Source organism: Enterobacter cloacae complex sp. 394F7, from assembly GCF_057320385.1.
Genome location: NZ_JBXWCS010000001.1, coordinates 1 through 56,194, shown reverse-complemented (window position 1 = coordinate 56,194; position 56,194 = coordinate 1). Strand labels below are relative to the sequence as shown.

Genomic DNA, 56,194 nt, shown 5'->3' with positions numbered 1-56,194 from the left:
CCGTTGTCCCGAATGCGAATCAGCTTTGCGCCACCACGTTCGATATCAATATCGATGCGGGTAGCTCCCGCATCAAGACTGTTTTCGACCAGCTCCTTCACCACCGACGCAGGGCGCTCCACCACCTCACCGGCGGCGATTTGGTTCGCAAGCTGCGGCGGTAGAACCTGAATCGGCATGAATTCTCCTTAGTTGGTCGCGGTCATCTCACCCGGCAGCACGGCGCTGGCCGTCTGGGCTGCACCGCCCTGCGGCGCAGACTGCAGCGGATGAGCCTCAAAATATTTACGCAGACCGTTATAAATCGCTTCGGCAATTTGCTGCTGATAGCTGTCGCTGCCCAGCAAACGCTCTTCGCTGTTATTACTGATAAAGCCCGTTTCCACGAGGATCGATGGAATGTCCGGCGAACGCAGAACCCCAAGACTCGCATGCTCCGGACGGCGTTTATGCAATGCCCCGATGCCTTGCAGCTGATTCAGTACGTTGGTGGCGACATCATACCCGACGCGCTGAGAATGACCGAACTGTAAATCGAGCACCGCCTGGCTGAGATACGGGTCAGACTGGCTGTTGGCCAGCACATCGCCCGCACCACCCAACAGTTCGGACTGCTTCTCATGCTCTTCAAGCCAGTTAGCCATTTCACTGTTCGCCCGACGGTTTGACAGCACCCACACCGATGCCCCCGTGGCGTTACGGTTTGGTGCGGCATCCGCATGAATGGAGACCAGGAAATTAGCATTTTGTTTACGCGCCACGTCTGAGCGTCCCATCACGGAGATAAAGTAATCGCCGTCACGGGTCAATACGCCTTTAAACATCGGGTCATCGTTCAACAGCGTCCGTAGCTTACGGGCAATGGCGATGGTCACGTTTTTCTCGCGCGTACCACCTGGACCAATTGCACCCGGATCCTGCCCGCCATGACCGGCATCAATGGCGATAATCACTTTATCACCGCTGACCACCCGACGCGCGCTGGCCGCCGGGCGCGTCACGGTATTACTGCTGGTGACGCCGGTGATGCGATCGTTGTCGGTTTTAAACGGATTACGCGCAGGTTCAGACGGGCGCGGGGTATAAACCGGCTCTTCCACCCGTTTCGCCACAACCGGTGGCGGTGGCGGTGGCGCATCGGCATTGATGGTAAAGACCACCGTATAATTCGCGCCGTTTTGCTGCTTCACCGCCCGCGTTTTACCCTTTTCGGTCAGATCGACCACCAGGCGCAATGACTGACTGTCTTTTGGCGTGCCGGAACGAATACTTTTGACCAGGTTGTTACCGCTGAACTGCAAGGGCAACCCCTGGATCACACCCGTCTGTTTGATATCCAGCGCCACGCTGCGGCTGTCTGGTTGAGAAAAAGCATATTCAGGGTCGCCCATAAAACTGAACGTGATCCGGGCCTGACTCTCCCCGTTCGACACCTGAATATCCGAGAGGCTTGCCGCACCAGCCTGCGCGCACAGCAGCACTGTGGCAGCCAATAACCAACCTTTAACGCGATTTATCATCCCGTCATCCCTACGCTCAACCGGCTAAACGCGCCAGTAAGGAACTGCCTGATGAGGAAACAGCACTGATGCGCGCCTCACGCCCTTGTGCCTGGTAATCTAAGTGAATTTCGACATCCGGGTCAGGCAACACACCCGCACCTTGTTGCGGCCACTCCACCAGGCAGATGGCATCATTGGCAAAATAATCACGGATCCCCATAAATTCCAGCTCCTCAGGATCCGCAAGTCGGTATAAATCGAAGTGATACACCATGAGATTTTCAAGAGTGTACGGCTCTACCAGCGTGTAGGTTGGGCTTTTCACATTCCCGTTATGGCCTAACGCCTGCAAAAAACCCCGGCTGAAGGTGGTTTTACCCGCACCTAAATCACCATAAAGATAAATGACAGTCGCCCCCTGACAGGCCTGCGCCACGCGCTTGCCGAGTTCTAAAGTGGCTTGTTCATCAGGTAAAGGAATCGCTCGATTAGTCATTTTCTACGTCAATCACATCCGGGTTAACAACACGCCGCAGCGTGCAAAAAAGATCGGTGGCCAGCATACCGCGTGTGCCATATCGTGCAGCCAGGCTGTCAGCCGCCGCACCGTGAGCCACGCAGCCGGCACAGGCTGCATCATAAAGGGGAAGTTTCTGCCCGAGCAATGCGCCGATGATACCTGAAAGCACATCGCCCATTCCGCCACTCGCCATGCCCGCATTTCCGGCATCAATAATGCCCAGTGCCTCATCGCTTGCGATGACGGTTCCCGCCCCTTTGAGAACGGCAACACCTCCGTAACGTTTTACCAGACGGCGGGCAGAAAGTAAGCGATCGCTTTCAATTTCTGCCACGCTGCAGTTAAGCAGCCGCGCGGCTTCGCCGGGGTGTGGCGTCAGGATGCGATTGTGACGCTTATCCGGGTTGATTGCCAGAAGGTTCAGCGCATCGGCATCCCAGAGCATCGGTTTACGAAAATTCTCGACCTTTTGCAGAGCCTGCTTACCCCAGGCCTGTTGCCCGAGTCCCGGGCCAATCACCACCACATCCGCCCACTCAAGACTCTCTTCAAGGGTCTGCGGCCTAAGCTCATGCACCATCAGCTCTGGTCGGGCCGTAATAATGGGCGGGATATTTTCACTGCGCGTCAGCACCCGGACCAGCCCCGCGCCGCTGCGCAACGCAGCTTCCCCCGTCATCCGGATAGCGCCGGCCGTGCCGTGATCGCCGCCAATGATGACCAGCCTGCCGTGGTCGCCCTTGTGCGACGTTGGCCGACGCGGCGGCAGCCAGTGGCTAAGTTGAGTAGCATCAAAGCGGGAAAGGTGTGTCTCCTGCCCGGCAAGCCAGCTCTCCAGCCCCAGGGCGTTATGGTGCAACGAGCCCACCACATCCCTCGCTTTCCCGGTGAGTAACCCGGGCTTCAGGGCAATAAACGTGACGGTATGCGCGGCCTGGATCACCGCTCCCGGTGTCGCACCGGTTTCCGCCATCAGACCAGAGGGAATATCCAGTGCCACCACCGGCGCGGTATGGGCATTGGCGCGCGCAATCAGAGCTGCTACGTTATCACGGGGCGCACTACGTAACCCGGTGCCCAGCAGACCATCAATAATGAGATCAACATCCTCTGGCCAGACGATATCGGATGCATGAATCACTCCGCCTGCATTCAGCCAGGCTTCCCGCGCGGCGCTGGCTTCTTCCGGCAGCGGCTTATCGCTCTCCAGCGCCAGTAACGTAACGCGGAGACCTGCCGCGACCGCCAGCCGGGCGACAACGTAACCATCGCCGCCGTTATTGCCGTGTCCGCATAAAATGAGCCAGTGGCCGGATTGCGGATACGCACTACGAGCAATGTTGAATGCCGCCTCGCCCGCCCGTTGCATGAGCTCATAAAGGGTAATGCCAAGACTGTCCGCGGCCTCTTTTTCGGCGCGTCTGAGGTCATCCGCATGCCAGATGGAATGTGGTATACTTGCGGGGTTTTTCTTCACAGTATGGTCCGTCATGTCACAGCCCCTCGATCTCAATCAGTTAGCGCAAAAAATAAAACAGTGGGGTGCTGAACTGGGCTTCCAGAAGGTGGGGATCACCGACACCGATCTCTCCGCCAGCGAGCCAAAACTGCAGGCCTGGCTGGATAAACAATACCACGGCGAAATGGAGTGGATGGCGCGTCATGGCATGATGCGGGCCCGTCCACACGAGCTGTTGCCGGGTACGTTACGCGTTATCAGCGTACGCATGAACTACCTGCCCGCCAACGCGGCTTTTGCGCGTACGTTAAAAAATCCCTCTCTCGGTTACGTTAGCCGGTATGCCCTGGGGCGTGATTACCATAAGCTTCTGCGTAACCGACTAAAAAAACTCGGCGAAACTATTCAGCAGCACTGTGTTTCGCTGAATTTTAGACCGTTTGTCGACTCCGCGCCTGTTCTTGAGCGCCCTATCGCTGAAAAAGCCGGGCTTGGCTGGACTGGTAAGCACTCACTTATTCTGAGCCGCGACGCAGGATCGTTCTTTTTCCTTGGTGAACTGCTGATTGATTTACCGCTGCCGGTAGACGGCCCGGTAGAAGAAGGCTGTGGGCGCTGCGTAGCCTGTATGACTATCTGCCCGACGGGCGCTATCGTTGAGCCCTATACGGTGGATGCCCGACGCTGCATCTCTTACCTCACCATCGAACTGGAAGGGGCGATCCCTGAAGAATTCCGGCCGCTTATCGGCAATCGCATCTACGGCTGCGACGACTGCCAGTTAATTTGCCCGTGGAACCGCTATTCGCAGCTCGCGGACGAAGAGGATTTTAGCCCGCGTAAGGCGCTGCATGCGCCACAGCTCATTGAACTGTTCGCCTGGAGTGAAGCCTGGTTCCTGAAAGTGACGGAAGGTTCGGCCATTCGCCGTATTGGCCATCTGCGCTGGCTGCGTAATGTCGCCGTTGCGCTGGGGAATGCCCCGTGGGATGAAGCGAATATCCGGGCGCTTGAGAGCCGTAGAGGTGAGCACCCACTTCTCGATGAACACATAGAGTGGGCGATTGCGCAGCAAATCGAGAAGCGAAATGCCTGCGTGGTTGAGGTGCAACCACCGCAAAAACAACGCCTGGTGAGGGTGATAGAAAAAGGGCTTCCGCGGGATGCGTGAACTATTCACAGCCTGTGAATAAAATTACAAACTCAAGCAGCATCAGGGCTGGAGATGAGGTCAAGTGATCTCAATAACATTTTGAAATCAAATTTTCTCAAGCATATACAGCAAGTTACAGAGATACTATTCACCCTGCTAACTTTTCACACGGTTTCGGTCATACCCAAAATCTGTGGATAACTCTGTTTACAAGAGTATTTCGGAAGTAATAGAAAACGTCCCCAACGAATCTTACCGCTGTGGATATTTTTGATATCAAGAAGAATTTGGAGCGGGAAACGAGACTCGAACTCGCGACCCCGACCTTGGCAAGGTCGTGCTCTACCAACTGAGCTATTCCCGCTTGGGTGTTCTGAAGCTGTGCGTATCTTGCGATACTTTCAAATTTTGGAGCGGGAAACGAGACTCGAACTCGCGACCCCGACCTTGGCAAGGTCGTGCTCTACCAACTGAGCTATTCCCGCTTGGGTGTTCTGGTGCTGGCGTATCTTGCGATACTTTTCAAATTTTGGAGCGGGAAACGAGACTCGAACTCGCGACCCCGACCTTGGCAAGGTCGTGCTCTACCAACTGAGCTATTCCCGCAAATTTGTACTGCTTTTGTTGCTGTCGTAACGCGTATTTCTCTGTCGTTACGGGAGGCGCATTATACGAGAAATCCTTTTAGCTGCAACCCCCCTCAACGCGATTTTTTCGAAAATCAGTTCAAGTGCTTATTTAATCGGCAAGCTGAACAATTTAACGACAAAAACCCGGCCACGCAAGGCGCCAGGTCTCAAAATCACAGCTTAATAAAGTTTTCGCGATAGTACGCCAGCTCCGCGACGGACTCACGGATATCGTCCATCGCCTGATGCGTACCCTGCTTTTTAAAGCCATCGAGGATTTCGGGTTTCCAGCGGCGCGCCAGCTCTTTAAGGGTGCTCACGTCCAGATAACGGTAGTGGAAGTAAGATTCCAGCTCCGGCATGTACTTAAACAGGAAACGACGATCCTGGCCAATGCTATTACCACAGATAGGGGATTTGCCCGCCGGGACCCACTGTTTCAGAAACTCAAGCGTCGCCAGCTCCGCCTCGCGGTCGCCCATCTTGCTCGCCTTCACTCGTTCAACCAGCCCACTGCCGGTGTGGGTACGCACGTTCCACTCATCCATCAACGCCAGCTGATCGTCGGACTGGTGCACCGCAATGGTTGGCCCTTCCGCCAGAATATTCAGGTTTGCATCGGTAACCAGCGTGGCAATCTCAATAATGCGATCGCGCTCGGGATCCAGCCCGGTCATTTCAAGATCGATCCAAATCAGGTTGTTTTCATCCGCGCTCATGTTATTTTCCACCCTTCTCGCATAACCGGCTGTAGCAGGTTAACTAGTATTAATTAGAGTGTATCATAGAGGTTTTGCCCCTTACGGGCGACCAGGAGCCAGCGCGATTGAGTAAAAATAAACTCTCCAAAGGGCAGCAGCGCCGCGTGAATGCCAATCACCAGCGCCGCCTTAAAACCACTTCGGAGAAGGTCGATTACGACGACAACCTGTTTGGTGAACCGACGGAAGGCGTCGTCATCAGCCGTTTCGGTATGCATGCCGACGTGGAATCCGCCGACGGTGAGATCCACCGTTGCAACATTCGACGGACAATCCGTTCGCTGGTCACCGGCGATCGCGTTGTCTGGCGTCCAGGTAAAGAGGCGGCGGAAGGCGTAACGGTCAAAGGTATCGTTGAAGCGGTTCACGAGCGCACGTCGGTACTTACCCGTCCCGATTTCTACGACGGGGTAAAACCCATTGCCGCCAATATCAACCAGATCGTCATCGTCTCGGCGATTTTGCCCGAGCTGTCGCTCAATATTATCGACCGCTACCTTGTTGCCTGCGAAACGTTACAGGTTGAGCCAATCATTGTTCTGAACAAGATCGATCTGCTGGATGATGAAGGTATGGACTTCGTGAATGAGCAGATGGATATCTACCGCAAGATCGGTTATCGCGTGCTGATGGTCTCCAGCTACACCAAAGATGGCCTGAAACCCTTAGAAGAAGCGCTGACCGGGCGCATCAGTATCTTTGCGGGTCAGTCCGGCGTGGGGAAATCCAGCCTGCTGAATAATCTTCTCGGTCTCCAGCAAGAAATTCTGACTAACGATGTCTCTGATGTCTCGGGTCTGGGCCAGCACACCACTACCGCTTCTCGTCTCTACCACTTCCCGCATGGCGGCGATGTGATTGACTCTCCGGGCGTGCGCGAATTCGGTTTGTGGCACCTTGAGCCGGAACAAATCTTCAACGGATTTGTCGAATTCCATGATTATTTAGGGGCTTGCAAATACCGGGACTGTAAACACGATAACGACCCGGGCTGTGCCATCCGCGAAGCGGTCGAGAAAGGTGAGATTGCGGAGACCCGCTTTGATAACTACCACCGCATTCTTGAGAGCATGGATCAGGTAAAAACGCGTAAAAACTTTTCTGATTCTGATAACTGACAACTAAGCTAAGCATCGCTAAAATCGTCCCCTTTTTTCAGGTTCCGGCTGATTACAGCCGGATCAGGAACGACAAAAAATGGCCTGGAGGCTACCTTGTTAAACGCATTTAAACTTTCGCTTCAATACATTCTGCCAAAACTGTGGCTCACTCGCCTGGCGGGCTGGGGCGCGAGCAAACGAGCGGGCTGGCTGACCAAACTGGTCATCGACCTTTTCGTAAAATATTACAAGGTCGACATGAAAGAGGCGCAGAAGCCAGATACCGCCAGCTATCGCACCTTCAACGAATTCTTCGTGCGCCCACTGCGCGACGAAGTCCGCCCGGTTGATACCGATCCTAACGTGCTGGTCATGCCTGCGGATGGCGTGATTAGCCAGCTGGGTAACATCGAAGACGATAAAATCCTGCAGGCAAAAGGCCACAACTACAGCCTGGAAGCGCTGCTGGCGGGTAACTATCTGATGGCGGATCTGTTCCGCAACGGTACCTTCGCCACCACCTATCTCTCTCCGCGTGACTATCACCGCGTGCACATGCCGTGCAACGGGATCCTGCGTGAAATGATCTACGTGCCGGGCGATCTGTTCTCCGTGAACCACCTGACCGCGCAAAACGTTCCCAACCTGTTCGCGCGTAACGAACGCGTCATCTGCCTGTTTGATACTGAGTTTGGCCCAATGGCGCAGATTCTGGTGGGTGCAACGATTGTCGGCAGCATCGAAACGGTCTGGGCTGGAACCATCACCCCACCACGTGAAGGCGTGATCAAACGCTGGACCTGGCCTGCTGGTGAAGAAGAAGGCGCAGTCGCTCTGCTGAAAGGCCAGGAGATGGGTCGCTTCAAGCTGGGTTCCACGGTTATCAACCTCTTTGCCCCTGGCAAAGTGAAGCTGGCTGAACAGCTCCAGAGCCTGTCAGTCACCAAACTCGGCCAGCCGCTGGCGGTCTCGACTGAACCTTTCGTGACGCCGGACGCAGAGCCTGCACCGCTCCCGGAAGAAGAGATCAAGGCCGAACTTGACGCCAGCCCGCTGGTTGACGACAAAAAAGACGAAGGCTAACAACAGAAGGAACGCTGACGTGCGCCCGATTATCGTACTACTGATGGCCTGGTGCCTCAGCATGGGGGCGTACGCAGCGACAGCCCCCGACGCAAAACAGATAACCCAGGAACTGGAGCAGGCGAAAGCGGCAAAACCCGCTCAGCCAGAGACCGTGGAGTCGCTCCAGTCTGCACTGAATGCGCTTGAGGAGCGGAAAGGCTCCCTTGAGCGCGCTCAGCAATATCAGCAGGTTATCGACAACTTCCCCAAACTCTCGCAAACGCTACGCAATCAGTTGAGCAATCTGCGCGATGAACCGCGCGATGTGCCTGCTGGCATGACCTCTGACGCGTTGAATCAGGAGATCCTGCAGGTTAGCAGTCAGCTTCTGGAAAAGAGTCGTCTGGCACAGCAGGAGCAGGAACGCGCACGTGAAATCGCCGACTCGCTGAGCCAGCTTCCGCAACAGCAAACCGATGCCCGCCGTCAGCTCAACGAGGTTGAGCGCCGTATCGGTACCCAAACGGGTAACACGCCGCAGAACCAGGCGCAAAATCTGTCGCTTCAGGCTGAATCAGCCAGACTTAAAGCACTGGTCGATGAACTGGAGCTGGCGCAGCTCTCGGCAAACAACCGCCAGGAGCTGTCGCGGATGCGCTCCGAACTGGCGCAAAAGCAGAGCGAACAGCTCGATGCTTACCTGCAGGCTTTACGTAATCAACTTAACAGCCAGCGCCAGCGTGAAGCTGAGCGCGCGCTGGAAAGCACCGAGCTGCTGGCAGAAAACAGCGATAACCTGCCAGCGGGCATCGTTGACCAGTTTAAGGTTAACCGTGAGCTCTCTGCTGCACTGAATCAGCAGGCGCAGCGTATGGATCTGGTGGCGTCCCAGCAACGTCAGGCCACCAATCAAACCCTTCAGGTTCGCCAGGCGCTCAACACCCTGCGCGAGCAGTCTCAGTGGCTGGGCTCGTCCAACCTGCTGGGAGAGGCATTACGCGCCCAGGTTTCACGCCTGCCGGAGATGCCAAAACCGCAGCAGCTGGATACCGAGATGGCGCAGCTGCGTGTTCAACGCCTGCACTATGAAGACCTACTCAATAAACAGCCGCAAATCCGCCAGATCCGTCAGGCCGAAGGGCAGCCTCTCACCAGCGAGCAAAACCGTATTCTGGAAGCCCAGTTGCGGACCCAGCGCGAGCTGCTGAACTCCCTGTTACAGGGCGGGGATACGCTGATTCTGGAGCTGACCAAGCTGAAGGTCTCCAACAGTCAGCTGGAAGATGCGCTGAAAGAGGTGAACGAGGCAACGCACCGTTATCTCTTCTGGACCTCTGACGTGCGCCCAATGACCTTCTCATGGCCAATCGAGATCGTTCAGGATCTGCGCCGTTTGATCTCGCTGGATACCTTTAGCCAGCTTGGAAAAGCCAGCGTGATGATGCTCACCAGCAAAGAGACCATTTTCCCTCTTCTGGGCGCGTTGATTCTGGTGGGCTTTAGCATTTACTCACGCAGACACTTCACCCGCTTCCTGGAACGCTCCAGCGCCCGGGTGGGTAAGGTTACGCAGGATCACTTCTGGCTGACGCTGCGTACCGTGTTCTGGTCAATACTTGTCGCCTCGCCGCTGCCGGTTCTGTGGATGACGCTCGGTTATGGCCTGCGGGAGGCCTGGCCCTACCCGCTCGCGGTCGCCATTGGCGATGGCGTGACCGCTACTGTCCCCCTGCTGTGGGTAGTGATGATTTGCGCCACGTTTGCGCGACCGAATGGTCTGTTCATTGCTCACTTTGGCTGGCCGCGTAACCGCGTGGCGCGCGCCATGCGTTACTACCTGATGAGCATCGGGCTGATTGTGCCGCTGATTATGGCGCTGATCATGTTTGATAATCTCAATGACCGGGAGTTTTCGGGCTCGCTGGGCCGTCTCTGCTTTATGTTGATATGCGGTGCGCTGGCCATCGTCACGCTCAGCCTGAAACGGGCTGGTATACCGCTCTATCTGGATAAAACCGGCAGCGGCGACAACATGTTCAACCGCATGCTCTGGAACCTGCTGCTGTGCGCCCCCCTGGTTGCCATGCTGGCAGCGGCGGTGGGTTACCTGGCGACCTCGCAGGCACTGCTGGCGCGACTGGAAACCTCCGTTGCCATCTGGTTCCTGCTGCTGGTGATCTATCACGTCATCCGCCGGGGGATGTTGATCCAGCGACGCCGTCTGGCGTTTGACCGCGCCAAGCACCGTCGGGCAGAGATCCTCGCCCAGCGTGCGCGGGGCGAGGATGAGCCAAACCACGTCAACAGCACCGAAGGCACGATAGATGCGGACGAGGTTGAGCTGGATCTCGACGCTATCAGCACCCAGTCTCTGCGTCTGGTACGCTCCATCCTGATGCTGATTGCGCTGCTGTCGGTGATCTTCCTGTGGTCAGAAATCCACTCCGCGTTTGGTTTCCTGGAGAACATCTCGCTGTGGGATGTGACGTCCACGGTGCAGGGTGTGGAGAGCCTGGAGCCCATAACCTTAGGTGCGGTGCTGATTGCCATTCTGGTGTTGATCATCACCACGCAGCTGGTGCGTAATTTCCCGGCACTGCTGGAGCTGGCGCTGTTGCAGCACCTGGATTTAACCCCCGGTACGGGCTATGCCATTACCACCATCACCAAATACCTGATTCTGCTCTTTGGCGGGATGGTTGGATTCTCCATGATTGGTATTGAGTGGTCTAAATTGCAGTGGCTGGTTGCCGCGCTGACGTTTGGTCTGGGCTTTGGCATGCAGGAGATTTTCGCTAACTTTGTGTCCGGCCTGATTATCCTGTTTGAAAAACCGATTCGTATTGGCGATACGGTGACTATCCGCGATCTGACAGGCAGCATCACCAAAATCAACACCCGCGCCACTACGATCAGCGACTGGGATCGCAAAGAGATCATCGTGCCCAACAAGGCGTTTATCACCGAGCAGTTTATCAACTGGTCGCTGTCAGACTCCGTCACGCGTGTGGTGCTGACGGTACCGGCGCCCTCGGATGCCAACAGTGAAGAGGTCACACAGATCCTCTACACCGCCGCCGAACGCTGCACGCTGGTCCTTGATAACCCGGCGCCGGAAGTGTTCCTGGTCGATCTCCAGCAGGGTATCCAGATTTTCGAATTGCGTATTTACGCCGCCGAAATGGGGCACCGTATGCCGCTGCGCCATGAGATCCACCAGCTGATTCTGGCTGGCTTCCGTGAGCACGGTATTGATATGCCGTTCCCACCGTTCCAGATGCGTCTGGAAAGCCTGGACGGACTTAAGACAGGAAAAACATTAACCTCTGCGGCGCGTAAACGCCCGGCGGGGAGTTTGTAAGCCAGCCAGTACCCCCTCTCCCATGGGAGAGGGGGTACTGCCGTCAGGCTCGATCGACGGTAAAAGCAATCACATCGCCCAGCTGTTCCGCGCCCAGCGCCAGCATCACCAGACGATCCACACCCAACGCCACGCCAGAACAATCCGGCAGACCCGCTTTCAGGGCCTCCAGCAGGTTAGTATCAATAGGCTGCTGCGGCAGACCGCGTGCGGCGCGCTTGCGGTTATCCTGCTCAAAACGCTGCTGCTGTTCGCGGGCGTCGGTCAGTTCATGGAAGCCATTCGCCAGCTCAATGCCCTTGTAATAGACCTCAAAACGCTCCGCCACGCGGTGATCTTCAGTGCTGATCTGCGCCAGAGAAGCCTGGCTTGCCGGGAAGTGGTAGACGAAAGTCGGACGATCTTTGCCAATCTGCGGTTCAACCCCAAAGGTGAAGAGCAGTTGCAGCAGCGTGTCGCGATCTTCTTCAGTATCCGCCACGTTGCTCAGATCCAGTTTTGCCGCGACTTCGCGCAGCTGGGTTTTATCCGCTGACAGTGGATCAATTTCCAGATAACGCTGGAAAGCCTGCTGATAAGAGAGCGTTTCCGCTTCTGAGCAGTCGAGAACCTGCTGCAGCAGATCGTCCACCTCGTTCATCAGGCGGTACATATCGTAATGCGGACGATACCACTCCAGCATGGTGAATTCCGGATTATGGTGACGCCCCATCTCTTCATTACGGAAGCTGCGGCACAGCTGATACACCGGGCCACACCCTGCCGCCAGCAGGCGTTTCATATGGTATTCCGGGCTGGTCATCAGCCAGAGGTTCATGCCCTGTGAATGGCCGGGGCCAACAAAACGGGTTTCAAACGGCACCAGATGAATATCCGTTACCGTAGCCTGACTCATGCACGGCGTTTCCACCTCAAGGACTCCGCGGTCGGCAAAGAAGCGGCGGATCTCCGCCATAATTGCAGCGCGTTTCAGCAGATTGGGGATGGATGCGCTCGGCTGCCAGGTGGCCGTTTCGCTCATGGGTAATTCTCCGATTTCAGACAAGGGCACGAAGTCTACTCGTTAGCACGGACAGAGACAAATTTTGTGCAATAAAAATCGCATTTCATTTAGGGCAACTATCACGTGACGGAATTCATCATTCACGATGATAAATCACCGCACAGAACAGCAAAAAAATCGAACACGTCAAATTTCCCTGCCGTTCGCACGGTTATACTTCTTTACCCATAAAGGAGCAGTGGAAACGCTTTCGCAATCGTCCTTGCGGACAGGTGGGCTACCTTTAGTTTATCGCGTTGCGAAATAACAAAAATCTGGAGGAATGTCGTGCAAACTTTTCAAGCCGATCTTGCCGTAATAGGCGCTGGCGGAGCGGGATTACGTGCTGCGATTGCTGCAGCACAGGCTAATCCCAACGCTAAAATCGCACTGATTTCAAAAGTCTATCCGATGCGCAGCCACACGGTTGCCGCAGAAGGAGGATCCGCCGCCGTTGCGCAGGATCATGACAGCTTCGAATACCATTTCCACGACACGGTTGCAGGGGGCGACTGGCTTTGCGAACAGGATGTCGTTGACTACTTTGTACATCACTGTCCAACGGAAATGACCCAGCTTGAACAGTGGGGCTGCCCATGGAGCCGCCGTCCGGACGGCAGCGTCAACGTTCGTCGCTTCGGCGGAATGAAAATTGAACGCACCTGGTTTGCCGCCGATAAGACCGGCTTCCACATGCTGCACACCCTGTTCCAGACCTCCCTTCAGTTCCCACAAATCCAGCGTTTTGACGAACATTTTGTCCTCGATATTCTGGTCGATGACGGTCACGCGCGTGGTCTGGTGGCGATGAACATGATGGAAGGCACGCTCGTGCAGATCCGCGCTAACGCGGTGGTGATGGCAACGGGCGGCGCGGGCCGGGTTTACCGCTACAACACCAACGGCGGCATCGTCACCGGTGACGGTATGGGCATGGCGCTCAGCCACGGCGTACCGCTGCGCGATATGGAATTTGTCCAGTATCACCCTACCGGCCTGCCGGGTTCCGGCATTCTGATGACGGAAGGCTGCCGCGGCGAAGGCGGTATTCTGGTCAACAAGAATGGCTACCGTTATCTGCAGGATTACGGCATGGGCCCGGAAACGCCGCTCGGTGAGCCGAAAAACAAATACATGGAGCTCGGCCCGCGCGACAAAGTGTCTCAGGCCTTCTGGCATGAGTGGCGCAAAGGCAACACGATCTCCACGCCGCGTGGCGATGTGGTCTACCTCGATCTGCGTCACCTCGGCGAGAAGAAACTGCTGGAACGTCTGCCGTTTATCTGTGAGCTGGCAAAAGCCTACGTGGGTGTCGACCCGGTGAAAGAGCCGATTCCGGTACGCCCAACAGCGCACTACACCATGGGTGGGATCGAAACCGACCAGCAGTGTGAAACGCGCATCAAAGGGTTGTTCGCCGTCGGCGAATGCTCCTCTGTCGGCCTGCACGGTGCCAACCGTCTCGGGTCAAACTCGCTGGCGGAGCTGGTTGTCTTTGGCCGCATGGCGGGCGAACGCGCGATGGAGCGTGCCGCAACGGCGGGCGAAGCCAACGGCGCAGCACTGGACGCGCAGGTCGCTGATGTCGAGAAACGGCTGAAGGATCTGGTCAACCAGGAAGGCAACGAAAACTGGTCGAAAATCCGCGACGAAATGGGCATGTCGATGGAAGAGGGCTGCGGTATCTACCGTACACCAGAGCTGATGCAAAAAACTGTCGATAAGCTGGCGGAACTGCAGGAGCGTTTCAAACGCGTGCGCATCACCGACACCTCCAGCGTGTTCAACACCGACCTGCTTTATACCATCGAGCTCGGTCACGGCCTGAACGTCGCGGAATGTATGGCGCACTCTGCGCTGGCGCGCAAAGAGTCACGCGGGGCGCATCAGCGTCTTGATGAGGGCTGCACCGAGCGTGACGACGTCAATTTCCTGAAACACACCCTCGCCTGGCGCGACGCGGATGGCACCACTCGTCTGGACTACAGCGACGTGAAGATCACAACGCTGCCACCGGCTAAACGCGTTTACGGCGCAGAAGCAGAAGCCGCCGAGAAGAAGGAGAAGGCGAATGGCTGAGATGCAAACACTGAAAGTTGAAGTGGTGCGCTACAACCCGGAAGTGGACACCGCGCCACACAGCGCTTTCTATGAAGTGCCTTATGACGAGCAAACCTCTCTGCTGGATGCGCTCGGCTATATCAAGGATAACCTGGCACCGGACCTGAGCTACCGCTGGTCCTGCCGCATGGCCATCTGCGGCTCCTGCGGCATGATGGTGAACAAAGTACCGAAACTGGCCTGTAAAACCTTCCTGCGTGATTACACCAAAGGCATCAAGGTTGAAGCGCTGGGCAACTTCCCGATTGAGCGCGATCTGGTGGTCGATATGACCCACTTTATCGAAAGCCTGGAAGCCATTAAGCCGTACATCATTGGCAACCCGCGCACGCCGGATCAGGGACCGAATACCCAGACACCCGCCCAGATGGCGAAATACCATCAGTTCTCCGGGTGCATCAACTGCGGTCTTTGCTACGCCGCGTGTCCACAGTTTGGCCTGAACCCTGAGTTCATCGGCCCGGCGGCGATCACGCTGGCGCACCGCTACAACGAGGATAGCCGCGACCACGGTAAAAAAGAACGTATGCCGCAGCTTAACAGCCAGAACGGCGTCTGGAGCTGTACTTTTGTGGGCTACTGCTCCGAAGTCTGTCCGAAGCACGTCGACCCGGCCGCCGCTATTCAGCAGGGTAAAGTGGAAAGCTCGAAAGACTTTCTTATCGCCACCCTGAAACCACGCTAAGGAGTGCATGATGACGACTAAACGCAAAGCCTACGTGCGGCCGATGCCGTCCACCTGGTGGAAGAAACTGCCGTTTTATCGCTTCTATATGCTGCGTGAAGGCACTGCGGTGCCTGCGGTCTGGTTCAGCCTTGAACTGATGTATGGCGTTTTTGCCCTCAAACATGGTCCTGAAACCTGGGCCAGTTTTGTCGGGTTCCTGCAAAACCCGATCATCGTGATCCTGAACCTGATCGTGCTCGCAGCCGCCCTGCTTCATACCAAAACCTGGTTTGAACTGGCGCCAAAAGCGGCGAATATTATCGTAAAAGGCGAGAAAATGGGGCCAGAGCCGGTCATTAAAGGGCTTTGGGCAGTGACGGCAGTGGTCTCTGTGGTCATTCTGTTTGTCGCACTGTTCTGGTAAGGAGACTATTGTGATCAATCCAAATCCAAAACGTTCAGACGAGCCGGTCTTCTGGGGCCTCTTTGGCGCAGGCGGCATGTGGAGTGCCATCATTGCGCCTGTCATTATCCTGCTGGTCGGCATTATGCTGCCGCTGGGTCTGTTCCCCGGTGATGCGCTGAGCTATGAGCGCGTCCTGGCATTTGCAGGTAGTTTTATTGGTCGGGTATTCATCTTCCTGATGATTGTCCTGCCGCTGTGGTGCGGCCTGCACCGTATCCATCATGCGATGCATGATCTTAAGATCCACGTACCGAGCGGTAAATGGGTGTTCTACGGTCTGGCAACCATCCTGACCGTGGTAACACTGATTGCCGTAGTCACTATCTGACACACCAGGCCCGCCCTCCGGCGGGCCTGTTATTTCTGCATCTTCCCCACCAGCCACTGAGCAAATTCACGCATTGCCGGGGTTTGGGCGCGTGACTGCAGCCGCGTTAGCCAGTAACTGCCAAGATCAATCTGCGTCGTAAACGGCTGCACAATGCGCTCGCTGTTCAGCAGATGGGTAAACATATCGACAGGGGCGATAGCAATGCCTGTGCCTGCCTGTGCGGCCTCCAGCATAGTGACCGACGAATCAAACACCATCACCCGATGCGTGGGTGAAGGCGGGTTTTCTCCGGCGGCCTGCATCCAGGCTGTCCACTCGTCGCGCCGGTAAGAGCGCAGCAGGGTAAACTTCAGGATATCGGCAGGGGTGTGCAGCGCGGCTGCAATGTCCGGCGTGCAAAGTGGTGCCAGCGGCGCTGAACAGAGGAACGTCGCCTCCGTGCCGTGCCACGCTCCCCCTCCGTAGCGAATGGTGTAATCAAGCCCTTCCGCTGCCGGATCGACGCGATTGTTGTGCGTCGAAAGCTGAAGATCGATATGCGGATAACTGCGACGGAAATCATCCAGCTGTGAGAATAACACCCCAGTGGCAAAGGTCCCCACCACGCCAATTTTCAGCTTCTCCTGCGCCCGATGGTTAGCAAAGCGATCCAGCATGCCTGCGATACGATCGAAGGAGTCATTCAGCACCGGCAGCAGATTCTCGCCTTCGGTGGTTAACATTAAACCGCGCGAAACGCGGACAAATAGCTGGCAGTTAAGGTGTTGCTCCAGCGCCTTCACGTGCTGGCTAATCGCGGAATGGGTCACATTCAGCTCAATCGCGGCATGAGTAAAACTGAGGTGCCTGGCGGCGGCTTCGAACGCCCGAAGCGAATTAAGAGGGAGATAGCTGCGTGTCATGGTTCCTTCCGTTAGAAAAATTAACAGCTAATGCTAAATTTAACCGTTTGTCAGCCTCAGTCAAATCACCCAGACTACGAACGTCTGACGGGCCCGGACATCCCCTTGACTCGCTATTACGGAAGATAACTGATGATGAAAAAATCCCTAAGCTGCGCCCTGCTGCTCAGCGTTGCCTGCTCTGCCTTTGCCGCGCCAATGTCAGAAAAACAGCTGGCTAACGTCGTGGAACGTAACGTTACGCGCCTGATGAAAGCGCAGGCCATACCCGGTATGGCCGTGGCTGTCATTTATCAGGGTCAGCCGCACTATTTTACTTTTGGTCAAGCAGACGTCGCAGCGAATAAGCCTGTCACACCGCAAACCTTATTTGAGCTGGGCTCCGTCAGCAAAACTTTCACCGGGGTGCTAGGTGGCGATGCCATTGCCCGCAAAGAGATCTCGCTGGCCGACCCGGTCACGAAATATTGGCCTGAATTGACGGGCAAGCAGTGGCAGGGCATTCGCCTGCTCGATCTGGCAACTTATACCGCAGGTGGATTGCCGTTGCAGGTACCGGATGCTGTCACCGATAACGCCTCTCTGCTGCGTTTCTACCAGTCCTGGCAGCCAAAGTGGGCCCCGGGTACTACGCGTCTGTACGCCAACACCAGCATCGGTTTGTTTGGCTCACTGGCGGTTAAACCTTCCGGCATGCGCTTTGAGGAGGCCATGACGGAGCGGGTCTTTAAGCCCCTGAAACTCAATCATACGTGGATAAACATTCCACACGCTGAAGAGCCGCATTACGCATGGGGTTATCGTGAGGGTAAAGCGGTCCACGTTTCGCCGGGTCTGCTGGATGCAGAAGCCTATGGCGTGAAATCTAACGTCAAAGATATGGCGAGCTGGGTGATGGCCAATATGGCACCGGAGACAATCCAGCAGCCCTCTCTGAAGCAGGGTATTGCGCTGGCGCAGTCTCGCTACTGGCGCGTGGGTGCCATGTATCAAGGGTTAGGCTGGGAGATGCTCAACTGGCCGGTCGACGCCAAAACCGTGGTGGATGGCAGCGACAATAAGGTTGCACTGGCGCCGTTACCGGCAGCAGAAGTGAATCCTCCGGCTCCGCCTGTGAAAGCCTCATGGGTGCATAAAACGGGCTCTACGGGGGGGTTTGGCAGCTACGTGGCGTTTATTCCTGAAAAGCAGATCGGTATTGTGATGCTCGCGAATAAAAGCTATCCGAACCCGCTACGGGTGGAAACGGCTTACCGTATCCTCGACACGCTGCAGTAAAACATTGCCGGGTAGCGGCTTCGCTTACCCGGCGAAACACGCCGCACAATCTTCCGCAATTTCCCTGCTGTCATCTACACTTAACAAAAAACAGTAAGGAAACTCCTATGCGCATTCTGCCTGTTATCGCCGCGGTGACAGCCGCGTTTTTAGTGGTTGCCTGCAGTTCCCCTACCCCTCCCTCCGGCGTCACTGTTGTAAGTAATTTCGACGCTCAACGTTTCCTCGGAACCTGGTATGAAATCGCCCGGCTCGATCATCGGTTTGAGCGGGGGTTAGAGAAAGTCACAGCACATTACAGTTCGATGGACGACGGGGGTATTCAGGTGATCAACCGTGGATACAATCCGGATCGGCAGATGTGGCAACAGTCGACGGGAAAAGCGTACTTTACCGGCGACCCGCGCCGGGCCGCGCTAAAAGTCTCGTTCTTTGGCCCGTTCTATGGCGGGTACAATGTCATCGCCCTCGACAGAGAGTACCGCCATGCGCTGGTCTGCGGGCCGGATCGCGACTATTTATGGATACTCTCCCGCACGCCGACCATTTCGTCAGAGATGAAACAGCAGATGCTGGACGTTGCGACCCGGCAAGGGTTTGATGTGTCAAAACTCATCTGGGTAGAACAACCGCATTAGTGGGCGCTGAGTTTCAGCCCAATGATACCGCACACAATCAACGCGAGGCTGGCGATACGCGCCAGACTCGCCGACTCTCCCAGCAGCAAAATCCCGGTAATCGCCGCGCCCACTGCACCAATGCCCGTCCAGACAGCATAGGCCGTCCCCACCGGCAAAGAGCGCATCGCCCAGGAGAGCAGCACAATACTCACAATCATGGCGGTAACGGTAATCACGCTGGGTGTCAGGCGGGTAAATCCGTGGGTGTACTTCAGACCAATTGCCCAAACCACTTCGAGCAGACCGGCGATAACAAGAATAATCCAGGACATTTCAGGCTCCTTAACTTAACTGCAAGTTGGGGCCGTCCCCGGTGAACGAAACGCTTACGGGTCGTCCCGTAAGGCATAGATTAGGTCACTTATTTTGGTTAACGAACGATTTTTTTTCAATCCCTTTGTGCTGAACCTGTTAAGGCAAGAAATAGCCTCAGTATGGCGCGTAGTTCAGGCATTTATCACTCATCCGACTTCTCTATCATGATGTGCTTTCTGATGGCAGGAAGCCAAACCACTAGCCGACTGCGAATCTATTATGTTCAAAATTCTTTTGATTGACCGATGTCACTTCACCCGCGCGGGGTTTGAAGCATGGCTCAATCATTCCGGTTTGTTTCCCGGGCACTTCGTCGTGACCGGGCTGAATAATCTCATCCTCGCCAGAGAGCATATTCTGCAGTGGGATCCATCGGTGGTTATCGCCGATCTGCACGGCTTTATGCAGGACATTCACCATTTCCAGCAGCTTTCTTCCCTGCTGAACGCCAGTGAAAAAGTGCCTTTCATTTTGCTGCAGTCGGGGGAAGATAAAGAGATGGCAGGCTTTCTGTCCCAATTTCCGATATGGGCTTCGCTTACCAAAAATGTCGGACTGGAGACGCTGGCGACGGTCATCAACGACGCCCTGACGACTCGCGCAAGCGTTGAGATCCCTGCGGTCGCGGCCCCTCTGCTCACTCGCCAGGAGGAGAAGGTGTTGACGCTGTGGATGGATGGCGCAAGCAATCAGAAGATTGCCACTCACCTGAGTATCAATGGAAAAACGGTCTATACCTATAAGCGAAATATCCGCATGAAATTGCATATGGATACGCGCTTTTCCCCGTTTTTATCTCTGCAGGAATCAGAAAACTGACGGTACGAAACCCGTCCGGGCCCGTACCGTTTTTAAATTACTGCTGAGCTTTTGTTGCCGCGCCGGAGATTGCACTACCGCCTTCAGAAATGTCCTGACCAACGCCGCGCGTGGTATTACAGGCCGTTAACACTGAAGAAAGTACCAGAACTGAAAAGATCGCTGCAATTGTCTTCTTAACCATAATATCTTCCTTTTATAGCCAGAGTTGTTTTGTGTATAGCAACTTAAGGATAGACAAGATCCCGCCAGTTGACGGAAAAGGAAGCATTTTTAGGAAAATTAGACGGGATTAGCTGGCGGCGTGAGAAATGATATGGCCGAGATCCTGGATATCCTCCCCCATTCCACGTGTGGTATTACAGCCGGAAAGCAACGCGCTGGACAGCGCTAACAGAAGCAGAATTTTAACGGTGCGTTTCATCATCCCTGCCTGCAAAAATCAGGCGCAGCAACGCTGCGCCTTAACACTTACTTCACGCGAGATACGTATTCGCCGGAGCGGGTATCCACTTTGATCACTTCGCCAGTCTGTACGAACAGTGGCACTTTAACCACGGCACCGGTAGACAGTTTCGCTGGCTTACCACCTGTACCGGCGGTGTCACCTTTCAGACCTGGGTCAGTTTCAACGATTTCCAGTTCAACGAAGTTCGGTGGGGTAACCGCGATAGGCTGGCCGTTCCACAGGGTCACGATGCACTCAGCCTGATCGAGCAGCCATTTGTCGCTATCGCCAATGGCTTTAGCGTCAGCAGACAGCTGTTCGAACGTTTCGTTGTTCATGAAGTGCCAGAACTCACCGTCGTTGTACAGGTAAGTCAGGTTCATATCGACAACATCAGCGCCTTCAGCGGAGTCAGTAGACTTGAAGGTTTTTTCGACACGGGTACCGGTCAGCAGGCGGCGCAGCTTAACGCGTGCAAATGCCTGGCCTTTACCTGGTTTAACGAATTCGCTGGCTTCAACCGCATACGGTTCGCCGTCCAACATGATTTTAAGACCAGCACGAAAATCGTTGCTATAGTACGTTGCCATAAGGCCCTCTAAATTTGTTAACTGGTAGCTTAGCCACAAAATGGCGCATATTGTAACCCTAAACACCCCGTCCAGAGAAGATTGGTTATCGCAACTTGCCGATGTAATCACCAGTCCTGATGAATTACTGCGTCTTCTTGAGCTCGAACAGCATACCGATTTGCTGGCCGGCCGGGAGGCGAAGCGGCTTTTCGCCCTGCGCGTTCCCCGCGCGTTTGTTGCCCGTATGGAGAAAGGCAATCCTGACGATCCATTATTAAAACAGACGCTTACCGCACAGGAAGAGTTCATTACGGCACCGGGCTATAGCACCGATCCGCTGGAAGAGCAGAACAGCGTGGTACCCGGTTTGCTGCACAAGTATCTGAACCGTGCGCTGCTGCTGGTGAAAGGTGGCTGTGCGGTAAATTGCCGTTATTGCTTCCGTCGACACTTCCCGTATGCCGAAAATCAGGGCAATAAACGCAACTGGCAGGTCGCGCTGGACTATATCGCCGCCCATTCTGAGCTGGATGAGATCATTTTTTCCGGTGGCGATCCGCTGATGGCGAAAGATCATGAGCTGGACTGGCTGCTGACCCAGCTTGAAGCCATTCCGCATATTAAGCGCCTGCGCATACATAGCCGTCTGCCGATTGTTATTCCGGCACGTATCACTGACGGACTGGTCTCACGACTTGAGCAGTCCCGCCTGCAGGTGCTGCTGGTGAACCATATCAATCACGCCAATGAAATTGATGATGCATTTCGTGCGGCAATGGTGCGTTTACGCAAGGCAGGCGTGACACTTCTGAACCAGAGCGTGCTGCTGCGCGGTGTAAATGATAATGCCCACGTGCTGGCGGACCTCAGCAATGCGCTGTTTGATGCGGGAGTGATGCCCTATTACCTGCACGTGCTGGATCGCGTTCAGGGTGCGGCCCATTTCATGGTGACGGATGAAGAAGCCCGGCAGATCGTGCGTGAACTGTTAACGCTGGTGTCAGGTTATATGGTGCCGAAGCTGGCGCGTGAGATTGGCGGTGAACCGAGCAAGACGCCGCTGGATTTGCAGCTAAGACAGAGCTAGTTTCCCCTCAGCCTAACCCTCTCCCGGTGGGAGAGGGAAAAAGGCAATCAGTTCGGGCACTTATAGACCTGGCCATTCATCTGGCTGGCGGTTGGCACGAAGCTGGATAACATTCCCTGCGTCGGGCTGCTTACCCCGTAAATCACGTTGCCACCCATCGCCGCGGCCTGGTTACGCAAGGCATTGGCCGCGCCACGCATAGAGCCGCCCTCTTCGCCGTGCTGACCCGACATCCAGTTGCTTTGCTCACCGGTTGCCGTGCCTAAAAACTGGCACTCGTTACCCGGCTTATCTTCCACAAAGCGAACGCCCTGACCCGCTGCAGTCAGCTCATTGCTGGAGCTACAACCCGCCAGCAGCAATGCTGCTCCTACAATCCCTGCACAGACTTTTACGCGCATGTTATTCCTCGTTTTCAATAAGCTGGACAGTAGTTGTCCGTGTGTAAACCTTATACTAAAAAGATGACCAAAAGAAAAACCTCCGTGCGTTTCTGCGAGATATCAAGCACGAATGGTGCCTTCGCCTCCCCTAAATGAATTCTGATAATCACCCCGCGGATATCGTTTTTTTATGCTTTTTCGTTTTTAGTGACAGGCCACCGGCTTATTTTTTGCGCGTGTGGTGACAGGGAAACATAAAAACAGGAGGCAACATGAGTGAAGTATCCCCGAATCAGGGGAAAGTGACGTGGGTAGGGTATCTCGCTTTCTTTCTAACCATCATTTTCTTTTCTGGCTTTTTCGCCAAAGCCACCGAATGGTGGCGAGTCTTTGATTTCACCGTGCTGAACGGCACATTTGGTCAGGTTAACGGCGAAGGCGCCGCAAGCGTCTCTTTTCGCGGCACAGGCGGTACCGGCGCAAAAGATGGCTTTCTGTTTGCGCTGGAACTGGCACCGTCTGTTATTTTGTCGCTGGGCATCATTTCAGTGACCGAAGGGCTGGGCGGGCTGCGGGCGGCACAGCAATTGATGACGCCCGTTTTGAAACCGTTGCTGGGCATTCCAGGCATTTGTTCTCTGGCGCTTATCGCCAATTTGCAAAACACCGATGCGGCAGCAGGTATGACCAAAGAGCTCGCCGATGAAGGCGTTATCAGCGACAGGGAACGAGCGATTTTCGCCACCTTTCAGACCAGCGGTAGCGCAATTATCACCAATTACTTCTCGTCCGGCGCGGCGCTGTTCACCAGCATCACCGTGCCGGTTATCACCCCGCTGGCAGTGATCCTTGTCTTTAAATTTATAGGTGCCAATTTTCTCAGAGCATGGATTGCGCACATGGAAACCCGTCAGATCAAGGAGAGAGAAGATGACCGCCGAAGTGCGTAAAAACCTGATGGATCTCTTTATCGACGGCGCTCGCCGCGGCTTTACCATCGCCACCACCAGCCTGCTGCCAAACGTCGTAATGGCCTTTGTGATCATCCAGGCGCTGAAGGTAACAGGATTGCTGGATATCGTTGGCCGCGTTTGCGAGCCGATTATGGCGCTGTGGGGGCTGCCCGGAGAAGCCGCCACCGTGTTGCTGGCGTCGGTGATGAGCATGGGCGGCGGTGTGGGTGTCTGCGCAAGCCTGGTGGTGGCAGGGTCGCTCAGCGGGCATGACGCCACCGTACTGCTTCCGGCTATCTATCTGATGGGTAATCCGGTGCAAAACACCGGCCGCTGTCTCGGTACGGCAGGGGTAAACCCTAAATACTATCCGCATATTATTGGCGTCTGCGTAATTAACGCTCTGCTCTCTATGTGGGTCATGCAACTGCTGTTCTAAAACAAAAAACCCCGGACAGCGATGCCCGGGGTTTTTTATTAAGAGGTAGCGCCCAACGCCTGATGGCTGCCGGGCGAAGGGGGCAATTACATCATGCCGCCCATACCACCCATGCCGCCCATACCACCAGCAGCACCTAAGTCAGGTGCGTCGCCTTTAGGCAGGTCGGTCACCATGCACTCGGTAGTGATCATCAGGCCAGCTACAGATGCCGCATACTGCAGAGCAGAACGGGTCACTTTAGTTGGATCCAGGATACCGAAGTCGATCATGTTGCCGTATTCTTCTGTTGCCGCGTTGTAACCGTAGTTACCTTCGCCCGCTTTCACGTTGTTGGTAACAACAGATGGCTCTTCACCGGCGTTGGAAACGATCTGACGCAGAGGCGCTTCCATCGCGCGCAGCGCAACTTTGATACCCACGTTCTGGTCTTCGTTCTGACCGGACAGGCCAGCCAGTTTGGCGGCAACACGCACCAGCGCAACACCACCACCAGCAACCACGCCTTCTTCTACCGCAGCACGGGTCGCGTGCAGGGCATCGTCAACGCGTGCTTTTTTCTCTTTCATTTCAACTTCGGTAGCCGCACCGACTTTGATTACCGCAACGCCGCCTGCCAGTTTCGCTACGCGCTCCTGCAGTTTTTCACGGTCGTAATCAGACGTTGCTTCTTCAATTTGCTTACGGATCTGAGCAACACGGCCCTGAATAGCGGACTCTTCACCCACGCCATCGATGATGGTGGTGGTGTCTTTGTTGATCACAACACGTTTCGCCTGGCCCAGGTCTTCCAGGGTCGCTTTTTCCAGCTCCATACCGATCTCTTCAGAGATTACGGTACCACCGGTCAGGGTAGCGATGTCCTGCAGCATAGCTTTACGACGGTCGCCGAAGCCAGGTGCTTTAACCGCAGCCACTTTCACGATGCCACGCATGGTGTTAACCACCAGGGTCGCCAGCGCTTCGCCTTCAACGTCTTCAGCGATGATAACCAGTGGCTTGCCTGCTTTCGCAACGGCTTCCAGCACTGGCAGCATTTCGCGGATGTTGGAAACTTTCTTATCAGCCAGCAGGATGAACGGGCTTTCCAGCTCAACAGCGCCAGTTTCTGGCTTGTTGATGAAGTATGGGGACAGGTAACCGCGGTCGAACTGCATACCTTCAACCACGTCCAGTTCGTCTTCCAGACCGGTACCGTCTTCAACGGTGATCACGCCTTCTTTACCGACTTTGTCCATCGCTTCAGCGATCAGTTTACCTACGGTTTCGTCGGAGTTAGCGGAGATGGTACCTACCTGAGCAATCGCTTTAGAGTCAGAGCATGGTACGGACAGCGCTTTCAGTTCTTCAACAGCGGACGCGACAGCTTTGTCGATACCACGTTTCAGATCCATTGGGTTCATGCCCGCAGCAACGGCTTTCAGACCTTCAGTGATGATTGCCTGCGCCAGTACGGTCGCGGTGGTGGTACCGTCGCCTGCAGCGTCGTTCGCTTTAGAGGCCACTTCTTTCACCATCTGCGCGCCCATATTTTCGAACTTGTCTTCCAGCTCGATTTCACGTGCAACGGAAACACCATCTTTGGTGATGGTTGGCGCGCCGAAGGATTTATCCAGCACTACGTTACGGCCTTTCGGGCCCAGGGTGACTTTCACTGCGTCTGCCAGTACGTTTACGCCGCGGAGCATTTTTACACGAGCGTCGTTACCGAATTTTACGTCTTTAGCTGCCATGTTCTTATTTCCTCAAATTCGTACAGTTTCGTGCGTTAATTACGCTTCAACAATTGCCAGAATGTCGCTCTCGGACATGATCAACACTTCTTCATTGTCGATCTTCTCGGATTTCACGCCGTAGCCATCGTTGAAAATGACGATGTCACCAACTTTAACGTCCAGTGGCTGCACAGTTCCGTTTTCCAGGATGCGGCCCTTACCGACAGCGATGACTTCGCCACGCGTTGATTTTGCTGCTGCAGAACCCGTCAGAACGATGCCGCCAGCAGACTTGGTTTCAACTTCTTTACGTTTGACGATCACACGATCATGTAACGGACGAATACTCATTGATAGCTCTCCTTTGAGAAAGTCATTATCAGTTATGGATGACGCCGGGCCGCACACGGTTTTCCGGCTAGTGCCCTGAGAGATGGGGATAGCTTTTTACCCCTTCAAGGGGGAGTCGAAAAAAAATTTGCGAAAGTGTTACCATCGGCTCTCTTTGAATGGTGGCGGGACGATGTCAATGAGTGGACTCAAGCAGGAGTTGGGGCTGGCGCAGGGGGTCGGCCTGCTCTCAACCTCCTTGTTAGGAACAGGGGTGTTTGCGGTGCCCGCACTGGCGGCGCTGGTTGCCGGTAATAACAGCCTGTGGGCGTGGCCGGTGCTGATTGTGCTGGTGTTCCCGGTTGCGATCGTGTTCGCCATTCTGGGAAGGCATTTTCCCAGCGCGGGCGGCGTGGCGCACTTTGTCGGCATGGCGTTTGGCCCACGACTGGAGCGCGTCACCGGCTGGCTGTTCCTTTCCGTCATTCCGGTTGGTCTGCCTGCGGCGTTGCATATCGCAACCGGCTTTGGGCAAGCGCTCTTCGGCTGGCATGACGAAGCACTGCTGCTGGCTGAGCTGGGTACGCTGGCTATCGTCTGGTGGGTGGGCTCACGCGGGGCCAGTTCCAGCGCTAACCTGCAGACGATCGTCGCGGTGCTGATTGTCGCGCTCATCGCCGCTATCTGGTGGGCAGGTGATATTCGCGTCGAGGAGATCCCCTTCCCGACCATCCCCGATATCGATCATGCGCAGCTATTCGCTGCGCTGTCAGTCATGTTCTGGTGTTTTGTCGGTCTGGAAGCGTTCGCCCATCTGGCGTCGGAGTTTAAGCATCCCGAGCGCGATTTTCCGCGAGCCCTGATGATTGGCCTGTTGGTCGCAGGCACGGTTTACTGGGCCTGTACTGTGCTGGTGCTGCACTTCGACGCTTTTGGCGCAGATAAAGCAGCCGCCGCTTCGCTGCCGGGTATCGTGGTGCAGCTGTTTGGCGTAAAAGCGCTGTGGGTGGCCTGTGTGATTGGCTATCTGGCCTGTTTTGCCAGCCTCAATATTTACATCCAGAGCTTTGCGCGGCTGGTGTGGTCTCAGGCGCGCAATAAACCGCAGAGCCGTCTTGCGCAGTTGTCTAAGCGTCAGCTGCCGGTGAATGCGCTGAATCTCGTGCTGGGAAGTTGCGTCGTGAGCACGTTGTGTATTTACGCGCTTAAGATCAATCTGGATGCGCTAATCATTTATGCCAACGGCATATTTATTATGATCTACCTGCTGTGCATGCTGGCGGGTTGTCGTCTGTTGAAGGGTCGCTATAAAGCACTGGCCGTTGTCGGGGGAGTGCTTTGCCTGCTGTTGCTAATGATGGTGGGATGGAAGAGTATGTACGCCGTCGTCATGCTGGCAGGGCTGTGGGTGGCGCTTTAGTCGCGCCCGGTAAGCGAAGCGTCACCGGGCAAAGACATTACCGATCGTCTTTATGATCCAAACGGTCGTGTTGGTCATCCTTACGCTGGTATTCCCCTTCAAACGTATCACCCGGGCCGGTGCTGAATCCGCCGCCCGGCATCCGGCTGAAGCGCAGATGCGGCAGCAGCTTCATGGTCAGGTGTTTTTGCACCGGCGGCAACAGCAGCAGCAGTCCGAGGAAGTCGGTGAAGAAGCCCGGCAGGATCAGCAGCAGACCGGCAATAATCAGCGATACGCTTTTGATCATCTCGGCCGCCGGGCTCTCGCCTGCGGCCATCTTCTGCTGCATTAACAGGAAATTTTTGAAACCCTGATTACGCACCAGCGACATGCCGATGACGGAGGTGAAAATCACCAGAATCAGCGTCAGCAGGACGCCCAGCACATGGGCGACCTGGATAAAAATTGAAATCTCAATGTAAACATAGAGAAAGAAAGCAATAAACGGTATCCAGCGCACTGGCATCTCCTGTGTGGCAGGTGCCTTTTGGCCCCTGTCTGAATGTGTTCGCGACACGCGTCTGTAAGAGATGAGGACGGTTAGCTAAAATTCAATCGGTTTGCACGGATATTTTTTTTGGAAATATTAAAGCGGTGACCCATTTCACAGATTAATAATTATCATGGAATCGGGTCGATAATAAGTGATCCAGCTTACGGCAATTCGCTATCATCAGCATATGATCTCGAGCAATTGGCCGATTGAGGGAATAATCGTCGGTCAGAAAATATTCAAAACCACATAAATACTGTGTGTTTAGTACAATCCATCGGCAGCTTGAAAAGAAGGTTCACATGTTAAACAACATTCGTATCGAAGAAGACTTGTTGGGTACCAGGGAAGTTCCAGCGGATGCCTACTACGGTGTCCACACTCTGAGAGCGATTGAAAACTTCTACATCAGCAACAGCAAAATCAGCGACATTCCTGAGTTTGTCCGTGGCATGGTGATGGTGAAGAAAGCGGCAGCGCTGGCAAACAAAGAGCTGCAAACCATTCCTAAAAGCGCGGCAAATGCGATTATCGCGGCCTGCGATGAAGTGCTGAACAACGGCAAATGCATGGACCAGTTCCCGGTTGACGTCTATCAGGGCGGCGCGGGCACCTCCGTCAACATGAACACCAACGAAGTACTGGCAAATATCGGCCTGGAGCTGATGGGCCACCAGAAAGGTGAATACCAGTACCTGAACCCGAACGATCACGTCAACAAATGTCAGTCCACTAACGACGCCTACCCAACCGGCTTCCGCATCGCGGTTTATGCCTCCGTTGTGAAACTGGTCGACGCCATCAACCAGCTGGGCGACGGTTTCCAGCGCAAAGCGGTTGAGTTCCAGGACATTCTGAAAATGGGTCGTACCCAGTTGCAGGATGCGGTGCCAATGACCCTCGGTCAGGAATTCCACGCGTTTAACGTGCTGCTGAATGAAGAAACCAAAAACCTGCTGCGCACCTCCGAGCTGCTGCTGGAAGTGAACCTGGGCGCCACCGCCATCGGTACGCGTCTGAACACCCCGGATGGCTATCAGCAGCTGGCGGTTCAGAAACTGGCTGAAGTCTCTAACCTGCCGGTGGTGCCTGCGGAAGACCTGATTGAAGCCACCTCCGACTGCGGCGCCTACGTCATGGTACACAGCGCCCTGAAACGTCTGGCGGTGAAACTGTCCAAAATCTGTAATGACCTGCGCCTGCTCTCTTCCGGCCCACGCGCTGGCCTGAACGAAATCAACCTGCCAGAACTGCAGGCCGGTTCGTCCATCATGCCAGCGAAAGTGAACCCGGTAGTGCCAGAAGTGGTGAACCAGGTTTGCTTCAAGGTTATTGGTAACGATACGACCGTAACCATGGCCTCTGAAGCCGGTCAGCTGCAGCTGAACGTCATGGAGCCCGTGATTGGCCAGGCGATGTTCGAATCTATCCACATCCTGACTAACGCCTGCTATAACCTGCTGGAAAAATGCATCAACGGCATTACCGCGAATAAAGAAGTCTGCGAAGGTTACGTGTACAACTCCATCGGGATCGTCACCTACCTTAACCCGTTCATTGGCCACCATAACGGCGACATCGTCGGTAAGATTTGCGCGGAAACCGGTAAGAGCGTGCGTGAAGTCGTACTGGAGCGCGGACTGTTGACCGAAGCCGAGCTGGACGATATCTTCTCCGCCCAGAACCTGATGCACCCGGCATATAAAGCGAAACGATACACCGATGAAAGCGAACAGTAACCGTTCAGGCTAAGCTTCCGAAAGGCACGTCACTTGTGACGTGCCTTTTTTCTTTTTAGGCGTTACCAAAATACAACAATTCAATATCAACTTGTTAATAAGCAAGGCAGGTCCTTATGTTTGGAGCAGAACTCGTCATCGTCCTGTTGGCGATTTATTTGGGAGCAAGACTCGGGGGTATCGGCATCGGTTTTGCCGGCGGTCTCGGGGTGCTCGTTCTTACCCTTATCTTTCAGATTAAACCCGGCGCAATCCCGTTTGACGTTATCGAAATCATCATGGCAGTTATTGCCGCTATCGCCGCCATGCAGGTGGCTGGCGGTATGGACTACCTGGTGAGTCTGGCGGAGCGTATGCTGCGCCGTCATCCTAAATACATTACCTTCCTTGCCCCGCTGGTGACCTGGTTCATGACCATTCTCGCCGGTACCGGTCACACTGCCTTTTCCACGCTGCCGGTGATTACCGAAGTGGCGAAAGAACAGGGTATCCGTCCATCTCGCCCGCTCTCTATTGCGGTGGTGGCCTCCCAGATTGCGATTACCGCCTCGCCTATCTCCGCAGCAGTGGTGTTCTTCGCCGGTATCCTGGAACCCATGGGTGTGAGCTATCTGACGCTGCTGGCGATCTGTATTCCGGTAACGTTGATTGCAGTCATGATCACCGCCGTGCTGTGTAACTTCCTCGGCGCTGAACTGAAAGACGATCCGGTTTATCAGGAACGTCTGGCCAAGGGCGAAGTGAGCTTGCGCGGTAGCCAGGTCTTCAAACTGAAGCCGCATGCGAAACGCTCCGTGGTGCTGTTCCTGATCGGTATCGTGGCGGTGATGTTCTACGCGACGGCCATCAGTGACACAGTAGGCCTCATCCAGAACCCGGTTCTGCCGCGTAACGAAGCGATTGTGGTATTCATGCTGACCATCGCAACCCTGATCAGCATCACCTGTAAAATCGATACCAGCGAAGTGCTGAATGCCAGCACCTTTAAATCCGGTATGAGCGCCTGCGTGTGCGTGCTGGGTGTGGCATGGCTCGGTGATACCTTCGTAAAAGCGCACATTAGCGATATCCAGACCGTTGCGGGTGACCTGCTGCACAACTACCCATGGCTGCTGGCGGTGGTGCTGTTCTTTGCCGCGACCCTGCTTTATTCTCAGGCTGCCACGACCAAGGCGCTGATGCCTGCGGCTCTGATGCTGGGCGTAACGCCACTGACGGCCATTGCCTCGTTTGCTGCCGTTTCTGCCCTGTTCGTTCTGCCCACTTATCCAACCCTGCTGGCGGCGGTTGAAATGGATGACACCGGTTCAACCCGCATCGGTAAGTATGTGTTTAACCATGCGTTCCTGATCCCGGGTGTGGTCGCGATTACGCTGTGCGTGATCCTCGGCTTTATCATCGGCGGCGTCGTGCTGTAAACCATTTCGGGTTGTAAAAATAGTTAAAATCGGGCCGCTCTGCGGCCCGTTTCATTAATGACCAATCGCCTTGCGTGATATAGTGACCACTTTCGTGATGAGGAGGTCGACTTGTGAACACGCCTGATGCTGTTGTCGTATTGTGTACCGCCCCTGATGAAGCTTCCGCCCAGGATCTCGCCGCCAAAGTATTGGCCGAAAAACTGGCTGCCTGTGTAACCCTCCTCCCCGGAGCGACCTCCCTTTATTATTGGGAAGGCAAACTGGAGCAGGAGTATGAAGTCCAGATGTTGCTCAAAACCAACCCGGCAAACCAGCAGGCGCTTCTTGACTGCCTCAAATCTCATCATCCTTACCAAACCCCGGAACTGCTGGTATTGCCAGTGCTCCACGGTGATAACGATTATCTCTCATGGCTCAACGTTTCCTTACGCTGATCCTGCTGCTGTGCAGCACGTCAGTCTTTGCCGGGTTGTTTGACGCGCCCGGCCGTTCGAACTTTATTCCTGCCGATCAGGCATTTGTTTTCGATTTCCAGCAAAACCAGCATGACCTCAACCTCACCTGGCAGGTGAAAGAGGGCTATTACCTGTATCGTAAGCAGGTCAGTATCACACCCGCTCAGGCAAGCGTGGGCGCGCTGCAACTGCCTGCGGGAGAATGGCACGAGGATGAGTTTTACGGCAAAAGCGAGATTTATCGCCAGCACTTAAGCGTGCCCGTAACGGTGCAACAGGCAGACAAAGGCGCTACGCTCACCGTCACTTACCAGGGCTGTGCCGATGCAGGCTTCTGCTATCCCTCAGAAACGAGGATCGTTCCGCTTAGTGAAGTTAAAGCGTCTGCCGCCAACGTTGCTCCTCTTCCTGCAGAGGTCAAGCGTGAAGGTGAGCCTGCGTCAGACCTCCCTTTCTCCGCGCTCTGGGCCTTGCTGATTGGTATCGGCATCGCCTTCACGCCATGCGTACTGCCGATGTACCCGTTGATCTCCGGGATAGTACTGGGCGGAAAACAGCGTCTTAGCACCACCCGCGCGCTACTGCTTGCCTTTATTTACGTGCAGGGAATGGCGTTAACCTATACGGCACTCGGCCTCGTGGTTGCGGCGGCCGGCTTACAGTTCCAGGCGGCTCTTCAGCACCCTTATGTCCTTATCGGCCTGTCGGTGGTGTTTATCCTGCTGGCATTGTCGATGTTTGGCCTGTTCACCCTGCAACTGCCGTCTTCCCTGCAAACCCGCTTAACGCTGCTCAGCAACCGCCAACAGGGGGGGTCAGCGGGTGGCGTGTTTGCGATGGGAGCTATCGCCGGGCTGATTTGTTCGCCCTGCACCACTGCTCCGCTTAGCGCGATTCTGCTCTATATCGCCCAGAGCGGTAATATGTGGCTTGGCGGCGGTACGTTGTACCTTTACGCGCTTGGGATGGGTCTGCCGCTGATCCTGGTCACGGTATTTGGCAACCGCCTGCTGCCGAAGAGCGGGCCGTGGATGGAGACGGTGAAAACCGCGTTTGGCTTTGTCATTCTGGCGCTGCCGGTCTTCCTGCTGGAGCGTATTGTCGGTGACGTCTGGGGGATGCGCCTGTGGGCGATGCTCGGCGTAGCGTTCTTCTCCTGGGCGTTTATCGTCAGTCTGGGGGCAAAAAGCGCGTGGATGCGTCTGGTACAAATCGTCCTGCTCGCCGCTGCGCTGGTGAGCGTGCGTCCACTTCAGGATTGGGCATTTGGCACGCCAGTGGCTCAGAACCAGGCGCATCTGAATTTCATCCAGATTAAGAACGTGGATGATCTTAATCAGGCTCTGGCCCAGGCGCGCGGCAAACCGGTGATGCTCGATCTCTACGCAGACTGGTGCGTTGCCTGCAAAGAGTTTGAAAAGTACACCTTTAGCGACCCGCAGGTGCAAGGTGCGCTAAACGGGACCGTTCTGCTTCAGGCAAACGTGACCGCCAACAATGCGCAGGATAAAGCCCTGCTGAAGCAACTTAACGTGCTCGGACTACCGACCATTCTGTTCTTCAATCAACAGGGTGAAGAACAGCCAGGGCAGCGTGTAACCGGGTTTATGGACGCGGCGGCTTTCAGCGCGCATTTGCGCGATCGCCAACCGTAAACAACACTTTAAACGGGACAACCGTTGGGAATAACGGAGGAGAGAACCGTGCAACGCGAAGACGTACTGGGACAAGCCCTGCAATTACTTGAGATTCAAGGGATCGCCAGCACCACGCTTGAGATGGTAGCCGACCGTATCGATTACCCTCTGGATGAGCTTACGCGCTTCTGGCCCGATAAAGAGGCGCTGCTTTATGATGCCCTGCGCTACCTCAGCCAGCAGGTTGATATCTGGCGCAGGCAGCTGATGTTGAATGAAGAGCTGACCGCCGAACAGAAGCTGCTGGCGCGCTATACCGCGCTGACGGAATGTGTAAGTAACAACCGCTATCCGGGTTGTCTGTTTATCGCCGCCTGCACGTACTACCCCGATCCAGGCCATCCGATCCATCAGCTGGCGGATCAGCAAAAACGGGCGGCGCACGACTTCACCCACGAACTGCTGACAACGCTTGAAGTGGATGATCCGGCAATGGTGGCAAAGCAGATGGAACTGGTGCTGGAAGGCTGCCTGAGCCGTATGCTGGTAAACCGTAGCCAGGCCGATGTGGATACCGCTCACCGCCTGGCAGAGGACATCCTGCGCTTTGCCCAGTGCCGCATGGGCGGCGCGTTGACGTAAGCGTAATTTGACCTGTTTGCTTCAGAAGTCAGCGCATTGCCGCAAACTTAAGCAGTTGAACAGCTTTTCCAGAAATAGTGTTGACGATCGGGCGGGATTGCGGTTTAATGCGCTCCGTTGCCCGGATAGCTCAGTCGGTAGAGCAGGGGATTGAAAATCCCCGTGTCCTTGGTTCGATTCCGAGTCCGGGCACCACTATTTAAAGAACCCAGCCTATGGCTGGGTTTTTGCTTTTCAGCGCCAAAACACCGGGGGCATTCCCCTCAGATGACTTTCAACGTCAAACTATTCACGCTTCCTCATCTACTCTCCATGGCCCCTCGGTGCATGATTCACTCGAACGTAAAGCAGGGCATTTAGCTGCAATACAACAATATTATTTTGAATCAAAAAACATGAATTCATAAGTATTAATACAGGAACGTTAATACATTTATTGGGAATTTTCTTAACGTCCTGCGAGATTATAATTAGTATTTTTCAAAAGTCTTAGATATATCTATTTGACTTCCGTGCCATTGTTGCAAATAAAAATACCCCTTGTTAGAATGCAAACATAATTATGTCGCATCCTTTGACAAAAACCACTGATGATGCTTTTGCATTTTATCCCGTATAACCTGGCCATATTTTTCCAGCGGAAGAAGTAAGTGTCTAACTTTATAAATTGAAATACCGCACAGATTGGCAAGCTCCCTCGTGGACAGTCCCTGCGTGCTATGATCTTTAAGTAAATTGAGAATCAACATTTGTTCCGGGCCTCTGATCATCGCCAGACCACTTATTCCCATTTCCGCCGCTAACATCTGCAGATTGTCGTGAGGTGCGTTGTAGCCTGGATGTACAGCCTCCGGGTTGTATGAACACAGTGAGAGTTTCATTGTCGACTCCTGAGTTTTGAAGGAGTTAGCAGTATGAAATCCCTTGAGTCAACCAGCAACATTAGCTTCAAATGAAAGTAAAAACAGTGTTTTTATCTGGCTTTCATACTGTTTTATCAAAAACAGTCGGTATGTGAGAGAAAAGTAGGGCTTAGGGAGGAGAGGGATATGAGGTACGATATTGAGGGATTTATCACTTTTGATACGGAGGATGCATCTCTCCTTAATGTGCTTACCGGGGATTGCGTTGAATTATCTCAGACATCGACGCGTCTATTAGCAGAATTACTCAATCACCGCGGCGATATCCTGTCCAGAAGTGAAATTTTTCATTCCGTGTTTGATCAGTACGGCGCCAGAGCATCAAATAGTAACCTCAATCAATATATCTCAACGTTACGCAGAAATCTGAACGACCTGGGCGTGGAAAAAGAGATTATCACTACCGTTCCCCGCATTGGTTTTAAGATTGCAGATGATGTCATCATCCATAACGACCGCGAGTATCGAACCCCGTTCCTGGAAGAAAAAACCTCAGAAGCCACGCGCAACCCCCCTCCTCCTTCGGTGTTTGAAAGGATAGCCCGAATAATCGCGCTAGGTATTGTGTCAATCCTTTTAGTAATAAGGCCTCACACCGTCGATTCAGGGAATAACGTACATAAAATAGTTGATGACCAATGCATCATTTTTACATCCCCCGCACTGTCGCTATGGGATGTAAAAAATAGCTTTCATTTTACAACACAACCATTCGACTGTTCGCAGCCAAAAGAACTGTACCTTTACAAGAAGCAGATAAATGGAACCTTAGGTAACATTATACAATTGCTACTCGTTGAGTGTGATAACGGTAACTGCGAAAGTTTTTATTACAGAGAAAAAAACAATGTCTAAGCGCGTCTTTTTCCTGTTGCTCTGCCTCGCTCTCTTCCTGGCGGGGGGGATGTATTCATTTACCAGCCCCGCTGTTTTCTCCTGCGAATCGCAATTTTCTGTCGTACAAAACATTAACGGCAAAAGTGTCCATGCTGAAGGGCTGATTTTTATCAACATGGCGAACGATCATATCCTCATGAATATCGATGGGTTACTCTCTCATGACAATAAAAACCAACTGATTTCGCGAACGCTCAAGATAAAATTCAAAAAATTCAACCCCAGCGCGCATTTATATCAAGTCACGAGTGTCCGCACCCTGCGCGACAGCACAGATAATATTGATGACACTGTCGCCATAAATTTATTATTTGGCAAAGGGCCAGACGACAAAATAATTTACCTCAATAAATTCAATAATAATACATTACTCTTTGGTAACCACACATTTCCGCAGTATGGTTGCAAACGAAAATAATTTGTGTGGTTTTCTTTAACGAAGCACAGCGTAAGTTAAATTTTCAATATCATGAATATAAACTTAATAGAATCACTGGCTTGCATCTCAAAAATAATAGACATGATCAATCCTCGGCTTAACTTGCATCATGTCAGAACGGCGTATATTGCCTGGCTCCTGGCACGAGAGTCGCAGTTTACGCCTGCGCAATGTCGGAAAACCCTGCTGGCGGCCCTGCTTCATGATATTGGAGGACTGAATGAAGAGTCTCGCCTCCAGCCTATGAGCTATTACGATAATGAACTCAATAACCACGCTGCTGTGGGAGCGGAATTGCTGGCCAGTGTCCCTTTACTGAATCCGCTGAACGCCATTGTGCGATATCATCATACCCACTGGAATAATGGTCGGGGGGCGTGTGTTAATGGCATTAAAACCCCGAAAGAAAGCCATATCATTTATCTGGCCGATCGTCTGGATGTATTAATCTCTCACTACCGGGCCAGCGATGTCATCACCGCACAAGAAGAAATTATAAAAATTATTGTCAGCGGTGAGAACGACCTGTTTCAACCTGACTATATCCATGCCTTCCAAAGGGTCGCAAGCAGGGATCATTTTTGGCTAAGAATTCAATCAACAGAGTTTGACGATTATATTAAAGAAATCCCCCGCATTCATAACGACACCCTCTCATTACACAACTTTCGCGATATCGCCGGTATGCTGGCGTTTATTATAGATGGATTCAGTCAACATGGGGTTCAGCACTCTCTGGTGGTCGGGCGAATATCGGGATACCTTGCCAGAGAAATGGGTATTCCTCCCGTGCAGTGTTTAAAGATTGAAATCGGAGGGCTATTGCATAATCTCCCGAGCCTGGCCCTGTGCGCCACACCGGCACAGACCGATGAGGGAAAAGCAGTTTGGGATGAGCTCTATCCTATTGAGGCAATAAGAGACATAGCAGGATGGTGTCAGCTTCAGAAATCCGTAGATGCAAAATCCGCTTATCCGCCGGAAGTGACGATTATCAAAGCCAGCATTTGGCTGGCCTCGTTACTTCAGGGGGTCACGCTATCGTCCGAATTTAAGGCCCGGGTAGGTGAAACGGCGGAAATCGCCCCCGCGCTGGCGGGTATCGTGCAGCAACACAGTGCGATTTTATTACAGATATTCCATGAGTCGGTCAAAGAACGACGCGCTCTGGTACAGCGAATTAATCAACTGACCCTGTCATGAGCCGCGGGAAGTCGCCCTTCTCGCGGCTGCCTTAACTCAGGCTGACAGCCCTCCGTCCAGCACCAGCGTTTGCCCGGTGAGATAGCGGCTTCCTTCTCCGGCCAGAAAGGCAACAGCGTGCGCCACGTCCTGCGTTTGCCCCAGACGGCGTAAGGGAATGCTCTGCCGCATGGCTTTCAGGCGGGCTTCAGGGATAGCCTCAACCATTTCACCTTCAATCAGTCCCGGCGCCAGACAGTTAACCCGAATGCCAAAGCGTCCCATCTCCTGCGCCAGCGAACGCGTCAGGCCAATCATTGCGGCCTTACTGGCTGCATAGGCCGTTTGGCCGCTATTGCCCTTTATTGCCGTTACGGACGACATCAATACCACAGCTCCGCTCCCCTGCATCATCATGGCGGGTAAAAGCGTTCGGTTCCAGTTCACGAGCGCAACCAGGTTGTTCGTTAGCACATCCTGCCAGTCGCGTGCCGTTTGATGAATATGCAGTGCGTCACGGGTCATTCCGGCGTTGTGTACAATGGCCGCTGGTGCGCCAAACTCGTCAAGTAGCGACGTCGCCAGCCGTTGGACATCCGCCTCATCGCGGCCATCGCAGCGGTAACCTTTTACCCAGGTTGCCGTGCGCAGACCTTGCGCCTGCGCCAGCGTACGGCCAATTCCGGCCTCATTGCGGCCGGTAAACACAATGTTCCACTCGGGCAGAAGGTGGCTCACCAAAGCCTGTCCGATTCCTCTGCTGCCGCCGGTGATCAACATCCATCTCTTTGCCATCTCAGCCAGCCATTTCCTGGTCGATGTACAGACTCAAATCGCGAAGGGTCATTTGCGGCTTTTTCATAAACATTTCGGCCGTAAGCGTCACGTTAAACTCGCGTTTCGCCAGTACCATCAGTTCAACATAATCGAGGCTGTCAAGTTCCAGCTGCGGCAGCGTCGTGTCCGGTGTCAGCGCCTCCAGCGGAAGATCTTTTGCATCAGCAATCATTTCGCTGATTTTGCTGTAGATGATTTCATACGAGTTCATTTGCATTTCCTTTTGTCAGCGGGCCAACTTTCAGCGTCACGGCACTGCTGATGTAGTGTTGTTGATAGCGGGTTTGCGCAGCAATTCGCACCACTGCGCCATATCTAAGATCGCCAACCACCGTGGCGGGTAATGTCTCTATCTCAAGCGGTTCCGGTAAAGGCACCGTCTGCCAGGGCGCGAGCAGATGGCTGTCAAAAACAACCTCCTGATGGGTCTGGACAACGGGATAGCGGGTAAACAACGCCTCCAGCGTATGACCAGACGGTATCAGCGGTGCGATGTCTTTCTGATGTAACAGCGCGGTATCCTGAAGAAGATGGCGAAATAGCAGGGCATCAAGAAAATGCCACTGCTGTGCGTGGGGAAGCAGGGGCAAAAACGTCTGATGTAGCGCGGCAATGGTTGATGCGCCGAGTTCTCGCTGACTTTCTGCTTCTGCCACAGCAAAAAGGTTAACCGGCGCGATAGCACATGAAAGGCAGACCGTTTGAGCGGTAAGATCGTATACGGAGGCTGAAACAGACTTGTTGGGATCGCACATCAGAAGATAAGTGGTATCCCGCCACAGCGGCCTGCGCAACCGCACGGTACACTTCAGAAAGGATGAGCGGCGAACTTCCGGACTGATGAACCGTTTGACATCCAGCAGGGCGCGCATACCGTGCACGCTGAGCCGGCTTCCACCCTGCGATTTCACCCAGGCTTTATCAAAATGCACGGGGTTGTAATCCCCTGAAAATGCAGCCCATAGCCGCGCATCCTGTTGGCTGTAACGCAGCGTCATCATGAATGTTTCTCCAGAATCAACGCCGCGTTTGCGCCACCAAACCCAAAGCTCAGGTTGAGCGTACGGCGGATAGTGGCGTGACGATGCCCTTCAACGACATAATCCAGATCACAGCACTCATCCGCATGCTGAAAATTGGTCGTCGCGGGGATAATGCCGTTGGCAATGGCCTGCAGGCAGACGATGCTCTCGAACGCGCCTGCGGCTGAAATTAAGTGCCCGGAGTAAGACTTCGTGCTGGAAATGGGAACAGTCCAGACCGCCTCCCCCAGCGCCATTTTTAGCGATTGCGTTTCGTTGATGTCATTGAGCGGTGTCGAGGTACCGTGAGCGTTAATATAGTCCAGGTGCTCGGGTTCAAGTCCGGCCTGCCGCAGCGCGGAGATGATGGTTTGCACGCGCGCAAGGCAGTCTTCAGCGGGCGAGGTAAAATCCCAGGCGTCGGAGAAATTGGCGTAACCCGTAATTTCGCCAAGAATGGTCGCGCCGCGCGCAAGCGCCCCCTCGCGCGACTCCAGACACAGTACCGCCGCCCCCTCCGACAGCACGAACCCATTACGGTGGGCACTGAAAGGACAGCTGGCGCGCTGCGGATCCTGCGTTTCTTTACTTAACGCCCCTAATACGTCGATATTCCAGATCGCGCAGGGACTGGTCAGCGACTCCCCGGCCCCCGCCAGCATCATCTGCGCTCTGCCGGTGCGGATCACCTCGTAGGCTTCGCCAATGGCGATGGTTCCCGTCGCACAGGCCGCTACCACGGTGTTCTGGAAGCCGTTGAGCCCCCAGAACTGGCTACAGGCGGCAGTGGTGACGCTAGGCATCGAATAAAAACAGTTAAACGGCGAGGCGAAGCCCGTTGCCGAAAAATCGCTCTGCGCATCGTAGCTTTCGTCCAGCCCTCCCCAGCCGGTCCCCATGATCGCGCCGCAGTCTAGCGGGCTATAGAACTCCTGCGGTGGCTGGCCGCCAAAAGCCATCGCCATGGCCTGACGCGCCGCGCCAAACGTGAGCCGGGCAAAACGCGGCAGACGGCGTCTGACGGCGGCAGGAACCCCAATCAGGCTGGGTTCGTTGTCCACCAGCCCGAGAAAATGGGTTTTGATATTCCGCGCCGTGTAATCGACGTAGCGATATCCCAGCCGATAGTCCATGATCGCCTGCCAGCTCTCACCAGCCGTCACGCCAAGGGGGGTAACGGCCCCATAGCCGGTAACAACCACCCGATTATCTCCATTTTTCAGCTTCATCTTTTATCATCCTGTTTTGCGTGTCGCCCCCTTGTGCCAGCCAGAGCTGCAGCGTAGCGTAAAGGTAGTCGTACTGGGTTTGCGCGAGGGCCTTCTCTGTGTTCAGCAGATCGTCCTGCGCGTTGAGCAGCGTCTGGAAATCCACCGCACCTGCGCGATAACGGCTTTCCGTAAGGGATAATCGCCGCTGGCTAAGCGCCAGCGACTGATGGAGTCGGCTGCGTTGCTCATCTGCACTCAGCCGGTTTTCCATAGCCTCATCCACTTCAGCGAGTGCGGTATAGGCGGTAGAACGAAACGCGATCGCGGCCTGTTTTATCGCTAAATCCGCCTGCGCAACGGTGAGCTGACGGGTGTTCCACTGGATAAACGGCAAGGCCAGCGCGGCCCCTGTTGTACGGATAGGATCGCGGAACCAATGGCTAAAAACCTGGCTCCCGGCATTCAGAGACGCATCAAGAGAAAGCGTGGGGTAAAACTGCAGGCGAGCCGCGTCGTAACCCGCAAGCGCGGCGCGCAGGCGCGACTCAGCAGCCTGAATATCTGGCCGCTGAGCGATCACCCGTAGCGGCGTTTTTTGTGCCACAGGCACCTGCTGATGCACGTCCAGCTCGCGCAATTCATCGGCATGTTGTTCCGCAGGCCTGTTAAGCATCAGTGCCAGCGCACTGCGTGTGTTCTGGCGCTGCTGAACCAACGTTCTGAGCTGATTTTGTCGCGCCAGCAGCGCCTGCTGTGCTTGCAGAACATCAAGTTGCCCCACCTTTCCGGCGTTAAACCATGAGGACACCTGTTGCACGGTCTGTTCAGAGACAGTCAGACCGTCACGCTGATGGCGGATCTGCTGGTTATACAAGGCGATACGCCAGTAAAGCTGAGCGGTGAGGCCCATCGTTGAGAGAACGGTTGCACGGTAATCCTGCTCGCTTGCCCTGGCCTGCCATTCGCTTTGCTCACGGGTGCGCGCCAGTTTTCCCCACAGGTCCAGCTCCCAGGCGATGGCAACACTGCCGCTGTAGTTCTCCTGTGGAGGTGCCCCCCGACGCACATTTTTACTGTTACTGGCGGCTCCACTCACTCTGACGTCGGGGGAGATGTTGGTGCTGGTGAGCCCTGCCGCAACGCGTGCTTGCTGCAGCGTGAGGGCTGCCGCTGCAAGATCGTTATTGCTTTCCAGTACCTGTTCAATCACCCGAGACAGGCGGGGATCGCTAAAACGCCAGCTGTTTTCCGTCCCCTTTTCCGCCATCGTGGGCCACTGTGTGGGCAATGACAGCAGCGGGCGCTGGTAGTCGCTGCGGGTCATCGCGCGGCAACCCGCCAGGAGTAGCAGTACGGCTAAAAAGAGGTATCGTGTCATTCGCGAGCCAGCGCCTCCGTAGGGTTAAGGCGAGCCGCGCTGCGCGCCGGGAAATAACCAAACGTGAGGCCGATCGCAGCAGAAAAACCGCAGGCCATCAGCACCGGGAATACGGTAAACACCATTGAAAAGGCGTCCGTCACGAAGGCAAAAATATGCCCTGCCAGCCAGGCGCCTGACACCCCCACCAGGCCACCGAGCACGCAGATCATCACCGCCTCAATGAGAAATTGGTTCATGATGTCTGCGGGTCGAGCCCCCACGGATAATCGAATGCCGATTTCATGCGTCCGCTCCGTCACCGACACCAGCATGATATTCATCACACCCACGCCGCCCACCAGCAGCGAGATAGCCGCGATCGCCGTAATCAGAAGCGACATGGAGTCCGACGTTTTTTGCATGGCATTCGCCAGCCGATCGTCGGTTTGTATAAAGAAATCTTTTCGTCCGTGTTCCCGCAGCAGGTGGCGCTCCACGCGCTGCGCGGCCTCCTGTGATGTCAGCGGCGGCTGAAAACGCAGCACCAGCGACTCCAGCGGTATTTGCCCCGTCAGCCGCTGCTGCAAAGCAGTATGCGGAACCCACGCCGCCATGAAGCCCCCCACCACTTTCGGCCCGGGTCGAGTGGCCACGCCGATCACGCGCCACGGCGCACCGGCAATCTGCACAAGTGCACCGAGCGGATTTTCCCCACCGGGGAACAGCGTATCTCGCCCGGTTTCATCCAGGATCATAACCGGTTCACCTTCCGCAACATCGCGCGCCGTGAAGCCATTACCCTGAACAACGCGCAGCCCTTGCAGGGTGAAAAAGTCCTGTGATACCCCGGACAGCATCATCGAGGAATCCAGACCTTTGCGGACCGCGAGTGCAGTGCTGCTGACGACCGGCGAGACGCCCATCACCCACGGCAGCGCCTGCAAACTGCGCACGTCTTCCATCGACAGCGCGCGCGCCATGTCCGGACGCGCGTTGCCCCATCCGGTGCCCGGGCGGATCTCAAGCGTCGTATTTCCCAGCTTGCCTATCTCATCCACGATCGCCCGCCGCGCGCCTTCCCCTACCGCCATTGACGACACCACCGACGCGATGCCAATGATGATCCCCAGCATGGAAAGAAACGCACGCATACGGTGCCCAAGCAGTGCACGCCAGGCCATACGAACCGACTCGCGAAAACGGCTCGCCAGCGACGCTCGGCCGTTGTCCTGCTCCGGCAGCAGCGTTGAGGGATGAACCTCAGCGTGCCGTACATCGCTGATGATTCGCCCGTCGCTAATCTCAATAATACGCTGCGCCTGTCGGGCGATATCGCGGTCATGGGTAACGATAATCACCGTGTGACCCGACGCATGCAGCTGATGCAGCACGCCCATCAGAGCCTTACCACGGGTACTGTCGAGCGCGCCGGTAGGTTCGTCTGCCAGGATAATGTGTGCACCGTTGATCAATGCCCGACAAATGCTCACCCGCTGCTGTTGTCCACCCGACAGCTCCGCTGGACGGTGCTGGAGACGGTTTTCCAGCCCGAGCTGAACAGCTAACCTCTGCACACGGGCGGTACGCTCCTGTTCCGACATTGCGGTGTACAGCGCGGGAATGGCAATGTTTTCTTCTGCGGTCAGATACGGCATCAGGTGATAGCGCTGAAAAATGAATCCCAGGTAACGGCTGCGCAGATCGGCAAGGTAGAGGCTATCCGCGTTATGCACGGGCGTGCCGTTGATCAGGACTTCTCCGGACGTGGGCTTGTCCAGGCAGCCAATGATGTTCATCAGCGTGGACTTACCCGAGCCGGATGCCCCCACAATCGCCACCATTTCACCGCGATGAAAGGTCAGTGAAATATCACTCAGCACCGCTAACGTTTGAGTGCCCGCGTGGAATCGTCTGCACACCCGCCGTAATACGATAATCGGCTCCATCCGCTATCCTCGCTCCGTCTCTTGCGCCAGAACCACCTGTTCGCCCGCCTGCAGCCCTTCCAGCACTTCGGCGTACTGCCGATCTTGAATGCCAATGCGGATCGTGCGGGACTGCGTATTTCCATCTTTAACGGTGGTGATGGTGTAACGATCGGCATCCAGCGCCTGGCCCAGTGCGGCAACCGGAACACGCAGGACATTGCTGGCCCTGGCGATCTGAATAAATACCTGTGCCGTCATGGATGTTTTGAGCTCACGCCCGGCGTTAGGCACTTCGAACGTACCGGTGTAGTAGACTGCCATCGCCTGCGCGTTCCCGCCCATACCTCTCTCACCGGACGCCTCCATCGCGTCCTGCGGCGCAGGCTGCACATAGCCCATGGTACTGGCGTAGCGTTTATCCGGATTGGCGATGACATAAAAACTGAGCGGCTGGCCGGGATGAATTTTTTGGACGTCCGCTTCTGAAATACGCGTTTGCACCTGCATCGTATCGAGATCCGCCAACACCAGGATGGTCGGCGCCGTTTGCGAAGAAACGATGGTCTGACCTTCACGGGTCACAATACCCAGCACCTCGCCGTCGACCGGCGCGACAATGCGGGTATAGCTGAGGTTGGCCTGCGCCGTTTTCACCGCCATTTCAGCCTGTGCAATCTGCGCCTCGCTCACCGCTATCTGCTGCACCTGCACAGCGTATTGCGATCTGGCCTGCTCAAACTCACTGCGCACCCCCGAGCCGTCGCGCTGCATCAGGCGCTGTCGGTCCAGCTCCTGGCGGTAACGCAGCAACATTGCCTGCGCAGAGCGCTTTTGCGCTCGGGCGCTGGCAAGCTGCGCCTTTGTATTCCTGAGTTCCGATTCCTGTAACGTCGGGTCGATTTCTGCCAGCAGTTGCCCTATCTTCACGCGCTCTCCCTGGCGAACATACAATTTCCGCAGCTGTCCGTTGACCTGCGCACCGACGTTAACCTGTACCGCCGGCTTCAGGATCCCCGTCACCAGCACCACCTTTTCGATGTCGCCGGTGCCGACAGTGTCCACGGGTAAACGCGTATGCGGTGAGGGCGAGGCCATAGACACCCAGACGCCCGCCATCGCGGCGGCAAACGCCAGACCGCAGCCCAGCATCACCCAGCGAGATTTATGCTTCATCGCTCCCTTCCCGCAGGCTGAGCCTGCCGTCAACCAGGTGGTAAACCTGCTGAAAGCCCGATAAAACCTGCTCGCTATGCGTGACAACAATCAACGACTTACCGGCCCTGCGGCAGTGGGCGTGAACCGTTGCCATGACGATTGCCGCGGTTTCGTCGTCAAGATTGGCCGTCGGCTCATCGAGCAATAACACCGGACGTGAGCTGTACAGCGCGCGGGCCAGCAGCAGGCGCTGACGCTGGCCGAGAGAGAGCGCCGCGTGGCTTTCGCGGATCAGAGCATCCAGCCCACCCGGCAATGCATGCACCACGTCACCCAGCGCGAGAGCATCAAGCAGGGCCTCAACCCGTCCGCGGTCACGCTCGCGGTAGTGCGCGTCGAATAAGGTGATGTTTTCACGCACCGAGGCGTTAAAAAGAATGTCCTCCTGGCTTTGCAAATAGACATACTGCGCCAGATGCGCGGCAGGCAGCGCGCGACCGGCGGCATAACATCCTCCTGCCTGAGGCGAAAACAGCCCGGCGATCAGCCGAAGTAAGGTACTTTTACCGGCCCCCGACTCGCCGACTATCGCGATCTGCTCACCCGCCGGCAGCGATAATGAGACGGATGAAAGGACGGGCACAGCGGGGTCATACCCGTAGCCAAGCGCCTCAAAGGCCAAAGCATGCGTTGTATCCGCTGTCGGTACCGCGATCAGCGGCGCGGGCGCGCGTTCTCCTCCTGGAGCAAAGAGGGCATGTGCGCGGGTGTCGATCACGTGCAGCTGCGTTTTCTGGATGATGGCGTAGAAGATCCGCGTGACGTAGGACGTGAAGATTTGCCGCAGGAAGCTGTAGGCAAAAAAATCGCCCAGCGAGATCTGCTTGCCGTGGACCATCGGCAGTACCACCAGCATAAACGCCACCATCTCCAGGCTGCCGCATAGCTGATAGAGCCCTTCTTTCACCTGTTGATAGACCTTCTGGCGCTGTAGGCATGTGTAGAGTTCGCGGCTTAAGGCGGCAAACTGCGCCTGACGCTGCCCTTCCAGCCCGGCGGTTTTGACAGTCAATATGCCCTGAAGGGTCTCCATGAAAAAATCATTCAGCGCAGCGCTTTTCAGCTGTAGCTGCTGGGTAAACCAGCGATCGCGGATCACGGCCCAGACGCTGATAATCCCCATCACCGTCACGCCGATGGCGGAGATCGCCGCCAGGATGGGCGCGATCCAGAACATGATCGCCAGCGCGATCGCACCGATCACCCAATCGGAACGCAGACCATTATCCAGTTCGATCTTCTGCAGCAGGCCCATCTGCCAGGCCGTGAAGCGGCTGAAGATCTCCCCCGGCGCGCGTTTTTCAAAAAAACGGAGGGGGTTTTGAAGCAGGCGAGAAAAGCCGACACCGCTGTGGATCAGCACAAAGCGTTTAATGTAGCGCTCGGCGATCGCCCGAACCCCCAGCGCCATCAGCGAAGAGACCACAAAGGCCAGAATAAACCAGCCGTACGGGAAGCCGCTGCTCTCAACGCTGGAGAAAGCCTTATTGATGGCACTACTCACCATCGTGGGCATCAGAAACAGTGTTAACGACACCATGAAGGTCAACAGCATCAGCCGATATATGCCCGGCACATCTGCCGTCTCCTGCATGCTCATCACCCGAGGCATGCTCTGTCCCACTGTCGGTCGCGCCAGCGCGGGATCTGCAGCGAGCCTCTGCTCTGGCTCCAGTATCAGGGCATAGCCGCTGATCTCCTGCTTAAGCGCGGCAAAAGGCAGCCACTGCTCGCCAATCGCCGGGTTCATCACGCAGACGTGGTTGCCTTTACGCCAGGCCAGCAGGACATAGTGGCTCGCGCCGTAGTGCAAAATGGCTGGCAGCGGGAGTTCACTGAGTTCGTGATGCTCAAACAGCACAGGGGCCGTCGCAATGCCCAACCGCGCCAGAATGGCCATCAGCGTGTCCAGCGACGTACCGTGGTCGGAGGCTGGAAAAATATCGCGCAGCGTTTCCAGTGAGATCGTCTGTCCCTGCGTTTGTGCCAGCATTGCTACACACGCCAGTCCGCACTCGTTGGTCTCTTCCTGAAAGATCAGATTCGGGATCGTGTTTTTCATTGTTATCGTGAGTGATTAATAAAGTAGAGAGAATGGCTGTGCCACAGGAGCCACTCCTGCGGGGACGCTCGCAGGGTAGATTCAATGATGTCGGGCAGCGCGCTGGCGACATGCTGGCTGCTCACCGGCGGATGAATGTGAATACGCAGGCGGTTGTCATAGCTCAGGTGATAAAACACGACCTGCGCAGCTATCGCCCCGGAAAGACGCACCAGACCACCGTGCAACCTGGCGCTGCGACCAAATAAACGACATGGCTGTTTCGCCACCAGCATCCCTTCAGCCTGCGAGGTATAGTCGGGCGTGATATCGGGGAAAATAATCATGTTCCGCTGCCCGGCGGCGACATCGGTGATGAGATCCATCAGGTTGCTGGCAAGCGTTTTGTTTTCCTGGTGGATTGAACAGTAGTCAAGTGCTACGCCGCCGAATGCACGGGCGGGAGCGCTGTAAAGCTCCGCGCTGGACGAGACCACCACACTGGCTTTCCCCGGCGTGACGCTGGCACCAATGATGGCAGCGAGCACGTCAGACACCGTATGGATCGGTGCCAGTATGTAGGGTGCATTTTGCTGGTACAGCGGTGTGACCACCGCATTGAGTTCCGCTGCGCAAGTACGCATTTGCTGAAGCAGCGCCGGGTTTTGCGCCCAGGTGGCGGCCTCTTCCAGCAGGCGTCGCCGTACTGTCAGCCAGGCCACGTTCAGGCGGATTTTTTGCCCGGTCAGGCAACGAACGTTTTCATTCGCCACCGCGTTACGCAAGCGAAACGCACGCCCGAACAGTCGCGTTGCGCACAGTCCCTTCGCCACGGTCAGCGTCACAGGGAGAGGCACGACGCGCACTATTTTCCTCAGAAAAACAACACCGCACTGAGTAAGCCTTTGCTGAATGTCTTCAATCTTTCCCGTGCTGTTTTTAAAACTCAACACGCTCCAGATTATGAATAATCTGACCACGGGATTATTTATCCTCTTCGAGCAATTCCCGAATGCGCTGCGCAAACGCCGGGAACTCGCGATCCTGAGCAACAACATAGCGTTTATTAATAATAAACATCGGGGTGGCGTTGATATCATAGTAAGCAGTAATGGCCGCCATTTCGCTGAGACGTTCTTTTACCGCCTTGCTTAGCCTGAACGTATTAAACTTGACGACATCAATATTATTTTTGACTAACCAACCATTCAGCTTTTTTTCATCCGTCAAATCGACGTTGCGCGTGATAATGGCGTTATACGCACTGTCGCGAATCTGCTTTTCTATCCCCATCGCTTCCAGCGTCGCAAAAAGCGGTGCATAGGCTGCAAGACCATTATCCTCGTCAGCAATATGAATAGAGGTAAATGTGCTGTCTGGCGGCAGAGTACGGCTAAATTCCGCGAGGTTCTCTTCGTTTGCCGCACAATAATGACAACCATAAGACATGACTTCGATAATACTGCGCTCATTTTTAATCGGACTGTTCGCCTGGATGTCGGGGCTGACCTCGCGAAATGCCTGCGTCTGCGAATCATCTCTCGTAAAAGTTTTAAAAACAAAAATATGGTAACAAAGTACCGTAATCAAAACGGAAACCATAATCAGAAAGATCGAATAACCGATCGCGGATTTGCGCGTACAGGTAGTCACTATCGTATTCTCTCAGTGGAAAATAAGAGCCTGAGGGTGTTCAGCCCCCAGGCAGTGTCGATGTTAATAGCGGTTAGGGATCCCACCGCATTTGCTGGAATCAGCATCTCTCATTGTGGTCGTACAGCCATGCTTATCTGTACAGGTTGTGATCTGCTTACAGGAGGTGACGCCACCAACGGTGACGTTTTGATACGTGATTTCACACGTCTTGCAGGTTCCCCCCACAATCCTCGCGGCTTCAAATGCGGTCAGTTTTTTCATTTCCGTTCTCCTTACTTCGGGTTAATGGCGTGCAATATGTTGCACTGTTAAATCGGTAATGTGTTCTACCGAAAACGTGGCTCACGGATTCAGGGCATAATGCCGCGAAACGCAGAGAATAAAGCGATATTGCTTCTGATATTCAACCTCTTCATTAAATGGCGTTTGATATAGCTCAAGCGACGAATGTCGACGTTTACTTCGTCTGATATTTGCGACAGGGATTTCCCCTTAAATAGCTCTTCCATCAACCACCACTCACTCCCGGAAATCGTGGGATCCACGCTCCGGTCATAAAGTTTTTTTTTCGTATAGTTGACCAGCGATGCACTAAAGCAACATCCCTGACGTGTTTTATCCAACAGACGCTGAAAAAAAGGCGTGATGCTCTCCATATTTTCAGTTTTGAGCAACCAGTGCGCGGTGGGCAAAAGCGAATACAGCGCAAAAAAAAGAGGCATATTATGTTTGCTTAAGAGAATAATCAGGTTTTTATTTTCCTGCTGATAGAACTCTTTCATTAATTGCAGCGTGTGAAGCCGCTCTCGCGGCAGGCTGTCTAAATCACAGAGGATCCACATGCAACCCTCGTCATTAACCTGACGCTGTAATTGAACAAAGAGCTGATCGTAATCATCCGTTAAGGAATATAAAACGTCCGCTTGTTCTGCGAGTAAACTGGTAATAACCATTTTAATTCCTTGCGAATAAAAAATATTTTTATCGTAAAGAAAGAACTGATATCTCATGTCGCAGCTCCCGGTTAACGCCGCTACTGATAATCCAACGTATAATGTGCAGTGGCGGTAAATGGCCCGGTAGTTAACGTTCCGCTTGCCACGGCATCGGGTTCCGCTTCAACAAAAGCCTGGAAGCTTAGCCGTAACAGGGTGTCGTTGATGAGAGTGGGACGGGTGGCGACATTCAGGCGCACGGGAGTATCATCCTCCTCCAGCAATCCAATCCCTACCCCGCCTGCATTACCCGGCGCTGTTGCGTTGATGGCCAGCCGGTCCGCCATATTGGCGTTGGCGATGCCGCTGAATGTTACCGTCACCGCGTTAAAGACGTTCGGATTACAGTCCTGCAATTTAATCGCGAACGGAACCGGTGTCGTTTTTCCGTTTATATACAATGACTTTGTTGATATCTCACCAAAATCCACCAGGATCCGACCCGACTCTGGCGCAATACTGCACGGGTAAGCCATGACGACGCCTTTAAAGCTAAGATCGCCACCGATCAACTCTCCCCGCGCCCAGGCGGGTGCCGCAGCGAAGACCGTGAGATAACAGGTGAGGATGATTATCATGCGATGCATATTCCCTCCTTACTGGAATTCAGCCACAACCGTCGCCGACGCATGGAACTCGCCTTCGGGAATAACCGAGGTAGTGTTTTTGGCCACCGGCGCGGCGATCAGGTTCCAGTCACCTTCGTTGTGGGAAAATCCCGGCACGTTATAGAACGTGTTTGGCACCACAGGATTACCCTTGCTATCACGCAGCGCGATCCCCAGTTCAGACCGGTCGACGGCTCCCTGCGTACTCAGGTATTTACCGTCACTGAATGCTGGATTAGCTTGCTGGATCCCCAGCTTGATATTCAGCTCTCCCTGGGAAAAACTGCCGCCCTGGCACTTGACGTGAATCGGTACGTTTTGACTGTAATTGATGCCATCCAGCCGACTGCCCGTCCCCGGAATGTTGCCGAAGTCAACGACGATGGGCGTCCCCTGATTCACGATGCATTTATCCGGTACGGTGATGACGCCTGAAGCGATGGTGACGCGCGACAGTGGCGTTTGGCCCATTGCCCCCGGCCCCAGTCGTCCATAAAGTGTTGCGATTTCTGACCCCTGCAAGTTGACCCCATTGATAATGGGCTTGGTGATCATAAAGGTCACTTTCCCCTTCGCACCGGAGGCAAACTGGTTGTCCAGTATGGTGCTGGGGGGGTTGCAGTAGTTCTGATTGACGTTATTGGAGACGTTATCAAAGGGTACGGTTTTGTACTGCTGTAGATTACCGCCGATGTAGATCTCGATTTTGACGTCCATGTAGTCATTCAGCTTGAGGTAACCCGCCGTCATTCCTGATTGGGTTAACGTTGCCTGCGACGTGTAATAGACCGGCTGGCTTATCATCGGCTGCGCGCAGTACGCGCGGCCCTGAAACATCCCTGCCAGATCAAATTCGTCGATAACGACAGCACCGACCTGATTGCTGGTAATATCATGATTGTTAATGTTGATCAGGTATTCATAGGTGCCATTTACCGCCTTAATTTCACCGTCCACCACAGATCGTGCCGCCCCGGAAAATCCGAGCGCACACATCGCCAGAAGAGCGGCATAAGGATAAGGATGTTGCATTGTCAGGCTCCTTCCTTGTTAACCCTGCTGGGCAGGGGGTAACGCCTTACAGGTATTGCCATCACAACGGAATTTCAGTTCCGGATGCCCGCCATAGTCATTCACAAACTTCATAGAAAACTGACTGACACCGGCGTCCGTTACCGCAAACGTCTGGCTCGATTTAGGCGCAACCATGATCCCCGGGAAACGGGTGATCTTCACCCCGTCTCCTTTGGTCAGGCTGAGGATCGTCACGTAGTAAGGCGTAGGATTCTGCACGGTCATTTCGCTGCCGCTTTTCTGGAACACCACCCGATCCTGCCAAACTTCCCCCTTTGTCTTCGGGATCACCGCTTCAGGGCGATAAAACAACTTGATGCGTGATTGCATTGCCAGTTGCAGCGTGTTGGGTTTTTCCGGTTTTGGCGGAATTTCCCTGACGTTGAGGTAGAACAGGCTCTCTCTGTCCTTCGGCAGTTTTTCGATACCAGCCGTTTTAGTGACCCGCGCGATCCCTTTCTGCCCCCCATTAATTCGCTGTAACGGCGGGAGTACAATCAGCGGAGAGGCGATCTTATTGCCCTTTTCATCCTCCACCCACGACTGGGCCAGGAAGGGGATATCCGGGCTGGTATTGGACAAATTGGCGCTGGACGAAGACTCTTTCTCCGTAATGATGATGCGCGTCCGATCCAGGGAGACGCCTGCCTGCGCGTAGCCCGCCACCAGGCTCAGCGCACACGCCGCCGTAAGATATCTGCTATGTCTGTTCTTGCTCATTTTTAGCCTTTCATTACAGTGAGATAATGCTTACTAAAGGATTAACGGCACGGCAGAAGCATGTCCGAACGTCCGTTGTTCTCTCCAGGCGGGACGGTTACTTTGCACTGCTGTTTGCCCCCCCACATGACATTCAGGGTTTCATTGGCGTTTATGCCCGCAAGCCATGCCTTTCCGTCCTCCAGCACCATGGCGACGCTTACGCCATCGGTGTTGTAAATTTCTGCCCCAAAAGGAGGGACGCTGTTATCAACGAGGCGCAACGTGCCCATCATTTTCATCCCTTTCGCCATCCCAAAAGCCTGATAGCCGATGGCCCCTTCAGTCAGGGTGCTGGTACTGATGGCTCTGGCCGGTTCGATATCGCCATCCATGGCGTCGACATCTACGCGGGTATCAAAGCTGTTGTAACTCACTACATCCGGTACAACGGCAATACCGAAGCGGTTAGTCCGGGACTTTTCACCATTGAGTGGGACGCCGCCAATGCCGTTGGTATCGACCATGACCCGCGCCGTGTTCATTGTTGCGCCACTGTTATGCATCGCCGCACCGTGCCGGGTCGCCGTAAAGCCGCCGCGCAGAGTGGTGCTTAACGCCATAAACTCATTTTGCTGGTAGCTTGCGTTGGTATTAATTTCCGCCCACTGCGAACGGTGCAGGTAATAGCCGTCAACGCTGGCGTTACTGTTCTGACTGGCACCCGCGCGAACGCGCCACAGATTGTTGAAGTCGCTGTTGTCGGTGTATGACGCCATTGGACTGGTTTTACCGTTGTTGGTCTGGACGTCCAGACCCGCCCATTTGTTATCCCCAATCGGCACAGACAGCGAGAGGGAGATTGAGTCGTCCTTACGCCCTTTATAATCGGTACGGTAAGCAGAAAGATTGGCGGTGATGCCGTTGATATCGCCAACGCGGAAGGCTCGCCCCACGGACATGCCGTATCGATCCTGGCTGCGCTGATTCCAGTAGTTTTGGTGGGTCCAGGTAAGAAAGACGGTCGTCGCTTTACCCGCCTCACCGGCCCAGAAGGTTTTACTCCCGGTAATGGTGTAGAGCTGTTTCTCGCGTCCGACATGGTCATAACCCTGATAACGCTCATCAAGGTATTGCGCCATCGTGCGGAAGTCTTCCTGTGAGAAGCGGTACCCCGCGAACGTGATTGAGCTGTTGTATTCGTCGAAGGTTTTTGCGTAGCTCAACTTATATGAGGTACCTTTCAGGCGTTTGCCGTCAGGCTCACGGCTCCACGACTCTGTGGCATCCAGAGAGATCGCCCCTAACGCGTTCAGATCGCGACCTATACCCAGAGAGGCTGCAGTGTAGGCTTCACCCGATGACTGCAGGCCACCGTACAGCGACCACGCGTTGCTGATCCCCCAGGAGAAATCGCCAGACAGGAACGTCGGTCCCTTTAGCGAGTGGTTATAGCGGGACGGCGTGCCACCAGAGAGGTTGTAACGAACATAGCCCGGACGCGTGAGATACGGAATGCTGGCGGTATTCACCTGGAACAGCGATACCGAGCCATCCTGCTCCTCAACGCGTACATCGAGCGTACCGCGCACTGAACTGCGTAAATCCTGAATATTGAACGGTCCGGCGGGGACGGTAGTTTCATAGATGACGCGCCCGCTCTGACTGACGGTCACTTTGGCATTCGAGCGAGCAATACCGTGGATTTCAGGCGCATAGCCCTGCAGCGCAGGCGGCAGCATCCGCTCATCGCTGGCGAGGTTAATCCCGGTAAATCGCAGCGTATCGAAAACCTGCGAGTTCAGGTAAATCTCCCCCAGCGTCAGTTTTGCCGCCATCATCGGCAAAGGCCGGTAGGCGTAGATCTGGTTCCAGTCAAAACTGGATTGATGGTGCTGGCTGTAGTAGCTGGTCTGATATTCACCGCGTATGCGCCAGCCGCCGATGTTGGCTCCCGCCTGACCGTAACCTGATATCGCGCTGTAGTTTTTATTGTCGCTGAACTGACGAGTCAGCTGCCCGTTAATGCTGTAGTCAAAAATCAGGCCAGCAATACCTTCATCCCAACGTTCAGGCGGCGTCCAGTCAGGATCGTTGTACTTCATCCATGCCTGCGGCACGGTGATATCAAGCACGCCGGCATAGTTGCTTAATTTCGCGCCCGACAAACGCTGCAGGGAATAGCAGTTTTCATAGATTTGAGCGATCTGTGAACGTGCGTCTTCTTTCAGCGCCAGTTTGTTCAGCAGGTCGCCGCTGATACACGGCAGCGTACGATTGCCTTCAGGCGATTCCACATAACGGATTTTCTCCTGGCCTACCGACTGGCCGTTAATATGGATATCCAGCAGATAATCACCAGGTGTGACATAGTTATCTGTCGCAAAACGTGACAGATCAATACGGGTACGATCTGAAGCATCCAGAACATCAGTATTAAACTCAACGCGCTCTTCTCCGCGCGCCGTTGCTGCATAGCAGCAATTCATCACCAGGAGAGCAATAATTGTAAGATTCGTTTTTAATTTTACTGACATGATCCCCGTCCTGAACAAATCCATTAAAAGCGTCCAGCGTTCCACCGCGTTATAATTATTTTGTTAATGCCTACAATTAAAATATGGAGAAATGCCGTCATGACTTTCGCGTAAATCGTTCCATCGCGATGACAGTGAAATAAAGCAGCATTAAAAATCCATTTTATTTTCGTTCTTTAACAGTGCGGGATAATTCCCGCACTGACGATGCTCTGCGGATTACTGATAAGCAATCTCGAAGTTAACCGTTGACTGGAAGGAACCCGCCGTTACGGTCGCACTTGCGCTTTCTGCTTTCACATATGCCACGAACGGAATGGTGTTGGTGCCATCAACCAACTGAACAGGCGTGGTTGCGTTACCCCAGACGACGTCCTGGCTGGCGCTGTCACGCAGGCCAATACCGGCACCCGACGCAGTACCAGAAGTGAAGGCAGCCAGAGACGCATCCGTTGGGTTTACGCTGGTTGGGGAGTACGTTACCTCAGCTGTTTGTGCAACGGTGGTGTCACAGTGCTGCAGTTCAATGTTCTGATGTACGTTTCCGGCGCGCGCACCATTAGCCAGTGCAGAAACTGGAATTTGGCCGAAATCAACGCTTACCGGGCTTGAGCCTGGCGCCAGACCACATGCGGTATTCACCAGTTCGCCCTGGAATTCAATCTGGCCATTCGTCGTATCAGCGAATGCAGACATTGAACTCAGAGCTGCGGTCAAAGCAACAGCCATAGCAACTTTATTCAGTTTCATAAAATATCCTGTTTTTACCAATATCCTGAGAAATAAAGAGTCGTCACGCTACACAAATGATATACGCGAGTGAAATTAACTCTTGGTTTAGTTCTTAAAACGATATGCGAATAATGAAACTCGCCTAATATTAATTCCCATCGTTTCTTCGAACTAATTCAAATGCTACCAAATCACAATTTCATCACAAAGCAATACATTTAATGTGGGATAGATACGCATTATTAACTCGTAAGGCTCAAAAAACAGGGTTTTATATCTCGCAGAGTGGTATGAATAATCTGAAATTTATGATGCTTTTACCACATATATAAATATATAAAAAAATGGGAAATTAAGAAATTTCGTAGAGGGAAATGTGAATTTGTTTAATCATGGGGAGAAACTGTGCTGTCGGATGCAGTCACCCGCAGGGAGAGGGAGAAAACAAAAGCAAAAAACCCCGCACCTTACGGTACGGGGTTCTTCTTATTTGATGCCTGGCAGTTCCCTACTCTCACATGGGGAGACCCCACACTACCATCGGCGCTACGGCGTTTCACTTCTGAGTTCGGCATGGGGTCAGGTGGGACCACCGCGCTAAAGCCGCCAGGCAAATTCCTGTGCTCTGTCCTGTGTCTTTTGGGCTGATACTGCGTTGGCTGCTCTCGTAAAGTCAGTCACATACCTCAGTATGCTCCTTCCTTTCCTTCGCTTGCCGCCTTGTCTCAGCGCAAAATCCTTCGGACTCTGAATCAAAGCTGAAAATCTGTCTCTCTTCGCCAAAACATCTTCGGCGTTGTAAGGTTAAGCCTCACGGTTCATTAGTATCGGTTAGCTCAACGCATCGCTGCGCTTACACACCCGACCTATCAACGTCGTCGTCTTCAACGT

56 protein-coding genes, 4 tRNA genes and 2 rRNA genes (1 of these 62 cut by a window edge) are annotated in these 56,194 nt (G+C 54.5%); 24 read left to right on the top strand and 38 right to left on the bottom strand.

Going from position 1 to position 56,194, the window contains the following annotated elements; translation table 11 throughout:
* The 4 genes in view from mutL to nnr are tightly spaced (at most 16 nt apart) and all read right to left on the bottom strand, a layout consistent with a single transcriptional unit that may run on beyond the window.
* Positions 1–179: the 5' end (the start) of a DNA mismatch repair endonuclease MutL gene (gene mutL, locus AC2FAK_RS00310; protein ID WP_061772495.1), read on the bottom strand. Its footprint begins 1,666 nt before the window's first position; the window shows 179 of its 1,845 coding nt (coding positions 1–179); its start codon is at positions 177–179; its stop codon lies off the left edge, out of view.
* 9 nt (positions 180–188) lie between these two features.
* Positions 189–1,520 carry an N-acetylmuramoyl-L-alanine amidase AmiB gene (amiB, locus tag AC2FAK_RS00305; RefSeq protein WP_020688975.1) on the bottom strand — a complete coding sequence of 444 codons (1,332 nt, stop codon included), beginning with the start codon at positions 1,518–1,520 and terminating at the stop codon, positions 189–191.
* A 16-nt stretch (positions 1,521–1,536) separates the two neighbouring features.
* On the bottom strand, positions 1,537–1,998 hold the full coding sequence (tsaE, locus tag AC2FAK_RS00300; protein WP_013095283.1) for a tRNA (adenosine(37)-N6)-threonylcarbamoyltransferase complex ATPase subunit type 1 TsaE: 462 nt from the start codon (positions 1,996–1,998) through the stop codon (positions 1,537–1,539).
* Complete coding sequence (gene nnr / locus AC2FAK_RS00295; protein WP_095455152.1) at positions 1,991–3,514, bottom strand: bifunctional ADP-dependent NAD(P)H-hydrate dehydratase/NAD(P)H-hydrate epimerase; 1,524 nt, start codon at positions 3,512–3,514, stop codon at positions 1,991–1,993. Before nnr ends, tsaE begins: the two co-directional genes overlap by 8 nt.
* On the opposite strand from nnr, the gene queG reads away from it, so the two are divergent.
* The gene (gene queG / locus AC2FAK_RS00290) at positions 3,513–4,652 is read left to right on the top strand and encodes a tRNA epoxyqueuosine(34) reductase QueG (RefSeq protein ID WP_095455153.1); all 1,140 of its coding nucleotides are present in this window, start codon (positions 3,513–3,515) and stop codon (positions 4,650–4,652) included. The two genes, nnr and queG, sit on opposite strands and share 2 nt — an antisense overlap.
* Positions 4,653–4,922: 270 nt before the next feature.
* Here queG and AC2FAK_RS00285 read toward each other — a convergent pair.
* The 4 genes from AC2FAK_RS00285 to orn form a co-directional block, all read right to left on the bottom strand.
* Positions 4,923–4,998: transfer RNA gene (locus AC2FAK_RS00285), tRNA-Gly, on the bottom strand.
* Between the two features lie 45 nt (positions 4,999–5,043).
* Positions 5,044–5,119, bottom strand: a tRNA-Gly gene (locus tag AC2FAK_RS00280).
* Between the two features lie 45 nt (positions 5,120–5,164).
* Positions 5,165–5,240: transfer RNA gene (locus AC2FAK_RS00275), tRNA-Gly, on the bottom strand.
* A 196-nt stretch (positions 5,241–5,436) separates the two neighbouring features.
* Positions 5,437–5,982, bottom strand: coding sequence for an oligoribonuclease (gene orn / locus AC2FAK_RS00270; protein WP_047023507.1), 546 nt, complete (start codon positions 5,980–5,982; stop codon positions 5,437–5,439).
* A 107-nt stretch (positions 5,983–6,089) separates the two neighbouring features.
* On the opposite strand from orn, the gene rsgA reads away from it, so the two are divergent.
* The 3 genes from rsgA (at position 6,090) to mscM (ending at position 11,550) form a co-directional block, all read left to right on the top strand.
* Entirely contained in the window at positions 6,090–7,142 is a 1,053-nt protein-coding gene (gene rsgA / locus AC2FAK_RS00265; RefSeq protein ID WP_013095279.1) for a small ribosomal subunit biogenesis GTPase RsgA, read from the top strand.
* Positions 7,143–7,238: 96 nt separating this feature from the next.
* The gene (gene asd / locus AC2FAK_RS00260) at positions 7,239–8,207 is read left to right on the top strand and encodes an archaetidylserine decarboxylase (protein ID WP_013095278.1); all 969 of its coding nucleotides are present in this window, start codon (positions 7,239–7,241) and stop codon (positions 8,205–8,207) included.
* A 19-nt stretch (positions 8,208–8,226) separates the two neighbouring features.
* Positions 8,227–11,550 carry a miniconductance mechanosensitive channel MscM gene (gene mscM / locus AC2FAK_RS00255; protein ID WP_095455154.1) on the top strand — a complete coding sequence of 1,108 codons (3,324 nt, stop codon included), beginning with the start codon at positions 8,227–8,229 and terminating at the stop codon, positions 11,548–11,550.
* 43 nt (positions 11,551–11,593) lie between these two features.
* Here mscM and epmA read toward each other — a convergent pair whose 3' ends face one another.
* Positions 11,594–12,571: an elongation factor P--(R)-beta-lysine ligase gene (epmA, locus tag AC2FAK_RS00250; RefSeq protein ID WP_014830371.1), complete on the bottom strand. Its 978-nt coding sequence runs from the start codon at positions 12,569–12,571 to the stop codon at positions 11,594–11,596.
* A gap of 309 nt (positions 12,572–12,880) precedes the next feature.
* Here epmA and frdA point away from each other — a divergent pair, with 309 nt between their 5' ends.
* The 4 genes from frdA to frdD are packed head-to-tail and all read left to right on the top strand — an operon-like array spanning position 12,881 to position 16,174.
* Positions 12,881–14,671 carry a fumarate reductase (quinol) flavoprotein subunit gene (gene frdA, locus AC2FAK_RS00245; protein ID WP_013095275.1) on the top strand — a complete coding sequence of 597 codons (1,791 nt, stop codon included), beginning with the start codon at positions 12,881–12,883 and terminating at the stop codon, positions 14,669–14,671.
* The gene (frdB, locus tag AC2FAK_RS00240) at positions 14,664–15,398 is read left to right on the top strand and encodes a fumarate reductase iron-sulfur protein (RefSeq protein WP_013095274.1); all 735 of its coding nucleotides are present in this window, start codon (positions 14,664–14,666) and stop codon (positions 15,396–15,398) included. The genes frdA and frdB overlap by 8 nt, the downstream gene beginning before the upstream one ends.
* Positions 15,399–15,408: 10 nt before the next feature.
* On the top strand, positions 15,409–15,804 hold the full coding sequence (gene frdC / locus AC2FAK_RS00235; RefSeq protein ID WP_013095273.1) for a fumarate reductase subunit FrdC: 396 nt from the start codon (positions 15,409–15,411) through the stop codon (positions 15,802–15,804).
* A 10-nt stretch (positions 15,805–15,814) separates the two neighbouring features.
* Positions 15,815–16,174 carry a fumarate reductase subunit FrdD gene (gene frdD / locus AC2FAK_RS00230; RefSeq protein ID WP_013095272.1) on the top strand — a complete coding sequence of 120 codons (360 nt, stop codon included), beginning with the start codon at positions 15,815–15,817 and terminating at the stop codon, positions 16,172–16,174.
* 29 nt (positions 16,175–16,203) lie between these two features.
* Here frdD and ampR read toward each other — a convergent pair whose 3' ends face one another.
* Complete coding sequence (gene ampR / locus AC2FAK_RS00225; protein WP_038418514.1) at positions 16,204–17,079, bottom strand: LysR family transcriptional regulator AmpR; 876 nt, start codon at positions 17,077–17,079, stop codon at positions 16,204–16,206.
* 132 nt (positions 17,080–17,211) lie between these two features.
* Between ampR and blaCMH the strand changes: the two genes are divergently transcribed.
* Both blaCMH and AC2FAK_RS00215 read left to right on the top strand, forming a co-directional pair.
* On the top strand, positions 17,212–18,357 hold the full coding sequence (gene blaCMH / locus AC2FAK_RS00220) for a CMH family class C beta-lactamase (RefSeq protein WP_095455155.1): 1,146 nt from the start codon (positions 17,212–17,214) through the stop codon (positions 18,355–18,357).
* A gap of 107 nt (positions 18,358–18,464) precedes the next feature.
* Complete coding sequence (locus AC2FAK_RS00215; protein WP_013095269.1) at positions 18,465–18,995, top strand: lipocalin family protein; 531 nt, start codon at positions 18,465–18,467, stop codon at positions 18,993–18,995.
* On the opposite strand, the gene sugE is transcribed toward AC2FAK_RS00215, so the two are convergent.
* Entirely contained in the window at positions 18,992–19,309 is a 318-nt protein-coding gene (gene sugE, locus AC2FAK_RS00210) for a quaternary ammonium compound efflux SMR transporter SugE (protein ID WP_013095268.1), read from the bottom strand. The genes AC2FAK_RS00215 and sugE overlap by 4 nt on opposite strands.
* Positions 19,310–19,571: 262 nt before the next feature.
* Between sugE and AC2FAK_RS00205 the strand changes: the two genes are divergently transcribed.
* Positions 19,572–20,171: a response regulator transcription factor gene (locus tag AC2FAK_RS00205; RefSeq protein ID WP_020688984.1), complete on the top strand. Its 600-nt coding sequence runs from the start codon at positions 19,572–19,574 to the stop codon at positions 20,169–20,171.
* A 37-nt stretch (positions 20,172–20,208) separates the two neighbouring features.
* Here the strand turns inward: AC2FAK_RS00205 and ecnB are convergent, their stop codons facing one another.
* The 3 genes from ecnB to efp form a co-directional block, all read right to left on the bottom strand.
* A complete protein-coding gene (ecnB, locus tag AC2FAK_RS00200; RefSeq protein ID WP_003025482.1) occupies positions 20,209–20,355 on the bottom strand; it encodes a lipoprotein toxin entericidin B in 147 nt (48 codons plus the stop codon).
* Between the two features lie 108 nt (positions 20,356–20,463).
* Positions 20,464–20,595 (bottom strand): entericidin A/B family lipoprotein, encoded by a 132-nt coding sequence (locus tag AC2FAK_RS00195; protein ID WP_013095266.1) that lies wholly within the window; start codon positions 20,593–20,595, stop codon positions 20,464–20,466.
* A 47-nt stretch (positions 20,596–20,642) separates the two neighbouring features.
* On the bottom strand, positions 20,643–21,209 hold the full coding sequence (gene efp, locus AC2FAK_RS00190; RefSeq protein WP_014830362.1) for an elongation factor P: 567 nt from the start codon (positions 21,207–21,209) through the stop codon (positions 20,643–20,645).
* Between the two features lie 40 nt (positions 21,210–21,249).
* Here efp and epmB point away from each other — a divergent pair, with 40 nt between their 5' ends.
* Positions 21,250–22,278 (top strand): EF-P beta-lysylation protein EpmB, encoded by a 1,029-nt coding sequence (gene epmB / locus AC2FAK_RS00185; RefSeq protein WP_038984041.1) that lies wholly within the window; start codon positions 21,250–21,252, stop codon positions 22,276–22,278.
* 47 nt (positions 22,279–22,325) lie between these two features.
* Here epmB and AC2FAK_RS00180 read toward each other — a convergent pair whose 3' ends face one another.
* A complete protein-coding gene (locus AC2FAK_RS00180) occupies positions 22,326–22,679 on the bottom strand; it encodes a DUF4156 domain-containing protein (RefSeq protein WP_013095263.1) in 354 nt (117 codons plus the stop codon).
* A 254-nt stretch (positions 22,680–22,933) separates the two neighbouring features.
* Between AC2FAK_RS00180 and AC2FAK_RS00175 the strand changes: the two genes are divergently transcribed.
* Entirely contained in the window at positions 22,934–23,611 is a 678-nt protein-coding gene (locus AC2FAK_RS00175) for a nucleoside recognition domain-containing protein (protein ID WP_013095262.1), read from the top strand.
* Positions 23,592–24,053 carry a YjiG family protein gene (locus tag AC2FAK_RS00170; RefSeq protein WP_023622425.1) on the top strand — a complete coding sequence of 154 codons (462 nt, stop codon included), beginning with the start codon at positions 23,592–23,594 and terminating at the stop codon, positions 24,051–24,053. Before AC2FAK_RS00175 ends, AC2FAK_RS00170 begins: the two co-directional genes overlap by 20 nt.
* 86 nt (positions 24,054–24,139) lie before the next feature.
* Here the strand turns inward: AC2FAK_RS00170 and groL are convergent, their stop codons facing one another.
* Entirely contained in the window at positions 24,140–25,786 is a 1,647-nt protein-coding gene (gene groL / locus AC2FAK_RS00165; protein ID WP_013095260.1) for a chaperonin GroEL, read from the bottom strand.
* A 39-nt stretch (positions 25,787–25,825) separates the two neighbouring features.
* Positions 25,826–26,119, bottom strand: a complete 294-nt coding sequence (locus AC2FAK_RS00160) for a co-chaperone GroES (protein ID WP_095455156.1) — start codon at positions 26,117–26,119, stop codon at positions 25,826–25,828.
* A 178-nt stretch (positions 26,120–26,297) separates the two neighbouring features.
* Here AC2FAK_RS00160 and yjeH point away from each other — a divergent pair, with 178 nt between their 5' ends.
* Entirely contained in the window at positions 26,298–27,518 is a 1,221-nt protein-coding gene (gene yjeH, locus AC2FAK_RS00155) for an L-methionine/branched-chain amino acid transporter (protein ID WP_095455157.1), read from the top strand.
* Between the two features lie 37 nt (positions 27,519–27,555).
* Here yjeH and AC2FAK_RS00150 read toward each other — a convergent pair whose 3' ends face one another.
* A complete protein-coding gene (locus AC2FAK_RS00150) occupies positions 27,556–28,020 on the bottom strand; it encodes an FxsA family protein (protein WP_013095258.1) in 465 nt (154 codons plus the stop codon).
* A gap of 335 nt (positions 28,021–28,355) precedes the next feature.
* On the opposite strand from AC2FAK_RS00150, the gene aspA reads away from it, so the two are divergent.
* The 6 genes from aspA to AC2FAK_RS00120 all read left to right on the top strand — a co-directional run bounded on the left by aspA (position 28,356) and on the right by AC2FAK_RS00120 (position 34,142).
* Positions 28,356–29,792, top strand: coding sequence for an aspartate ammonia-lyase (gene aspA / locus AC2FAK_RS00145; RefSeq protein WP_003855923.1), 1,437 nt, complete (start codon positions 28,356–28,358; stop codon positions 29,790–29,792).
* Positions 29,793–29,908: 116 nt separating this feature from the next.
* Positions 29,909–31,210: an anaerobic C4-dicarboxylate transporter gene (locus tag AC2FAK_RS00140; RefSeq protein WP_013095257.1), complete on the top strand. Its 1,302-nt coding sequence runs from the start codon at positions 29,909–29,911 to the stop codon at positions 31,208–31,210.
* Between the two features lie 113 nt (positions 31,211–31,323).
* The gene (gene cutA, locus AC2FAK_RS00135) at positions 31,324–31,647 is read left to right on the top strand and encodes a divalent cation tolerance protein CutA (RefSeq protein ID WP_013095256.1); all 324 of its coding nucleotides are present in this window, start codon (positions 31,324–31,326) and stop codon (positions 31,645–31,647) included.
* On the top strand, positions 31,623–33,323 hold the full coding sequence (locus tag AC2FAK_RS00130) for a protein-disulfide reductase DsbD (protein WP_095455158.1): 1,701 nt from the start codon (positions 31,623–31,625) through the stop codon (positions 33,321–33,323). The genes cutA and AC2FAK_RS00130 overlap by 25 nt, the downstream gene beginning before the upstream one ends.
* A gap of 48 nt (positions 33,324–33,371) precedes the next feature.
* Positions 33,372–33,947, top strand: a complete 576-nt coding sequence (locus AC2FAK_RS00125) for a transcriptional regulator (RefSeq protein ID WP_013095254.1) — start codon at positions 33,372–33,374, stop codon at positions 33,945–33,947.
* Positions 33,948–34,066: 119 nt separating this feature from the next.
* Positions 34,067–34,142, top strand: a tRNA-Phe gene (locus tag AC2FAK_RS00120).
* A gap of 365 nt (positions 34,143–34,507) precedes the next feature.
* Here the strand turns inward: AC2FAK_RS00120 and AC2FAK_RS00115 are convergent.
* On the bottom strand, positions 34,508–34,828 hold the full coding sequence (locus AC2FAK_RS00115) for a FaeA/PapI family transcriptional regulator (protein ID WP_014830351.1): 321 nt from the start codon (positions 34,826–34,828) through the stop codon (positions 34,508–34,510).
* 168 nt (positions 34,829–34,996) lie between these two features.
* On the opposite strand from AC2FAK_RS00115, the gene AC2FAK_RS00110 reads away from it, so the two are divergent.
* From AC2FAK_RS00110 to AC2FAK_RS00100, 3 genes are read left to right on the top strand one after another with little or no spacing between them, the layout of a single operon-like run.
* Complete coding sequence (locus AC2FAK_RS00110; RefSeq protein WP_023621694.1) at positions 34,997–35,725, top strand: winged helix-turn-helix domain-containing protein; 729 nt, start codon at positions 34,997–34,999, stop codon at positions 35,723–35,725.
* Positions 35,718–36,185 carry a FidL-like protein gene (locus tag AC2FAK_RS00105; protein ID WP_023621693.1) on the top strand — a complete coding sequence of 156 codons (468 nt, stop codon included), beginning with the start codon at positions 35,718–35,720 and terminating at the stop codon, positions 36,183–36,185. Before AC2FAK_RS00110 ends, AC2FAK_RS00105 begins: the two co-directional genes overlap by 8 nt.
* 51 nt (positions 36,186–36,236) lie before the next feature.
* A complete protein-coding gene (locus AC2FAK_RS00100; RefSeq protein ID WP_164879471.1) occupies positions 36,237–37,409 on the top strand; it encodes an HD domain-containing protein in 1,173 nt (390 codons plus the stop codon).
* 36 nt (positions 37,410–37,445) lie between these two features.
* Here the strand turns inward: AC2FAK_RS00100 and AC2FAK_RS00095 are convergent, their stop codons facing one another.
* From AC2FAK_RS00095 to AC2FAK_RS00005, 19 genes are all read right to left on the bottom strand, one after another.
* Complete coding sequence (locus tag AC2FAK_RS00095; RefSeq protein ID WP_165768986.1) at positions 37,446–38,183, bottom strand: SDR family oxidoreductase; 738 nt, start codon at positions 38,181–38,183, stop codon at positions 37,446–37,448.
* A gap of 1 nt (position 38,184) precedes the next feature.
* The gene (locus AC2FAK_RS00090; protein ID WP_023621690.1) at positions 38,185–38,436 is read right to left on the bottom strand and encodes an acyl carrier protein; all 252 of its coding nucleotides are present in this window, start codon (positions 38,434–38,436) and stop codon (positions 38,185–38,187) included.
* Positions 38,423–39,226 carry a hotdog family protein gene (locus AC2FAK_RS00085; RefSeq protein WP_047023519.1) on the bottom strand — a complete coding sequence of 268 codons (804 nt, stop codon included), beginning with the start codon at positions 39,224–39,226 and terminating at the stop codon, positions 38,423–38,425. Before AC2FAK_RS00085 ends, AC2FAK_RS00090 begins: the two co-directional genes overlap by 14 nt.
* Positions 39,223–40,476: a beta-ketoacyl-[acyl-carrier-protein] synthase family protein gene (locus AC2FAK_RS00080; protein WP_046887426.1), complete on the bottom strand. Its 1,254-nt coding sequence runs from the start codon at positions 40,474–40,476 to the stop codon at positions 39,223–39,225. Before AC2FAK_RS00080 ends, AC2FAK_RS00085 begins: the two co-directional genes overlap by 4 nt.
* A complete protein-coding gene (locus AC2FAK_RS00075; protein ID WP_170942750.1) occupies positions 40,454–41,836 on the bottom strand; it encodes a TolC family protein in 1,383 nt (460 codons plus the stop codon). The genes AC2FAK_RS00080 and AC2FAK_RS00075 overlap by 23 nt, the downstream gene beginning before the upstream one ends.
* Positions 41,833–43,764 carry an ABC transporter permease gene (locus AC2FAK_RS00070; RefSeq protein ID WP_095455160.1) on the bottom strand — a complete coding sequence of 644 codons (1,932 nt, stop codon included), beginning with the start codon at positions 43,762–43,764 and terminating at the stop codon, positions 41,833–41,835. The genes AC2FAK_RS00075 and AC2FAK_RS00070 overlap by 4 nt, the downstream gene beginning before the upstream one ends.
* Before the next feature lie 3 nt (positions 43,765–43,767).
* Positions 43,768–44,919: an efflux RND transporter periplasmic adaptor subunit gene (locus tag AC2FAK_RS00065; RefSeq protein ID WP_095455161.1), complete on the bottom strand. Its 1,152-nt coding sequence runs from the start codon at positions 44,917–44,919 to the stop codon at positions 43,768–43,770.
* A complete protein-coding gene (locus tag AC2FAK_RS00060; RefSeq protein ID WP_095455162.1) occupies positions 44,909–47,023 on the bottom strand; it encodes a peptidase domain-containing ABC transporter in 2,115 nt (704 codons plus the stop codon). Before AC2FAK_RS00060 ends, AC2FAK_RS00065 begins: the two co-directional genes overlap by 11 nt.
* Positions 47,024–47,025: 2 nt before the next feature.
* Positions 47,026–47,982: an ABC transporter gene (locus AC2FAK_RS00055; protein ID WP_095455163.1), complete on the bottom strand. Its 957-nt coding sequence runs from the start codon at positions 47,980–47,982 to the stop codon at positions 47,026–47,028.
* A 4-nt stretch (positions 47,983–47,986) separates the two neighbouring features.
* Complete coding sequence (locus tag AC2FAK_RS00050) at positions 47,987–48,604, bottom strand: DsbA family protein (RefSeq protein WP_095455170.1); 618 nt, start codon at positions 48,602–48,604, stop codon at positions 47,987–47,989.
* Between the two features lie 114 nt (positions 48,605–48,718).
* Positions 48,719–48,919: a DUF4762 family protein gene (locus AC2FAK_RS00045; RefSeq protein ID WP_013095127.1), complete on the bottom strand. Its 201-nt coding sequence runs from the start codon at positions 48,917–48,919 to the stop codon at positions 48,719–48,721.
* An 89-nt stretch (positions 48,920–49,008) separates the two neighbouring features.
* Complete coding sequence (locus AC2FAK_RS00040; RefSeq protein WP_095455164.1) at positions 49,009–49,668, bottom strand: transcriptional regulator; 660 nt, start codon at positions 49,666–49,668, stop codon at positions 49,009–49,011.
* Positions 49,669–49,691: 23 nt separating this feature from the next.
* Positions 49,692–50,240: a fimbrial protein gene (locus AC2FAK_RS00035; protein ID WP_048972343.1), complete on the bottom strand. Its 549-nt coding sequence runs from the start codon at positions 50,238–50,240 to the stop codon at positions 49,692–49,694.
* A 9-nt stretch (positions 50,241–50,249) separates the two neighbouring features.
* The gene (locus tag AC2FAK_RS00030; protein ID WP_023622584.1) at positions 50,250–51,293 is read right to left on the bottom strand and encodes a fimbrial protein; all 1,044 of its coding nucleotides are present in this window, start codon (positions 51,291–51,293) and stop codon (positions 50,250–50,252) included.
* 18 nt (positions 51,294–51,311) lie between these two features.
* On the bottom strand, positions 51,312–52,055 hold the full coding sequence (locus AC2FAK_RS00025; RefSeq protein WP_094084812.1) for a fimbrial biogenesis chaperone: 744 nt from the start codon (positions 52,053–52,055) through the stop codon (positions 51,312–51,314).
* A 41-nt stretch (positions 52,056–52,096) separates the two neighbouring features.
* The gene (locus tag AC2FAK_RS00020; RefSeq protein ID WP_095455165.1) at positions 52,097–54,571 is read right to left on the bottom strand and encodes a fimbria/pilus outer membrane usher protein; all 2,475 of its coding nucleotides are present in this window, start codon (positions 54,569–54,571) and stop codon (positions 52,097–52,099) included.
* 219 nt (positions 54,572–54,790) lie between these two features.
* Positions 54,791–55,321: a fimbrial protein gene (locus AC2FAK_RS00015; protein ID WP_013095121.1), complete on the bottom strand. Its 531-nt coding sequence runs from the start codon at positions 55,319–55,321 to the stop codon at positions 54,791–54,793.
* Between the two features lie 477 nt (positions 55,322–55,798).
* A 5S ribosomal RNA gene (rrf, locus tag AC2FAK_RS00010) occupies positions 55,799–55,914 on the bottom strand.
* Between the two features lie 189 nt (positions 55,915–56,103).
* Positions 56,104–56,194 (bottom strand): 23S ribosomal RNA (locus AC2FAK_RS00005); the annotation flags it as partial.

What these genes read in the sequence shown, in the direction of transcription:
- amiB (WP_020688975.1), bottom strand. Translation starts at nt 1,520, where the DNA reads ATGATAAATCGCGTTAAAGGTTGGTTATTGGCTGCCACAGTGCTGCTG.
- tsaE (WP_013095283.1), bottom strand. Translation starts at nt 1,998, where the DNA reads ATGACTAATCGAGCGATTCCTTTACCTGATGAACAAGCCACTTTAGAA.
- queG (WP_095455153.1), top strand. Translation starts at nt 3,513, where the DNA reads ATGTCACAGCCCCTCGATCTCAATCAGTTAGCGCAAAAAATAAAACAG.
- nnr (WP_095455152.1), bottom strand. Translation starts at nt 3,514, where the DNA reads ATGACGGACCATACTGTGAAGAAAAACCCCGCAAGTATACCACATTCC.
- orn (WP_047023507.1), bottom strand. Translation starts at nt 5,982, where the DNA reads ATGAGCGCGGATGAAAACAACCTGATTTGGATCGATCTTGAAATGACC.
- epmA (WP_014830371.1), bottom strand. Translation starts at nt 12,571, where the DNA reads ATGAGCGAAACGGCCACCTGGCAGCCGAGCGCATCCATCCCCAATCTG.
- frdB (WP_013095274.1), top strand. Translation starts at nt 14,664, where the DNA reads ATGGCTGAGATGCAAACACTGAAAGTTGAAGTGGTGCGCTACAACCCG.
- frdC (WP_013095273.1), top strand. Translation starts at nt 15,409, where the DNA reads ATGACGACTAAACGCAAAGCCTACGTGCGGCCGATGCCGTCCACCTGG.
- ampR (WP_038418514.1), bottom strand. Translation starts at nt 17,079, where the DNA reads ATGACACGCAGCTATCTCCCTCTTAATTCGCTTCGGGCGTTCGAAGCC.
- blaCMH (WP_095455155.1), top strand. Translation starts at nt 17,212, where the DNA reads ATGATGAAAAAATCCCTAAGCTGCGCCCTGCTGCTCAGCGTTGCCTGC.
- AC2FAK_RS00215 (WP_013095269.1), top strand. Translation starts at nt 18,465, where the DNA reads ATGCGCATTCTGCCTGTTATCGCCGCGGTGACAGCCGCGTTTTTAGTG.
- sugE (WP_013095268.1), bottom strand. Translation starts at nt 19,309, where the DNA reads ATGTCCTGGATTATTCTTGTTATCGCCGGTCTGCTCGAAGTGGTTTGG.
- AC2FAK_RS00205 (WP_020688984.1), top strand. Translation starts at nt 19,572, where the DNA reads ATGTTCAAAATTCTTTTGATTGACCGATGTCACTTCACCCGCGCGGGG.
- ecnB (WP_003025482.1), bottom strand. Translation starts at nt 20,355, where the DNA reads ATGGTTAAGAAGACAATTGCAGCGATCTTTTCAGTTCTGGTACTTTCT.
- AC2FAK_RS00195 (WP_013095266.1), bottom strand. Translation starts at nt 20,595, where the DNA reads ATGAAACGCACCGTTAAAATTCTGCTTCTGTTAGCGCTGTCCAGCGCG.
- efp (WP_014830362.1), bottom strand. Translation starts at nt 21,209, where the DNA reads ATGGCAACGTACTATAGCAACGATTTTCGTGCTGGTCTTAAAATCATG.
- epmB (WP_038984041.1), top strand. Translation starts at nt 21,250, where the DNA reads ATGGCGCATATTGTAACCCTAAACACCCCGTCCAGAGAAGATTGGTTA.
- AC2FAK_RS00180 (WP_013095263.1), bottom strand. Translation starts at nt 22,679, where the DNA reads ATGCGCGTAAAAGTCTGTGCAGGGATTGTAGGAGCAGCATTGCTGCTG.
- AC2FAK_RS00175 (WP_013095262.1), top strand. Translation starts at nt 22,934, where the DNA reads ATGAGTGAAGTATCCCCGAATCAGGGGAAAGTGACGTGGGTAGGGTAT.
- AC2FAK_RS00170 (WP_023622425.1), top strand. Translation starts at nt 23,592, where the DNA reads ATGACCGCCGAAGTGCGTAAAAACCTGATGGATCTCTTTATCGACGGC.
- groL (WP_013095260.1), bottom strand. Translation starts at nt 25,786, where the DNA reads ATGGCAGCTAAAGACGTAAAATTCGGTAACGACGCTCGTGTAAAAATG.
- AC2FAK_RS00160 (WP_095455156.1), bottom strand. Translation starts at nt 26,119, where the DNA reads ATGAGTATTCGTCCGTTACATGATCGTGTGATCGTCAAACGTAAAGAA.
- yjeH (WP_095455157.1), top strand. Translation starts at nt 26,298, where the DNA reads ATGAGTGGACTCAAGCAGGAGTTGGGGCTGGCGCAGGGGGTCGGCCTG.
- aspA (WP_003855923.1), top strand. Translation starts at nt 28,356, where the DNA reads ATGTTAAACAACATTCGTATCGAAGAAGACTTGTTGGGTACCAGGGAA.
- AC2FAK_RS00140 (WP_013095257.1), top strand. Translation starts at nt 29,909, where the DNA reads ATGTTTGGAGCAGAACTCGTCATCGTCCTGTTGGCGATTTATTTGGGA.
- AC2FAK_RS00130 (WP_095455158.1), top strand. Translation starts at nt 31,623, where the DNA reads ATGGCTCAACGTTTCCTTACGCTGATCCTGCTGCTGTGCAGCACGTCA.
- AC2FAK_RS00115 (WP_014830351.1), bottom strand. Translation starts at nt 34,828, where the DNA reads ATGAAACTCTCACTGTGTTCATACAACCCGGAGGCTGTACATCCAGGC.
- AC2FAK_RS00110 (WP_023621694.1), top strand. Translation starts at nt 34,997, where the DNA reads ATGAGGTACGATATTGAGGGATTTATCACTTTTGATACGGAGGATGCA.
- AC2FAK_RS00105 (WP_023621693.1), top strand. Translation starts at nt 35,718, where the DNA reads ATGTCTAAGCGCGTCTTTTTCCTGTTGCTCTGCCTCGCTCTCTTCCTG.
- AC2FAK_RS00100 (WP_164879471.1), top strand. Translation starts at nt 36,237, where the DNA reads ATGAATATAAACTTAATAGAATCACTGGCTTGCATCTCAAAAATAATA.
- AC2FAK_RS00095 (WP_165768986.1), bottom strand. Translation starts at nt 38,183, where the DNA reads ATGGCAAAGAGATGGATGTTGATCACCGGCGGCAGCAGAGGAATCGGA.
- AC2FAK_RS00090 (WP_023621690.1), bottom strand. Translation starts at nt 38,436, where the DNA reads ATGAACTCGTATGAAATCATCTACAGCAAAATCAGCGAAATGATTGCT.
- AC2FAK_RS00085 (WP_047023519.1), bottom strand. Translation starts at nt 39,226, where the DNA reads ATGATGACGCTGCGTTACAGCCAACAGGATGCGCGGCTATGGGCTGCA.
- AC2FAK_RS00080 (WP_046887426.1), bottom strand. Translation starts at nt 40,476, where the DNA reads ATGAAGCTGAAAAATGGAGATAATCGGGTGGTTGTTACCGGCTATGGG.
- AC2FAK_RS00075 (WP_170942750.1), bottom strand. Translation starts at nt 41,836, where the DNA reads ATGACACGATACCTCTTTTTAGCCGTACTGCTACTCCTGGCGGGTTGC.
- AC2FAK_RS00070 (WP_095455160.1), bottom strand. Translation starts at nt 43,764, where the DNA reads ATGGAGCCGATTATCGTATTACGGCGGGTGTGCAGACGATTCCACGCG.
- AC2FAK_RS00065 (WP_095455161.1), bottom strand. Translation starts at nt 44,919, where the DNA reads ATGAAGCATAAATCTCGCTGGGTGATGCTGGGCTGCGGTCTGGCGTTT.
- AC2FAK_RS00060 (WP_095455162.1), bottom strand. Translation starts at nt 47,023, where the DNA reads ATGAAAAACACGATCCCGAATCTGATCTTTCAGGAAGAGACCAACGAG.
- AC2FAK_RS00050 (WP_095455170.1), bottom strand. Translation starts at nt 48,604, where the DNA reads ATGGTTTCCGTTTTGATTACGGTACTTTGTTACCATATTTTTGTTTTT.
- AC2FAK_RS00045 (WP_013095127.1), bottom strand. Translation starts at nt 48,919, where the DNA reads ATGAAAAAACTGACCGCATTTGAAGCCGCGAGGATTGTGGGGGGAACC.
- AC2FAK_RS00040 (WP_095455164.1), bottom strand. Translation starts at nt 49,668, where the DNA reads ATGAGATATCAGTTCTTTCTTTACGATAAAAATATTTTTTATTCGCAA.
- AC2FAK_RS00035 (WP_048972343.1), bottom strand. Translation starts at nt 50,240, where the DNA reads ATGCATCGCATGATAATCATCCTCACCTGTTATCTCACGGTCTTCGCT.
- AC2FAK_RS00030 (WP_023622584.1), bottom strand. Translation starts at nt 51,293, where the DNA reads ATGCAACATCCTTATCCTTATGCCGCTCTTCTGGCGATGTGTGCGCTC.
- AC2FAK_RS00025 (WP_094084812.1), bottom strand. Translation starts at nt 52,055, where the DNA reads ATGAGCAAGAACAGACATAGCAGATATCTTACGGCGGCGTGTGCGCTG.
- AC2FAK_RS00020 (WP_095455165.1), bottom strand. Translation starts at nt 54,571, where the DNA reads ATGTCAGTAAAATTAAAAACGAATCTTACAATTATTGCTCTCCTGGTG.
- AC2FAK_RS00015 (WP_013095121.1), bottom strand. Translation starts at nt 55,321, where the DNA reads ATGAAACTGAATAAAGTTGCTATGGCTGTTGCTTTGACCGCAGCTCTG.